Origin of the sequence: Nonomuraea sp. NPDC048916, from assembly GCF_040649575.1 — a bacterium.
In the GTDB taxonomy this organism is placed as follows: Bacteria; Actinomycetota; Actinomycetes; order Streptosporangiales; family Streptosporangiaceae; genus Nonomuraea.
This window is the reverse complement of record NZ_JBEZFS010000009.1, coordinates 169,771-218,616: the sequence shown is the minus strand read 5'-3', so window position 1 is coordinate 218,616 and position 48,846 is coordinate 169,771. Positions and strand designations below refer to the sequence as shown.

The 48,846-nt window shown below is 69.2% G+C and carries 51 protein-coding genes and 2 pseudogenes (1 of these 53 only partly in view); 31 read left to right on the top strand and 22 right to left on the bottom strand.

The window, feature by feature from the left end; all coding sequences use genetic code 11:
- Nucleotides 1–436 precede the first annotated feature (436 nt).
- Nucleotides 437–1,360: a hypothetical protein gene (locus tag AB0C16_RS11900; RefSeq protein ID WP_357681639.1), complete on the bottom strand. Its 924-nt coding sequence runs from the start codon at nucleotides 1,358–1,360 to the stop codon at nucleotides 437–439.
- A gap of 365 nt (nucleotides 1,361–1,725) precedes the next feature.
- Between AB0C16_RS11900 and AB0C16_RS11895 the strand changes: the two genes are divergently transcribed.
- Nucleotides 1,726–2,772, top strand: a complete 1,047-nt coding sequence (locus AB0C16_RS11895; protein WP_357681637.1) for a tyrosine-type recombinase/integrase — start codon at nucleotides 1,726–1,728, stop codon at nucleotides 2,770–2,772.
- Nucleotides 2,773–3,697: 925 nt separating this feature from the next.
- The gene (locus AB0C16_RS11890; protein WP_357681635.1) at nucleotides 3,698–4,945 is read left to right on the top strand and encodes a hypothetical protein; all 1,248 of its coding nucleotides are present in this window, start codon (nucleotides 3,698–3,700) and stop codon (nucleotides 4,943–4,945) included.
- A 310-nt stretch (nucleotides 4,946–5,255) separates the two neighbouring features.
- On the opposite strand, the gene AB0C16_RS11885 is transcribed toward AB0C16_RS11890, so the two are convergent.
- Entirely contained in the window at nucleotides 5,256–5,753 is a 498-nt protein-coding gene (locus AB0C16_RS11885; RefSeq protein WP_357681633.1) for a hypothetical protein, read from the bottom strand.
- A gap of 85 nt (nucleotides 5,754–5,838) precedes the next feature.
- On the opposite strand from AB0C16_RS11885, the gene AB0C16_RS11880 reads away from it, so the two are divergent.
- The 7 genes and pseudogenes from AB0C16_RS11880 (at nucleotide 5,839) to AB0C16_RS11850 (ending at nucleotide 12,467) form a co-directional block, all read left to right on the top strand.
- A complete protein-coding gene (locus tag AB0C16_RS11880; protein ID WP_357681631.1) occupies nucleotides 5,839–6,492 on the top strand; it encodes a TetR/AcrR family transcriptional regulator C-terminal domain-containing protein in 654 nt (217 codons plus the stop codon).
- 9 nt (nucleotides 6,493–6,501) lie between these two features.
- Nucleotides 6,502–8,046: pseudogene (locus tag AB0C16_RS11875) on the top strand (transposase).
- Between the two features lie 98 nt (nucleotides 8,047–8,144).
- The gene (locus tag AB0C16_RS11870) at nucleotides 8,145–8,984 is read left to right on the top strand and encodes a helix-turn-helix domain-containing protein (RefSeq protein WP_357681629.1); all 840 of its coding nucleotides are present in this window, start codon (nucleotides 8,145–8,147) and stop codon (nucleotides 8,982–8,984) included.
- A 66-nt stretch (nucleotides 8,985–9,050) separates the two neighbouring features.
- Nucleotides 9,051–9,632, top strand: coding sequence for a dihydrofolate reductase family protein (locus tag AB0C16_RS11865; RefSeq protein ID WP_357681627.1), 582 nt, complete (start codon nucleotides 9,051–9,053; stop codon nucleotides 9,630–9,632).
- Between the two features lie 292 nt (nucleotides 9,633–9,924).
- A complete protein-coding gene (locus AB0C16_RS11860; protein ID WP_357681625.1) occupies nucleotides 9,925–10,926 on the top strand; it encodes a hypothetical protein in 1,002 nt (333 codons plus the stop codon).
- A gap of 180 nt (nucleotides 10,927–11,106) precedes the next feature.
- Nucleotides 11,107–11,490, top strand: coding sequence for a hypothetical protein (locus AB0C16_RS11855; protein ID WP_357681623.1), 384 nt, complete (start codon nucleotides 11,107–11,109; stop codon nucleotides 11,488–11,490).
- A 131-nt stretch (nucleotides 11,491–11,621) separates the two neighbouring features.
- Complete coding sequence (locus tag AB0C16_RS11850; protein WP_357681621.1) at nucleotides 11,622–12,467, top strand: recombinase family protein; 846 nt, start codon at nucleotides 11,622–11,624, stop codon at nucleotides 12,465–12,467.
- On the opposite strand, the gene AB0C16_RS11845 is transcribed toward AB0C16_RS11850, so the two are convergent.
- From AB0C16_RS11845 to AB0C16_RS11835, 3 genes are read right to left on the bottom strand one after another with little or no spacing between them, the layout of a single operon-like run.
- Entirely contained in the window at nucleotides 12,452–12,658 is a 207-nt protein-coding gene (locus AB0C16_RS11845; protein WP_357681619.1) for a hypothetical protein, read from the bottom strand. The two genes, AB0C16_RS11850 and AB0C16_RS11845, sit on opposite strands and share 16 nt — an antisense overlap.
- Before the next feature lie 8 nt (nucleotides 12,659–12,666).
- On the bottom strand, nucleotides 12,667–12,882 hold the full coding sequence (locus AB0C16_RS11840) for a Tn3 family transposase (RefSeq protein ID WP_357681617.1): 216 nt from the start codon (nucleotides 12,880–12,882) through the stop codon (nucleotides 12,667–12,669).
- Nucleotides 12,879–13,298 carry a hypothetical protein gene (locus AB0C16_RS11835; protein WP_357681615.1) on the bottom strand — a complete coding sequence of 140 codons (420 nt, stop codon included), beginning with the start codon at nucleotides 13,296–13,298 and terminating at the stop codon, nucleotides 12,879–12,881. The genes AB0C16_RS11840 and AB0C16_RS11835 overlap by 4 nt, the downstream gene beginning before the upstream one ends.
- A 301-nt stretch (nucleotides 13,299–13,599) precedes the next feature.
- On the opposite strand from AB0C16_RS11835, the gene AB0C16_RS11830 reads away from it, so the two are divergent.
- The 9 genes and pseudogenes from AB0C16_RS11830 (at nucleotide 13,600) to AB0C16_RS11790 (ending at nucleotide 18,714) form a co-directional block, all read left to right on the top strand.
- A complete protein-coding gene (locus AB0C16_RS11830) occupies nucleotides 13,600–13,926 on the top strand; it encodes a PadR family transcriptional regulator (RefSeq protein ID WP_357681613.1) in 327 nt (108 codons plus the stop codon).
- Entirely contained in the window at nucleotides 13,923–14,279 is a 357-nt protein-coding gene (locus tag AB0C16_RS11825; protein ID WP_357681611.1) for a DUF1048 domain-containing protein, read from the top strand. The genes AB0C16_RS11830 and AB0C16_RS11825 overlap by 4 nt, the downstream gene beginning before the upstream one ends.
- Before the next feature lies 1 nt (nucleotide 14,280).
- Nucleotides 14,281–14,607 carry a DUF1048 domain-containing protein gene (locus AB0C16_RS11820; protein WP_347594848.1) on the top strand — a complete coding sequence of 109 codons (327 nt, stop codon included), beginning with the start codon at nucleotides 14,281–14,283 and terminating at the stop codon, nucleotides 14,605–14,607.
- Between the two features lie 497 nt (nucleotides 14,608–15,104).
- Complete coding sequence (locus tag AB0C16_RS11815; RefSeq protein ID WP_357681609.1) at nucleotides 15,105–15,296, top strand: hypothetical protein; 192 nt, start codon at nucleotides 15,105–15,107, stop codon at nucleotides 15,294–15,296.
- A 107-nt stretch (nucleotides 15,297–15,403) separates the two neighbouring features.
- Nucleotides 15,404–16,126, top strand: a complete 723-nt coding sequence (locus AB0C16_RS11810) for an ATP-binding cassette domain-containing protein (RefSeq protein ID WP_357681607.1) — start codon at nucleotides 15,404–15,406, stop codon at nucleotides 16,124–16,126.
- A 9-nt stretch (nucleotides 16,127–16,135) separates the two neighbouring features.
- Nucleotides 16,136–16,897: an ABC transporter permease gene (locus tag AB0C16_RS11805; protein WP_357681605.1), complete on the top strand. Its 762-nt coding sequence runs from the start codon at nucleotides 16,136–16,138 to the stop codon at nucleotides 16,895–16,897.
- A 74-nt stretch (nucleotides 16,898–16,971) separates the two neighbouring features.
- A pseudogene (locus tag AB0C16_RS11800) lies at nucleotides 16,972–17,085 on the top strand (DUF1707 domain-containing protein); the annotation flags it as partial.
- Between the two features lie 146 nt (nucleotides 17,086–17,231).
- Nucleotides 17,232–17,663: a MerR family transcriptional regulator gene (locus AB0C16_RS11795; protein WP_357681603.1), complete on the top strand. Its 432-nt coding sequence runs from the start codon at nucleotides 17,232–17,234 to the stop codon at nucleotides 17,661–17,663.
- A gap of 37 nt (nucleotides 17,664–17,700) precedes the next feature.
- Nucleotides 17,701–18,714 (top strand): BtrH N-terminal domain-containing protein, encoded by a 1,014-nt coding sequence (locus tag AB0C16_RS11790; protein WP_357681601.1) that lies wholly within the window; start codon nucleotides 17,701–17,703, stop codon nucleotides 18,712–18,714.
- 193 nt (nucleotides 18,715–18,907) lie between these two features.
- On the opposite strand, the gene AB0C16_RS11785 is transcribed toward AB0C16_RS11790, so the two are convergent.
- Nucleotides 18,908–19,795, bottom strand: a complete 888-nt coding sequence (locus AB0C16_RS11785; RefSeq protein WP_357681599.1) for a LysR family transcriptional regulator — start codon at nucleotides 19,793–19,795, stop codon at nucleotides 18,908–18,910.
- Nucleotides 19,796–19,915: 120 nt separating this feature from the next.
- Here AB0C16_RS11785 and AB0C16_RS11780 point away from each other — a divergent pair, with 120 nt between their 5' ends.
- From AB0C16_RS11780 to argG, 4 genes are all read left to right on the top strand, one after another.
- A complete protein-coding gene (locus AB0C16_RS11780) occupies nucleotides 19,916–20,686 on the top strand; it encodes an SDR family oxidoreductase (protein ID WP_357681597.1) in 771 nt (256 codons plus the stop codon).
- Nucleotides 20,687–21,027: 341 nt separating this feature from the next.
- On the top strand, nucleotides 21,028–22,257 hold the full coding sequence (locus AB0C16_RS11775) for a serine hydrolase domain-containing protein (protein ID WP_357681596.1): 1,230 nt from the start codon (nucleotides 21,028–21,030) through the stop codon (nucleotides 22,255–22,257).
- A gap of 253 nt (nucleotides 22,258–22,510) precedes the next feature.
- Entirely contained in the window at nucleotides 22,511–22,918 is a 408-nt protein-coding gene (locus tag AB0C16_RS11770; RefSeq protein WP_357681594.1) for a hypothetical protein, read from the top strand.
- 161 nt (nucleotides 22,919–23,079) lie between these two features.
- Nucleotides 23,080–24,528, top strand: coding sequence for an argininosuccinate synthase (gene argG, locus AB0C16_RS11765; protein WP_357681592.1), 1,449 nt, complete (start codon nucleotides 23,080–23,082; stop codon nucleotides 24,526–24,528).
- 136 nt (nucleotides 24,529–24,664) lie between these two features.
- Here argG and AB0C16_RS11760 read toward each other — a convergent pair whose 3' ends face one another.
- From AB0C16_RS11760 to AB0C16_RS11735, 6 genes are all read right to left on the bottom strand, one after another.
- A complete protein-coding gene (locus AB0C16_RS11760) occupies nucleotides 24,665–25,234 on the bottom strand; it encodes an HPP family protein (RefSeq protein WP_357681590.1) in 570 nt (189 codons plus the stop codon).
- Nucleotides 25,231–25,965 (bottom strand): respiratory nitrate reductase subunit gamma, encoded by a 735-nt coding sequence (gene narI / locus AB0C16_RS11755; RefSeq protein WP_357681588.1) that lies wholly within the window; start codon nucleotides 25,963–25,965, stop codon nucleotides 25,231–25,233. The genes AB0C16_RS11760 and narI overlap by 4 nt, the downstream gene beginning before the upstream one ends.
- The gene (narJ, locus tag AB0C16_RS11750) at nucleotides 25,965–26,723 is read right to left on the bottom strand and encodes a nitrate reductase molybdenum cofactor assembly chaperone (protein WP_357681587.1); all 759 of its coding nucleotides are present in this window, start codon (nucleotides 26,721–26,723) and stop codon (nucleotides 25,965–25,967) included. Before narJ ends, narI begins: the two co-directional genes overlap by 1 nt.
- Complete coding sequence (gene narH / locus AB0C16_RS11745; RefSeq protein WP_357681585.1) at nucleotides 26,720–28,486, bottom strand: nitrate reductase subunit beta; 1,767 nt, start codon at nucleotides 28,484–28,486, stop codon at nucleotides 26,720–26,722. Before narH ends, narJ begins: the two co-directional genes overlap by 4 nt.
- The gene (locus AB0C16_RS11740; RefSeq protein ID WP_357681583.1) at nucleotides 28,486–32,196 is read right to left on the bottom strand and encodes a nitrate reductase subunit alpha; all 3,711 of its coding nucleotides are present in this window, start codon (nucleotides 32,194–32,196) and stop codon (nucleotides 28,486–28,488) included. The genes narH and AB0C16_RS11740 overlap by 1 nt, the downstream gene beginning before the upstream one ends.
- Before the next feature lie 186 nt (nucleotides 32,197–32,382).
- On the bottom strand, nucleotides 32,383–33,219 hold the full coding sequence (locus tag AB0C16_RS11735) for a MarR family transcriptional regulator (RefSeq protein ID WP_357681581.1): 837 nt from the start codon (nucleotides 33,217–33,219) through the stop codon (nucleotides 32,383–32,385).
- 130 nt (nucleotides 33,220–33,349) lie between these two features.
- Here AB0C16_RS11735 and AB0C16_RS11730 point away from each other — a divergent pair, with 130 nt between their 5' ends.
- Together AB0C16_RS11730 and AB0C16_RS11725 are read left to right on the top strand one after the other, a co-directional pair.
- Nucleotides 33,350–33,976, top strand: a complete 627-nt coding sequence (locus AB0C16_RS11730) for a hemerythrin domain-containing protein (protein ID WP_357681579.1) — start codon at nucleotides 33,350–33,352, stop codon at nucleotides 33,974–33,976.
- A 205-nt stretch (nucleotides 33,977–34,181) separates the two neighbouring features.
- Complete coding sequence (locus AB0C16_RS11725; RefSeq protein ID WP_357681577.1) at nucleotides 34,182–35,237, top strand: aldo/keto reductase; 1,056 nt, start codon at nucleotides 34,182–34,184, stop codon at nucleotides 35,235–35,237.
- A gap of 67 nt (nucleotides 35,238–35,304) precedes the next feature.
- Here the strand turns inward: AB0C16_RS11725 and AB0C16_RS11720 are convergent, their stop codons facing one another.
- The 8 genes from AB0C16_RS11720 to AB0C16_RS11685 form a co-directional block, all read right to left on the bottom strand.
- Nucleotides 35,305–35,994 (bottom strand): response regulator transcription factor, encoded by a 690-nt coding sequence (locus tag AB0C16_RS11720; protein ID WP_357681644.1) that lies wholly within the window; start codon nucleotides 35,992–35,994, stop codon nucleotides 35,305–35,307.
- Between the two features lie 20 nt (nucleotides 35,995–36,014).
- Complete coding sequence (locus AB0C16_RS11715) at nucleotides 36,015–37,034, bottom strand: histidine kinase (protein WP_357681575.1); 1,020 nt, start codon at nucleotides 37,032–37,034, stop codon at nucleotides 36,015–36,017.
- 183 nt (nucleotides 37,035–37,217) lie between these two features.
- Nucleotides 37,218–37,736 (bottom strand): DinB family protein, encoded by a 519-nt coding sequence (locus AB0C16_RS11710; protein ID WP_357681573.1) that lies wholly within the window; start codon nucleotides 37,734–37,736, stop codon nucleotides 37,218–37,220.
- 77 nt (nucleotides 37,737–37,813) lie between these two features.
- A complete protein-coding gene (locus AB0C16_RS11705) occupies nucleotides 37,814–39,079 on the bottom strand; it encodes a DUF6596 domain-containing protein (RefSeq protein WP_357681572.1) in 1,266 nt (421 codons plus the stop codon).
- A gap of 5 nt (nucleotides 39,080–39,084) precedes the next feature.
- The gene (locus tag AB0C16_RS11700; RefSeq protein WP_357681643.1) at nucleotides 39,085–39,435 is read right to left on the bottom strand and encodes a YciI family protein; all 351 of its coding nucleotides are present in this window, start codon (nucleotides 39,433–39,435) and stop codon (nucleotides 39,085–39,087) included.
- Nucleotides 39,435–40,166, bottom strand: a complete 732-nt coding sequence (locus AB0C16_RS11695; RefSeq protein WP_357681570.1) for an SRPBCC domain-containing protein — start codon at nucleotides 40,164–40,166, stop codon at nucleotides 39,435–39,437. Before AB0C16_RS11695 ends, AB0C16_RS11700 begins: the two co-directional genes overlap by 1 nt.
- 89 nt (nucleotides 40,167–40,255) lie before the next feature.
- The gene (locus AB0C16_RS11690; RefSeq protein ID WP_357681568.1) at nucleotides 40,256–41,017 is read right to left on the bottom strand and encodes a class I SAM-dependent methyltransferase; all 762 of its coding nucleotides are present in this window, start codon (nucleotides 41,015–41,017) and stop codon (nucleotides 40,256–40,258) included.
- Between the two features lie 120 nt (nucleotides 41,018–41,137).
- Nucleotides 41,138–41,692 (bottom strand): MarR family winged helix-turn-helix transcriptional regulator, encoded by a 555-nt coding sequence (locus tag AB0C16_RS11685; RefSeq protein WP_357681566.1) that lies wholly within the window; start codon nucleotides 41,690–41,692, stop codon nucleotides 41,138–41,140.
- A gap of 144 nt (nucleotides 41,693–41,836) precedes the next feature.
- On the opposite strand from AB0C16_RS11685, the gene AB0C16_RS11680 reads away from it, so the two are divergent.
- Entirely contained in the window at nucleotides 41,837–43,360 is a 1,524-nt protein-coding gene (locus AB0C16_RS11680; RefSeq protein ID WP_357681564.1) for an LLM class flavin-dependent oxidoreductase, read from the top strand.
- Between the two features lie 4 nt (nucleotides 43,361–43,364).
- Here AB0C16_RS11680 and AB0C16_RS11675 read toward each other — a convergent pair whose 3' ends face one another.
- Nucleotides 43,365–44,228, bottom strand: a complete 864-nt coding sequence (locus tag AB0C16_RS11675; protein WP_357681562.1) for a nitroreductase/quinone reductase family protein — start codon at nucleotides 44,226–44,228, stop codon at nucleotides 43,365–43,367.
- Nucleotides 44,229–44,533: 305 nt separating this feature from the next.
- On the opposite strand from AB0C16_RS11675, the gene AB0C16_RS11670 reads away from it, so the two are divergent.
- The 6 genes from AB0C16_RS11670 (at nucleotide 44,534) to AB0C16_RS11645 (ending at nucleotide 48,702) form a co-directional block, all read left to right on the top strand.
- Nucleotides 44,534–44,893, top strand: a complete 360-nt coding sequence (locus tag AB0C16_RS11670) for a metalloregulator ArsR/SmtB family transcription factor (RefSeq protein WP_357681560.1) — start codon at nucleotides 44,534–44,536, stop codon at nucleotides 44,891–44,893.
- Entirely contained in the window at nucleotides 44,890–45,519 is a 630-nt protein-coding gene (locus tag AB0C16_RS11665) for an SRPBCC family protein (RefSeq protein ID WP_357681558.1), read from the top strand. Before AB0C16_RS11670 ends, AB0C16_RS11665 begins: the two co-directional genes overlap by 4 nt.
- Nucleotides 45,520–45,526: 7 nt before the next feature.
- On the top strand, nucleotides 45,527–45,925 hold the full coding sequence (locus AB0C16_RS11660; RefSeq protein ID WP_357681556.1) for a VOC family protein: 399 nt from the start codon (nucleotides 45,527–45,529) through the stop codon (nucleotides 45,923–45,925).
- Between the two features lie 437 nt (nucleotides 45,926–46,362).
- Nucleotides 46,363–46,980, top strand: coding sequence for a DedA family protein (locus tag AB0C16_RS11655; RefSeq protein WP_357681554.1), 618 nt, complete (start codon nucleotides 46,363–46,365; stop codon nucleotides 46,978–46,980).
- Nucleotides 46,964–48,067, top strand: a complete 1,104-nt coding sequence (locus AB0C16_RS11650; RefSeq protein WP_357681552.1) for a histidine kinase — start codon at nucleotides 46,964–46,966, stop codon at nucleotides 48,065–48,067. The genes AB0C16_RS11655 and AB0C16_RS11650 overlap by 17 nt, the downstream gene beginning before the upstream one ends.
- A complete protein-coding gene (locus AB0C16_RS11645; RefSeq protein ID WP_357681550.1) occupies nucleotides 48,058–48,702 on the top strand; it encodes a response regulator transcription factor in 645 nt (214 codons plus the stop codon). Before AB0C16_RS11650 ends, AB0C16_RS11645 begins: the two co-directional genes overlap by 10 nt.
- 60 nt (nucleotides 48,703–48,762) lie before the next feature.
- Here the strand turns inward: AB0C16_RS11645 and AB0C16_RS11640 are convergent, their stop codons facing one another.
- Nucleotides 48,763–48,846, bottom strand: the end of a protein-coding gene (locus AB0C16_RS11640) for an alpha/beta hydrolase (protein ID WP_357681548.1). It continues 705 nt past the right edge of the window; the window shows 84 of its 789 coding nt (coding positions 706–789); its start codon lies off the right edge, out of view — the gene reads right to left on this strand; the stop codon is at nucleotides 48,763–48,765.

Genomic DNA, 48,846 nt, shown 5'->3' with positions numbered 1-48,846 from the left:
AACGCGCCTCATCTCGTCGCCCTGGTCCGCGCCGGGGCCACGTTCGTCAAGGGCAAGCTCGTCGAGCGGCCTGAGGAATCACCGGCCGTCGAGGACCCATCGATAGCCGCCTGAAAAAGCTTGATCCACAGGTCTTGACGATTGCTCATCGCGCTTGGTGTCGGGGTGCTGGGCTTGGTCGGTTCGGCCCGGTGTCGCCTCCTCGTCAGACCAGCTGGAGCGGTTGCATGAACGCCGCCGCCGAGTGGATTCCCCAGCGCGGGGCAGTCGAGCCAGCCAATCGCGGCGATCTGTACACAGCGGAGCGGAAATCGCGCTCGCGGCAGCGGAGACATCGATCCCTCTCCTGCAGTCTGGGACCGCGTTTCAAGGCTTCCGGGCCGCAAGGGCGAACACCATCTTGAGGCGGAGGGCGGGTGGAACCCCTATCCACCGCTTATGACTCCGATGCTCCTGGGGTCGTGATGCCAGCAGGGACCTCGGGTTCGTTCTGATCCGGTGCGCGATGGGATTGCTGCTCGCGCAGGAGCGCCTGTGCAACGGCGGCGGCCGTGACGGCCTCTTCGCGTTGCTGCTGAGCGCTCTTGAGCGCGTCAACGAGGTGGGCAAGTTCGCCCCGCAGGCGTTCGGTCTCACCGAGAGAGGCGGCTCTGGCCTGGTCCGTGAGGGTACGGGCCTGCTCGGCCACGGCAGTCGCGGTGACGGCGTGTTCGCGCCGCTGCTGTTCGGCGGCCAGTGCTTGGCGTAGCCGGGTGGCCTCCTCGGCGTGCGCCGCGGCGGTGCCTCGGGCCTGGTCGCGTTCCTGCTCGGCTTTCCGGGTCCGGGCTTGCTGTTCCTGCAATTGGCGGCGGAGGCCGGCGAGCTCGTGCTGCTGGTCACTGACCTGCCGTTCCAGTTCGGTGATGCGGGCAGTCGCGGTGGCGTGCAGCTCGGTGAGTTCGGCAGTTCGCCGGCGGGCGGTGTCCCGGTCGTGCTCGGCCTGGCACTGCCGGTCGGCGGCGTCGGCGGTGAGCTGCTCGGCCTGGGTGCGGGCGGTCTGGTGCTCGCCGACCTGGCGCCAGGCGTCCTGTTCGCGTTCCTCGGCACGATCGCGGGCGGTCTCGGCCTGAGCACGGGCCTGCTCGGCGGCGGCGATCCGGGTGGCGGCAGTGTTGGCCGCGGTCGTAGCGCGCTGCTCGGCCGCCGCGGCGGCGGCACACGCCTCCTCGGCGGCCTGTTCGGCAGCCTCCACCTGGGCCAGCGCACCGGTATTCAGCTCGGCCAACTGGCTAAGCAGCGCCTCCTGGGCGGCCTGCCACTGCTCCCCGGCGGCCAGCAGCGGGGCGAGCAGATCCTGGGCACGCAGCAGCGCGTTGGCCACGGGGGCGGCGTGTGCGGTGGTGCGTGCCCGGTAGGCAGCAGCCCGGCAGGCGTCACTGCAGTACTTGGCGCGGCTGCTGCGCCCGGGCAGGGCTTTCGCGCAGCCGGGACCGGCACACCGTAGCTCCTCACTCGTCCCGCTATTTGCCTTGTCGTCGCTTTTAGCCGGTACGCCTGCCGTCACAGTTTCCTGATTGTTCGCCACAAGCAGCAGAGTAACGTTTGCAGCGTGCGAACGCAGTATTTCCGTTCGTACGCAAACGGTCGGAGAGAATGGCCTGACCCGTGATAACCTTCCTTATCGCGGGTTAGAAACCGGCACCGGACTGGGTGCTGGACGGGCGCCAAAACGGGCGGGAGACGGGCGTGCACGACGAGCGAGAGACGCTGCCGGCCCCGGCACTGGGGGAGCGGCCGCCGATTTACCCGCCTCCAGAAAATGCCGCCGCGCATACCGCCGCCGACTACACCCTCAGCGCCGGCACCCAGGCCCGGATCGCCGACGGCGTGCCGGCCAACACCCGCCGCGCCTACGCCCGCCAATGGGCCACCTTCACCGCCTGGTGCACCACCCACGGCCGGATCGCGCTGCCCGCCACCGCGCACACCCTGGCCGAATACACCTCGCAGCTGTGCGAGGCCGGACAGTCCCCGGCCAGCATCGAGCAGGCCATCGCCGCGGTGCGCACCATGCACCGGCTGGCCGGCCACACCGGTGAGCCCGCCACTGAGTCCGCCCGCCTGGCGCTGCGCGCCTACAAACGCCGGCGCGCCGAGGCCGGCGGCCGTGCTCAGCGCGAGGCCCCGCCCATCACCATCGACGCGCTGCGCGCCATGGTCAGCGCCTGCGACCTGGGCACGCCGGCCGGGCGGCGCGACCGGCTGCTGCTGGTGCTCGGCCTGGCCCTGATGGGCCGCCGCAGCGAACTCGTCGCGCTCACCCGCGACGACGTACGCGAGGTCGCCGACGGCCTCGAGGTGACCATCCGCACCTCCAAGACCGACAAGGACTCCACCGGTGAGACCATCGCCATCCCGCGCGGCAGCCACCCGCTCACCGATCCCGTCGCCGCCTGGCGCGACTGGCTGCATGTCCTCGACCAGGCCGGGCACGTCTCCGGGCGGCTGCTGCGCCGGATCAATCGGCACGGCACGATCGGCCCCTCGCTCGGCGCCGACGCCGTGAATACCATCGTCCGCGACCTCGCCGTCCGCGCTCGCGTGCCCAGCGCGGAGACCGTCACCGCGCACAGCCTGCGCGCCGGCGGCGCCACCGTGGCCTACGCCGCCGGCGTCCCGGTCGCCGTCATCGCCAAGCACGGCCGCTGGGCCCCCGCCTCACCGGTGGTTTTGCGGTACATCAGGGCCGTCGACCGCTGGCGCGACAACGCGATGCGCAATGTAGGTCTCTGACCAGCAAAAACGCAAAAGGCAGCGGCGAATCCCGAGAGCAACGCCTTCCGCCTCAGCCGCGTTCGTCGCCCGTAGATGGTGCGGGCGCAGGAGCAGGACAGGGTGGGGATGGGCGGTGCCCCGGGACGCATGAAACAGAGGCGAGCCCGGGGCTCAGGTCCCCACGCTAGCAGCCAAGATCCGGCGCGGGGGTGAAGGATGGCACCTCCGCGACGCAAGATAGCGGCAGTGACCACGCGGAACTATGACACTCACCGACGCATACCAATGACAGAGCAGCCCTCTTCAAGAGAAGGTCTTCGCCCCGCCCGTGAAGGGCAAGAAAACCTGCATGCCAAGCGGCAACACCCACGACACCCTCGTCATGATGGCAGGTATCAGGAATGGAAGAGAGCAGGTCAAGGCGTAAATGGCCGTCATTTGCGAGGTTCGGTCCTATACCTACGGCGCCCCCCACGGGCGCTCGTCAGGCTCTTGACCATCCAGACCTAGCAGGCCCAGATCGGCCACATGGATGCTGGGTTTCTTCGCCCGTAACCTTCACCAGCGAACCACGAGCGGATCCCCGATAACGTTCCGCAGATGTTCTGAGGCGTTGATGGGAACGCTGGCACTGTCATAGCTCCGCGCCTCGGAGTCGACGCCGTGAACTCTTAAAACCGCAGTTCGAGGACTATGCACAGGGCTCTCGCTGCCATAGGTTCGCGTCGTCCGTTGTCAAAGATCTGCGTTTCCAGTGTCAGTGAGCCTGCGCGTCACAGCGGCAATCTTCAGCTGTTCCGTTGTTCCCCGAGGCCAGGTGCCGTTCGATCGACTACTTGTGGGAATCCTGCCTTCTCGCAAGTTGGCTGGAAATCCATCCACGCAACAGATCTTAATTTCTGAATTTCAATTTCCAGAAAATCAAAAATGGTAGTGTGCTGCCGTGACTGAGAGTGTTGTGGTGACGCCGTGCAAGCACTGCGGGGCGCCGATCGAGCAGCGGCAGGGGAGAGGCCGGCCCAAGGCCTACTGTCCCGAAGGGGATTGCCAGGCGACGGCCAAGCGGGAGCGCGAGCTGCGACGGGCCACTCCGGGCCTGGAGGGGGCGTTGGCCAGGGCCGAGCAGCTGTACGACCGGATGGAGAGCGGGCTGGCTGCGGCCATCGAGCCGCTGGCCCGGGCGCTGGCCGAGGAGTTGAGCCCGGCCGGGGTGGAGGCCAGGCTGAGCGCCGTGCAGGCGGAGGCGCACACCCGGGTCGCCATCGCGCGCACCGAGCGGGAGCAGGCGTTCGAGCAGGTGCGCCTGGCCCGGGAGGCGGCCGAGCACGCGCGCCGCGAGGCCGGGGCGATGCGGCTGCGGGTCGAGGAGGCCGAAGGCGAACGGGACACCGCGTTGCGGGATGCCGAGCGGGCACGCGAGCAGGCGCTGGCCGCGCTGCGGGAGGCGGCCAGCACCGAGCGGCAGGCCCTGCAGAGCGCCGAGGAGGCCGGCCGTCGCGCTGATCAGGCCGAGCGGCGGGCCGACGAGGCGCTCCAGCGTGCCGAGCTGGCGGAGCTGGCCAGGGTGCGGGCGGTTCAGGAGCTCACCGAACGGGCGGAGGCGGCCGAGGCTCGCACGGATGAGGCGCAGGCGCGGGCCGTACGGGCGGCGAAGGACGCCGAGCTGGCGCGGACCGAGCGCGACCTGGCGCGCGAGGAGGTGGCGGCGGCCGGACGGGCGAGGCAGGAGGCCGAGCGGGAGCTGGCGGCGGCGCAGGCCAGGGCGGAGGCCGCCGGCCAGGAACGCGATCGAGCCGTCGCCCGCGCCGAAGGCGCCGAACGGAAGGCGGCGGAGGCTGACCGGGACCGGGCCGTCACGCTCAACGGCGTGGCGCAGGCGCGCGAGGCCGCCGCGACCGAGGTGGCGGCGGCCGGGCGGGCGAGGCGGCAGGCCGAGCGGGAGCTGGCCGCGATGGGCGAACGGGTGAAGGCCGCGGAGGACGCCGCCGCCGCGCTCTCATTGGCCGAGGAGAGCGCGGCGGCAGAACGGGAACGGACCGACGTCGTGGCGGGCGAGCGCGATCAGTTGCTGGGGGAGCTGCGGCTGGAGCGGGCGCGGCTGGAGGATCTCCGCGCACAGCTCGACGCCGCCCGGACGGAGGCCGCCGAGCTGCGCGAACGGGCCGTGGCGGCCGAGCTGAAGGCCCGCTGACCTGTTGCCGGCTTCCGGTACGCGAGACCGCCGTCCGACCGTCAGCTCGGGAAGGCCTCCCGTGGTCAGGGCCTGGACTCCAATAGCTACGGCGAGCCCGCCACTTGGTTGATCCTTCGGGGCTAGCGCTGGAATCGGGGGTCAGAGTGATTTGGAACGGAATCCGGCGTTAACGCAGTTCTCGCAGGTCGGGGTGTCGGTAAGACTCGTGCGGGCGTTCCCCCTTGAGCGTGGACACCTTGGAGACTGGATCTTGAGGTCCAGGGGAAGAGATGTCCCTGATGGTGATGAAAGACCTGTTTTGCTTCGATCAGGAAACAGCGAGCAAGAGGAGGATGGCCAGCGAGCCCGCGGTCGTGAGGAGAAAGCGCGCCAGGACTAGGGTGCGGAACCATCTGGGGAAGGCCGCCTCGGCTGCCCTCATCAGAGCCTTGGCATCGATGTCTGTGGTGCCGGACTTTCGGAGCGCGGCCTCCACGTACCGGACGACGAAGACCTGGGCGGTGGTGATGAAGCCGCCGACGATCAGCAGGATGGGCTGGAGGATCCAGGTGAGCAGTGGTTGGTCGTTGAGGTTCAGTACGGCGAGCGCGGCCAGGCCCAGGGCGATCGCCATTGACACCGCCACGCCGGCGGTGCCGGCGGTGAAGTCGAGGCCGTGCTCGACCAGCACGGCACGATCACGGCCTTGCCGCTGGATCTCGGTATCGGCGGCTTGCTGGGCCGCGCTGCCGTACCGGTGGCCAGCGAGTGGGACAAGCAGATACGTCAGAGCCAACAGCAATTGAAGGGTGACAACGATGGGCACGGGGGCTCCTCGATGAACGGGTGAACTTAGTTCAACAACGTAGCCTGGGATTGAACTAAGTTCAACGGCGGCTAGGCTGAGCCCCATGCTGACCAGGGAGCAGATCGTCCGGGCCGCCGTCGCGGTGCTCGACGCGGAGGGCGTGAACGGGCTGAACATGCGCCGGTTGGGCGCACACCTGGGATCGGCTGCATCGGCGATGTATCACCACGTGGAGAGCAAGAACAAGCTGGTAGTCCTCGCCGCCGACCACGTGTTCGGCGAGATCGCACTGCCCGATCCGGCCGGGGCCGGTTGGCGAGAAGCTGCCGCATCCCTGGCGCGTGGTGCGTATGCCATGGTCGTCCGGCACTTCTGGCTGATCCCGGCCATGAGTACCCACCTCATCTACGGCCCCAACAAGGCTCGCTTCGATGAGCAGTGCTTGATGGTCTACGAGAGTGCCGGGTTCACCGAAAGCGCGGCCGATCAGGCGGCTGCAACCGTGCTCATGTTCGTGATCGGCGCGGCGCAGGGTGAGGCGGCGCAGGCGGCCTGGCTGGCGCGCCTGCGCCGAAGCGGAGCTGATGCCGAACAGGAGCTGCGGGAGATCACCGCAGAGATAGTCGAGATCGCCCAGGACTTTCCTCGCCTGCGAGTCCGGCTCGGCTCCATCACCGCCTCCCCGCCCGAAGATCCCTTCGAGTTCGGGCTCCACACTCTGCTTACCGGCTTGGAGTCGCGCGCCGCTCGAGGTTGATCACGCGGCATGTGCCCGGGACTGGCTGCCTTCCGGTCCACCGGGCTAAAGCCGTTTAACCCCTTCGAGGACAGGCGGGCCGAGAACTACGCCAAACTCCGCAAACCGCTGGATCCGCAGGCGTTCATCGACCAGCTCCGGGGCGAGATGGACGCCGAACTGTCGGCGCTGAACGACGCCCTGGCCGGGAAGGGCCTGGCCTGGCTGAAGATCGCCGAACGGCGCAACGCCGGGGCGATCCATCTCACCCCGCTGGACGCCGCCCCGGAACCGCGCAACCTGCGCCGGCTGAAGGCGGCGATCCGGGACCGGTGGGGCGTCGTCCCGCTGATGGACATGCTGACCGAGACGGCCCTGCGGACGGGCTGCCTGAACGTCTTCACCCCGGCCGGGACGCAGAACCACCTGGACGCGGCGGTGCTGTTTGAACGGCTCCTGCTGCTGATCTACGCCTACGGGACGGGGACCGGGATCCGCGCGGTCGCCGCCGGCGACCATCCCCACACCGAGGACGACCTTCGGCACGCGCGCCGCCGCTATCTGACCGTCGAGGCCTGCCGCGAGGTCGCCCGGGTGATCGCCAACGCGACCTTCGCTGTCCGGCAGGCCGCCCTGTGGGGCGAGGGCACGACCGCGGTCGCCTCGGATTCCACTCACTTGTCGGCCTTCGATCAGAACATCTTCACCGAGTGGCACTCCCGCTACCGCAGGGCCAAGCGCGGCGTGCTGATCTACTGGACGGTCGAAACCGGCGGGTCCATGGCCGTCCACTCCCAGCTGATCTCCTGCTCCGCGTCCGAGGTGCACGCCATGGTCGAGGGCGCGATGCGGCACGGCACCGACATGGAGATCGAGCAGAACTTCGTCGACTCCCACGGCGCCTCGTTCGTCGGGTTCGGGATCACCCGGCTGCTGGACTTCGACCTGGTCGCCCGGTTCAAGCAGATCAACAAGATGAAGCTGTATGTGCCCGGCCGGGGCGAGGACTTCTCCTACCCGTTGCTCGGACCCGCGCTGACCAGGCCGATCCGGTGGGACATCATCACCCAGAACTACGACATCATGATGAAGTACGCCACCGCGATCCGGCTGCGGACCGCCTCCACCGAGGCCCTGCTGCGCCGGTTCACCAGCGAGACCCCCCGCCTACGCCGCGATGCTGGAGGTCGGCCGCGCCCAGCGCACCGTCTTCCTGGCCCGCTGGCTTCGCGACCGCGATCTTCATCGGGAGACCGAATCCGGGCTGAACGTGGTGGAGAACTACAACGGCGCAGGCGACTACATCAAGTTCGGCAAGCGCGGAGAGCTCGCCTCCAACCGGCGCGAAGAACAGGAACCGGGATGTTGTGCCTGCACATTCTCCAGTCGGCCCTCGGTCTGATCAACACGCTGATGATCCAGGACACCCTCGCCCTACCCGAGTGGGAGAACGTCCTGACCGACGCCGACCGGCGCGGGCTCACGCCGCTGTTCCACACCAACATGACCCCCTACGGTGAGATCCAGCTGCGCACCGACCGGCGCCTGGACCTCACCGACCTGCCGACTGCGTAACGCCGGACGCTCGCCCGTTCCGGCGGCAGCGCGGCTGGACCATCCCGGCGCTCGATGCCGGCGCTCGATGCCGGCGGGGCGTCGGCGATACTGTGGGCGTGGAGTACGTGTCCAGAGTGCCGCGACCGCCGCTGGACGGGCTGATCGACGACCTTTACTACCTGGAGGGTGCGCCGCCGTACGCCCGGCTGACGCTGCCGCCGATGCCGTCGGCGTTGCTCATCGTCAACCTCGGGGCGCCGTTCCGCATCCGCGCCGGCACCGACATCGAGACGGCCGAGTACGCCGACGGCTGCGTGGTCACCACGCCCACCCGCGCGCTGGAGTTCGGCTACCCACTCCGGACCCGGTCCGTCGGCGTGCACTTCAAGCCGTGGGGGCTGGCGCCGTTCCTGCCGATGCCCGCGGCCGAGCTGTGTGACCGGTCGGTGACGGTAGAGCAGGTTTGGGGCCGGCCCGCCATTGCTGAGCTGCGAGACCGGCTGGCCACGGCGGACGGACCGCACGAGATGCTGACGCTGCTCGAGGAGGAGCTGATACGACGGCTGTGCGAGACCGCCGGCCTGGGGCTGGTCCGCCATACGAGCAGCGTCATCGCGGCGACCAGCGGGGCGGTGGCGATCGGCGACCTGAGCGTGGCAGTCGGTGTCAGCAGCACTCATCTGGCACAGCGGTTCAAGGAGCTCATCGGCGTCACGCCGAAGCGGCTGGCCCGCACCTACCGCTTCGCCGCCACCGTGTTCGCGATCAACCCCGCCGGACCGATCGACTGGGGCGACCTCGCCGGTGGCGCAGGCTACTTCGACCAGGCCCACTTCGGCCACGAGTTCCGGGCGTTCACCGGGCTCACGCCGACCCGGTACGTCGAAGTCCGGCGGCGGTTCCTGCGCGAACATCCCGGCCACGCGCTGGACGGCTGGCCGCTGCCGGCCGATTGATTTCTTACAAGAGCGACAGCTCACGACACGCTAATTTGGGGGCACCCCAAAGCAGAGGAGAGCCCCGTGGGCAAGGTGGTCATGTACAGCTCGGTGTCGGTGGACGGCTTCGTCGCGGACGAGAATGACCAGCCCGGACCGCTGTTCGACTGGTTGTCCAACGGTGACGTCCCGTTGGACGAGAGCGGCGAGGTGAAGGTGTCGCAGACGTCCTACGACTACACCCGGGCGTACTGGGACCAGATCGGAGTCACGATCGTCGGCCGCCACGTCTTCGACCTGACGGACGGCTGGGACGGGAAGCCTCCGAGCGGGGTCGACCACGTGGTCGTCGTGTCGCACCGGCCGATGCCCGAGGGCTGGGACCCCGAGGCGCCGTTTCACTTCGTCGACGGCGTCGAGGCAGCCGTGGCCAAGGCGCAGGAGCTTGCGGGTGACCGCATGGTCGAGGTCGCCGCTGGCGACGTCGGTGGCCAGGTGCTTGCCGCGGGCCTGATCGACGAGGTGCGCATGGACGTCGTACCCGTCGTGTTCGGGTCCGGCAAGCGCTACTTCGGGTCGGTCCACGTGCAGCACCTGTTGGAGGATCCTGACGTGGTGATTCAGGGCAACCGGGTGCTTCACCTGCGCTATCGGGTGCGCCGTTGACCGATCTGAGCGGGTACGCGAAGAAGTCCACTGCGAACGGTGACACAAGATCGGGCCTCCGGTTGCGTTTGCGCATCGCTGTCCCTGGTCGGGCAGCCGACGCCGATCCGCCCCAGCACCTCACCTGCGGCAAGTTCAACTCAAGATCACTGGTTGCCGGTTCCGTCGTATCTTGGCCGACCCCCGAACGGACTTGGCCTGAGCGTGGCCTCGCGACTTTGGGCCCGATCAACGCGCCGACGCCGCCCTCCCATCAGAGCTTCTGATCAACTTCTGATATTGCGAGGGCGATGTGGGGCGGCAGCACCAAGCGGTACCCGAGGCGTTCACCACGATCCACGCCGCCTACGCCGCAGCGCTGAAGCGGCCCCCGCTGGACGGCGACACCCGCCGCGCCTACGACTCCCGGGTCCGGACCTTCCTCGCCTGGCTGGAGGCCAGCGGCCTCGGTGGAGACCCGCTCACCGACGCCCACGACCGCGACTTCGCCATTCGCGACTACAAGACCCACATGAAGACCGTGCTGCGCCGCGCGTCGAATACCGTCAACGCCCACCTCACCGCGTTGGACCACTTCTTCACCCAGCTCGGACTCGGCCCCGCCGTCGTCCGCCGCGACGACGCCCCCAAGCTCGCGCCCCGCGCCCTGGACGCCCGCCAGCAGAAGCGCTACCTGCGCGCCGTCGAACGCCGCCCCCTCGCCCGCGACCGCGCCATCGGCCGGCTGCTGTTCTACTCCGGCGTCCGGATCGCCGAGCTCGTCGCTCTGGACGACGACGACGTCCCGCTCTCGGCGCGCAAAGGCATGCCGCTAACCCCCAGCCGCCGCAGTGAAAGCGCCGTCGCACCCGGGTTGGACAGCTTCCCGCCGTCGACATTGAGCGAGCCGCGCACCTGGGTGGAGTCCAGGAATACCTCTCCGCTCGCCACAAAGCCCGGTGTGGCTTGCAGCCCGCTGCCGATCTCCATCAGCGGCGCGTTCAGCGCGCGTCCTCCCGGATTGACGAGATTCGCCAGGGCGAAGGAGAGCGAACCGGCCACGTGGGCGCCACGCAAAAAGGACTTCCCCCTCGGCCGTGAAGCCCTCATTGATGAGCAACCCGCCCTCGACGGTGAGCCTTTCCGCGTTCAGGGCGATGCCGTCGGGGTGGGACAGCCGGGCTCCGCTGAACACGCATCGGCGTCCCACCCGGGCATCCTGCACGCTCAGCTCGCCGTAAGAGTGGAAGCCGTGACCACACGACAACCCGCCGTCAATGACGATCCCCTCGGCGGTGAGACTGAAGCCGCCTGACCGCCCAACCCGCGCGCCATCGAGGGCCATCCTCCCGCCGATCCTGGCGCCCACGACGCGTAACTCACCGTCGATGACGGCGTTCGCACACAGAAGATCACGGTCGACGATCAGGCCGTCGGCCTGGACGGCCAGATCTGCGTGGATCACCGTGCCGCTGAGATTCACCGTCCCGGACACATGGGCTCCACCGAGCTGAATCGGACCATCCATCACACAGCTTTCCAGGCGCAGGCCCCCGCCGATCACGGCATCTGCAGCCTGCAGTCCGGGCAACCGGGAAGCCGCGAGGTCGACCAGGCCGGTGTGGGCTCCGGTGAAGATCGGCGCTTCCTCGAAAGCGCACTCAGTCAAGATCAGAGGATGTTGAACCTCGGCATACGACAGGTCCAACCGGCCGGTGATCAGGGCTCCGGACAGGTGCATGCCAGGCGTCTGCCCTGCAAGGCGTTCCCGGGCGCCGAGCAGCATTTTTGCGATGATCGCAGCCCGAACGGGCGTGCCGGGAAGATCTACAGGACGCGCTGCGGGAAACGCGTCCCAGAGGGCAAGTTCCGGCTCTAACAGATCCTCGATGATCACAGGGCGCTCCTGGAACGTCGCACGCGTCGGTAAGGAGATGCTCCAAGGTCACCACCGGCTTGGCAACCGTCAGGCCCTGCTCGTCCTTGGTATCACATGCGTGATTCGCAGAAATGACCAGTTCTGCGAGACGCAGCTCGTGCGTCTGGCGGTCGCGTTCGCGCAGGTGGCTGTTCGCAGAACTCCTCGCAGAACTCTCCGGTTGCGGGAGAGGGTTCTGCGAGACTGGGCGGATCGGGTACGCGCGCTGCTCGACCAAGAATCAGGAGCTGGAAGGTCAGTTGGCGGCGTTGCGTGCGGCCGGGTGCACGCGGATCTTCTACGAGAAGGCCTCGACGCGGGTGAAGGTGCGGGCCGAGCTGGATGCCGCGCTCACGCTGCGCCGGGACATCAAGTCGGCCGCGCCCGGTCAGACGGTCATCTTCACTGTGCACGAGAATCGGCCTGAGCGTGGACGGCCCGCCCGCAACGCCACCGAGCTGATGACGCTGGCCAGCGGGTTGCAGGCCACCGGGATCCAGCTGGAGTTGCTGACCGGGCCGCTGACCGGGATCTACGACCCGAACGGGCTGGGCGCGATGCTGTTCGCGGTGCTGGCGGTATCCGCGCAACTCGACCGTGACTACATCCGCGACAAGACCCTGGAGAGGCAGCAGATCGCGGCCGCACGCGGCAACCACGGCGGCCGCCCCAAGGTGATCGACGAGGACATGCTCACCTTCGCTCTGGCACTGCGTGCCAAGGGGGTCCCGATCCCCGAGATCGCCGCCAAGCTGACCATCACCACGGGAAAGAACGTTGGCAAACGCCCTTCGCTCGCCTCGTTGTATCGCGCCTGGCCGAAGCCGACGCCGCGGCCACCAAGCATGAGGCGCAAGATTCGGCAGGGCTGCTGCCGTTGGGCGAGGCTTGGGCGACAGAGGGCAACGCCCCGAAGTGCGGGTCAGGTGGGCTGCTGAACCTCCAGGTCGGGGCCCGCCTCATGGCCTGACCCAACGAGGTCTGGCCCGAGGTCGAGCTGTTTGCTCATGTCGAGCTCGAACTTGCCGTACAGGTTCAGATGGCTCCAGAACAGCGCGGACAGGCCGCGCCGGTCGGCGTCGGTGAGTTTCTTGCGCCACTTCGGCTCGGCCAAAACGATCTGCACCATCCGGGTGTTCAAGTAGACGATCGCGGCCTGGACCAAGCTGTCACCGCGGTGCCGTCGGCGACCCGCTTGATGCCCATGTTGGTGCCCAGCCCGAAGGTGCACAGCAGCAGCCGTCGGCGCAGCACCTCCGGCTCGGTGATGGTGCGTGAGGCGACTGAGGTGAACTCAGCGGTGAACTGGGTTGCGTGGTCGACGTTCTTGATCAGGTCCAGCAGGTCGATCACGTCCCAGCGGCGGGCGATCTCTCTCTTAAGCGCCTCCAGGTTCTCGGGCTCGACCTGCTTCTGCCCTGGGCCCGCCGGAACTCGGCGTTGCGCTCGCCTTCGACCTTCTTCTCCGCCCGCACGCTGATCTTGTGCACGAGGTGGACCAGCAGCTCCACCAGACCATCGGTGATCTCGGCCTGCCGCACACGACACAACGCCGCCAGCAGCGTGATGCGGATCGGGACCGGGGCGGCGTCGAAGTCGGAGGGGTACATCTTCATCGCTCGGGCCCGCCAGCCGGGCCCGACCTTCTCGGAGACCCCGTCAAACAAGGTGGCGGGAAGGCCGATCGCCTCAACCCGATCCAGCTTCACGATCTCGGCCAGCAGCGTGTCCAGTTGGAAGGTGCCCGGGTCCTCCTTCAGCTCGTGCAAGAACGCCCGCCGCCCGCCTACGCGAGGTAGCGAACTTGAGACGCAATACCTGCACAGACGAGCTCACTTGGTCGTCATGTCCGAACAGGGATCATGGATCGCGTTCGGCCCGCACAACAACGCCCCGCCGCCAGGCAACCTCCAGTCCCCCTCACCTGCCGCGCACCGAGCGCGGCGGCGATGATTCGAATCGCTTCCGTGGTCTGTGCTCACCGCTTGCTGGGCATGGCCCACTACTCTGTGGTACCGTATAGTGGTACTCGGCACCACAGAGTACCAAGAAGACGGAAGAGGACCCGCGATGGACGACCTGACGGAGATGCTGAAGGGCACGCTTGAGGGCTGCGTGCTTGAAATCCTCGGCAGCGAGGAGACCTACGGGTACGCCATCACGCGCCGGCTGAACGAGCTCGGCTTCGCCGACGTCGTCGAGGGGACGGTTTACACCATCCTGCTGCGACTGGAGAAGAACGGGCTCGTCCAGGTGACGAAACGACCGTCCGGGCTGGGCCCGCCGCGCAAGTTCTATGCGCTCAACGACGCGGGACGCGAAGAACTCGCGACGTTCTGGGCGAAATGGGAGTACATCACATCACGGATCGACAAGCTCAAGGAGGGCGGGAGATGAACTTCTGGGAGACCATGACAGGCAGCGATCTCACCAGGGAATGGAAGGCGTTCGAAGTTCGGGCCGAGGCATTGTCGGCCGACTACCGGGCGGCGTGGGAAGAGATCAAGGGTCATCTTTTTCCCTACTCGGACTTCACTGGCCGAAACCTGATGCCGATTCTCGACAGTGCTCTGGGGCTGCTCGAAGAGACAGCGGCCGATGGGCGGAGCATTCACGAGGTGCTGGGTGACGACATCGAGGGCTTCTGCGCGGCGCTGGCCGGCGGAGAAGGGGCTCGGAGCTTTCGCGGCCGGTGGCGCGAGCAGTTGAACAGGAACGTCGCAAGGAAATTGGGCCAGCTAGGAGGCTGACGTGGGCATCCAAGACATCATCGAGGGCAAGAAGCAGTGGCGGGCGCACATGGCGCGGGTCAAGGCGCTCCCGCCGGACTACCAGATCGTCTACAAGGAGATTCAGAGGTACTTCTTCAAGGTTGGACCGATCGACTTGCTTGACGGGTCCCTGCTCTCAGGGATCGTCGATTTCTTCGAGGAGGGCGTCGCGGCCGGCAAGGGAGTCCTGGAACTCATCGGCAACGACGTCGCCGCCTTCTGCGACGACCTGGTCAAGGACTCGCGCACCTACGCGGACATCTATCAGGAGTCCATCAGAGGGGAACCCGGCACGGCCGAGAAGTAACACCCGTCGACCCGGCCTCATCCCGCTTGATCAGCGCCAGCGCCCGCATCATCGGCGCATGCACGGTGTTGGCCGACCCGAACTCCAGCGCCTCGATGATCTGAATCAAGCCCGTGCGGTAACATCACGAGCTTCGATCTCGATGCCGCCGACGCCCCGATCATGGCGCGAACAGGACCCGGGATTCGAGGTCGAGACGTGTAGTGGGCTCGGCGGCCGGCGGCACCCGTCACTGACAGGCGAAGACCTCAGCGCTGTCCAAACTCATCGACAAACACTGTCGCAACTCACCTACGTAATCAGCCGAGCGAGCGAGCCGAAGCGGCGCTACCAGTAGCCCTGGAGACACTCACCGGGCCGATTGAGGACAGCGGCGCTATCGGCCCATGCAAGGCGCGCACGCAGCGGCTTCCCGCCACCTCTCGCACGGCGATCAATGCGCTGCAGCGGTACCCGCAGTCCTTCAGGCCGCCGGACAAGGCGGACACCTGCCAACGATGCCGGAAGATCTCGCCGACCTGGTCGAGCAGAGCGCGGCGGACGGAACTCCCATCCGCGAAGTCGCCGGGCCGGACTGGGTGGAGTTCGCCGAGGCATTCCTAGCGAACCATCCGCCGGGTCAGCGGATCAGCCGCGAGCGAGAACGGCTGACCAACACCATCGATCGCGCCACGGGCGACAAGCCGTGACCAAACAGAGAACGGATATCTGAATGACAGCCGATAAGGTCCGAGAGCCTGTGATCCACGTGCAGGGCCTGCAGAAGTCGTACAAGGAGCTGCAGGTACTGCGCGGCGTGGACTTCGACGTGGCGCGGGGCAGCATCTTCGCCCTGCTCGGCTCCAACGGGGCAGGCAAGACCACGGTCGTGAAAATCCTGTCCACGCTGCTCAAGGCTGACGCGGGCACGGCCAGTGTCAACGGCTTCGACGTCGCCACGCAACCGGCGAACGTGCGGGAGTCGATCAGCCTGACGGGGCAGTTCGCGGCCGTCGATGAGATCCTCAGCGGGCGGGAGAACCTGGTGCTGGTTGCCCGGCTGCGGCACCTCAAGGATCCGGGCAAAATCGCCGATGACCTGCTGAAGCGTTTCTCACTGACGGATGCGGGCGCGCGGAAGGTGTCGACGTATTCGGGTGGCATGCGCCGCCGCCTCGACATCGCGATGAGCCTCATCGGCAATCCGCCGGTCATCTTCCTCGACGAACCGACCACCGGGCTGGACCCCCAGGCGCGCATCGAGGTGTGGCAGGCCGTCAAGGAACTCGCCCACCACGGTACGACGGTGCTGCTCACGACGCAGTATCTGGACGAGGCCGAACAGCTCGCCGACCGGATCGCGATCCTGCACGAGGGCCGGATCATCGTCAACGGCACCCTGGCCGAGCTCAAGCAACTGCTGCCGCCGGCCAAGGTCGAATACGTCGAAAAGCAGCCGACTCTCGAGGACGTCTTCCTCGCCCTCGTCGGTGACAACGGCAAGAACGGCCATGACCGCAACGTCGGTACGAACGCGTAAGGAACCACGATGACCAAGCACTTCTTCGGCGACACCGCCGTCCTGCTGGGACGATCCCTGCGCCACATCGCGCGCAGCCCGGACACCATCATCACCACCGCGATCATGCCGATCGCCATGATGCTGATGTTCGTCTACGTGTTCGGCGGCGCGATCAACACGGGGTCGGATTCGTATGTGAACTATCTGCTGCCCGGCATCTTGCTCATCACCGTTGCCTCGGGCATCGCCTACACCGCAGTCCGGCTGTTCATGGACATGAAGGGCGGCATCTTCGAGCGCTTCCAGTCCATGCCGATCGCACGCTCGTCCGTGCTGTGGGCGCACGTGCTGACCTCGCTGGTCGCCAATTCGATCTCGCTCGTGGTCGTCGTGCTCGTCGCCCTGCTCATGGGCTTTCGCTCGGCGGCGGGAGTGCCGGCGTGGCTCGCGGTGGCCGGCATCTTGATCCTGTTCACCCTGGCGTTGACGTGGCTGGCCGTCATCCCCGGTCTGTCCGCGAAGTCCGTGGAGGGCGCGAGCGCGTTCTCCTACCCGCTCATCTTCCTGCCGTTCCTCAGCTCGGCCTTCGTACCCACCGACACCATGCCCGGCCCGGTGCGTGCCTTCGCCGAGCACCAGCCGGTGACCTCCATCGTCAACGCCGTCCGCGACCTGTTCACCCAGCAGCCGGTCGGCACCGACATCTGGATCGCCCTCGCCTGGTGTGTCGGCATCCTCATCGTCACGTTCGCCTTCGCCATGAACACCTACCGCCACAGGACCGCCTAGGTAGCCATCCCCTTAACCGGCCGGTCAGCAATTTCGGTGGCACGGTGCCACCACCTCACCACCGAGGAGGCCGAATGCCGGCAGATCCGCCCAGCTCACCTGTGCTGCGCGCGTCCGACGCGGACCGCGACCGGGTCATCGAACTGCTGCGCGCCGCCGTCGCCGACGGCCGGCTCGACCCGGTCGAGTTCGGCGAGCCCCAGCATTCATCGCTGGCATCGCGCCCCAGCGCGGTGCATCGCCAACCTGCGGCGGCGAAGAGAAGTGGGGCGGCCTTGGGGCCAATGGCTACAGCGTTGGACTCTCCCACCGTGGGAGAGTCCACCATGATGACGTGCAAGACGAACTTCTCACCATCGGGCGCTTCGCCCGCCTGTGCCGGCTCAGCGTCAAGCAGTTGCGGCGCTACGACGAGATGGGGCTATTGGCTCCGGTCCGCGTGGACGCCAGGTCCGGCTACCGCTATTACGCGCCTGAACAGGCACGTGATGCCCTGACCATCGCCCTGCTCCGCGAGATGGATCTTCCCCTGGCTGTGATCGCCCAGGCGCTGGCTGCCCAGCCTGAGTCCAGGGCACAGATCCTGCGCGCTGAGCGGGACCGGCTGGCCGAGCGGATCAGCAGGGACCAGGCACGACTGGAGATGCTGGAAACGCTCTCTTCGCCGCCATCCACGAGCGCGGGCTGCGCCCGCAAGCGCCCGTACGGGAGGCCTATCTCGTCGGGCCGGCAGAGGCACCACAAGAAGAACCGCAAGAAGAACTGATGACCCGGCTGATCATCGCCCTCCAGGAGACCATGGCATGACCACGGTAATAGACATTGATGCCCGCGGTACGCAGCACTGCGAGACGACAGCTCTGGGAGTGCTGCTGCGGCACCAGGGACTCGATCTGTCCGAGCCCATGCTCTTCGGCCTCGGCTCCGGTCTGTCCTTCATCTACTGGGACAGCAAGAACATGGGCTTCCCCTTCCTCGGGGGACGGGTCAAGCCTTTCGACCTCACCAGAAACCTGGCCACCAGACTCGGGCTTGAGCTCCTGGTCCAGGAGACCACCTCCCCCCGCCGGGCTTGGGAAAACGTGGTGGCCTCCATCGACGCCGGCCAGCCCGTCGGACTGCAACTCGACAGCTACTACCTGGACTACTTCGCCTCGAAGGTGCACTTCGGCGGTCATGTCGTCGCCATGTACGGCTACGACGACCACGACGCCTACCTGGTGGACACCGACCAGCAAGGAGGAACGGTATCCACCAGCCTGACCAGCCTCGCCCAGGCCAGAGCCGCACGCGGCCCGATGACCGCCAAGCACCGGTCCTTCACCCTCACCAATCCGAGGAACCTGCCCTCCCCACAGGGCCAGATCATCCCCGCCATCACCGCCTGCGCCGACGCCTTCCTCAACCCGCCCATCACCAACCTCGGCCACCGAGGCATCGAGAAGGCCGGCAAGCTGGTACGCACATGGCTCCAGCGCACCGACAACCCGCAGCGGGACCTACCGCAGGCTGCCCTCTTGATGGAGAAGGCCGGCAACGGCGGCGCCCTGTTCCGTAACCTCTACCGCGACTTCCTCGCCGAATGCATCCAACTGCTCGACAGCAGCCACCTGCGCACCGGCCACAGGTTGTACACCGAGGCAGCCACCCTATGGACGGAAGCCGCAGCACTGATCACAAAAGCCGGCGAATCAGGCAATGCGCAGTGCCTCGTACAGGCGGGCACCATCCTCTGCGATCTTTCACGCATAGAGCGTGAGGCTATGCAGGCGCTGAGCTGCCTGGGGAGTAAAGCCCCAGACGCGATCCAGCCCTGACAGGCTTCAAAAGCCTTCGTTTCCTGAAGATCACCCTGTGGGGCCGCCCGGACCTCATCAACATGGTCGCCATGGTGAACAGGCCCTGCCACGACCCGGGACAACTTTGGTTGACGCCAGCAGTCCGGCGACACCACCGGACGCGGAGCTCCTCACCGTGCGCGACCAACGCGACGTACCCAGGATGCGCGGCTCAGGCGATGAGGGTGCCGATGTCGGCGGCGACTCGGGCGAGGGCCCGGATGAGGTCGTTCTCAGTCTCGGTACGCCACACCAGGGCATACGGCAGGGCGTCGATGTCACTGACGGGCAGGTAGGCGATGTCGGGCCGGCTCCAATAGCGCCTCATGTGGGCGGGGAAGAGGTTGACGAGCTCCCCGGTGCTGGCCAGGGTGAGAACCTCCTCCGTGTTGCGTACCAACGGGCCGCGTTCGATCCGGCGCCCCGAGCGGGTGTGGGACGGGACGTAGCCGTCGGCCCAGTAGTCCGGCGACGCTGGGGAGTTCGCGTGCTGGAAGTCGGCGAGCATCTCCAGTGAGACGGATCCGCGCCGGGTGAGTTCGTGCTCGGCGGCCACGGCCAGCACCCGCGGCTCGGTGAACAGGACCGGGCCCACCGTCAGGTCGGGTTCTTCGACCGGCAGCCAGCAGACCAGGATGTCGAGGTCGCCACGGCGCAACCCGGCGAACGGGTCGACGAAGGAGGCGTGCTGGATCTGCAGCTTCCACTGCGGGTGGCGGGTGCGGAAGGTGTCCCAGTAGGGGCGCAGGTCTTGGACGTTGATAGGGAGCATGCCGACGCGCAGCACGGCGGTGAAGCCCTGGGCGGCGAGCTTGGCGCGGCGCATGCCGTCCTGGAGCCCGGTGTAGACGGGCCAGAGGTCGTCGCGGAGCTGCCGGCCGAGCGGGGTCAGCCGGACCGTGCGGTTGGCGCGCTCGAACAGCGGGGCGCCGATCTGGCGTTCCTGTTTCTTGATGGCCTGGGTGATGCGGGCGGGGGTGACGCGCAGCCGCTCGGCGGTCCGCCCGAAATGCAGCTCTTCGGCCAGGGTCAGGAAGATCTCGATGTCGCGAAGTTCCACGATCCTCCTTCGCGTTAACTCGGAGGTTAATGCGGCGTTGCGTAGGTTGTCGTTGTTTCGGATGGTTGTTCGCGTTGATCCTAGTCACCGGGAGAGTCAGACCACTTCTGGAGTGACGAGATGACGCCTTTGATGAGCAAGACGGCGCTGGTGACCGGGGCTTCGCGGGGGATCGGGCGGGCCATCGCGCGGCGGCTGGCGGCCGACGGGGCGCTGGTGGCCGTGCACTACGGCCACAACGAGACGGCCGCCCGGGAGACCGTGCACCTGATCGAGAAGGACGGCGGCCAGGCCTTCCCGGTACGGGCCGAGCTGGGCGTGCCCGGGGATGTGGACACCCTGTTCGCCGCCCTGGAGGCGGGCCTGCTCGCGTCGACCGGCCAGGTGCGGCTGGACATCCTGGTCAACAACGCCGCCATCACCGCCGACTCGATCGAGACGATCACCCCGGAGGCGTTCGACCGGCTGATCGCCGTCAACACCAAGGCGCCGCTGTTCATCACCCAGCGAGCCCTGCCCCTGCTGAACGACGGCGGCCGCATCATCAACCTGTCAACCGCGGCGACCAGGATCGCAATGCCCGAGCAGCCCTACGCGATGAGCAAAGCCGCCATCGAGGTGCTCAGCCGCTCCCTGGCCCAGCTCGTCGGCGGGCGCGGCATCACGGTCAACGCCGTGGCGCCCGGCCCGACGGTCACCGACATGAACCCGTGGATGCTCGACAACCCGCAGGTCCAGCAGATGGTGGGCAGCGGCAACGCCATCCCCCGGGCCGGCCAGCCCGCCGACATCGCCGACGTGGTCGCCTTCCTGGCCGGCGAGGCGGGCCGCTGGGTGACCGGGCAGATCATCGACGCCTCCGGCGGCTGCTTTCTCGGCCCCCGGATCTGACCTGACAGGCGCCGGGACCGCTCGCCTCCATCTCGCCCCGCAGCGGATCGCACGACCTGGACGCGTTCAACGCCATGGTGGGCGACACGCAGGTGGGTGGGCGTGGGCGAGGCCACCACCAGCACCGCCGAGTTCTACACCCTCAACCACCGACTGCTTCCCGCCGCGTGTCAACTGCGGCGTCAGGACGGCAACGGCCCGGTATCAGAGCGGTCGGCGATGGTGGATGCCGTGACCACGCCGAGCTCACCCCCGACCCGTGCGTCGCTCGTGGAAGCCATGAGCGCCAGGCCGGGACGGGGTCTCGCAGAGATCGAACACTGTATGTAAGGAGATTCATGATGGGAACTGGCAATAGCGGCTTCTCCGCAGCGGGGCTGCGCAGACTGCGTGAGGTGCTGGCGCGGCATGTCGAGTCCGGGAAGATTCCCGGGCTTGTCGCCCTGGTCGGCCGGGGCGGTGAGACGCACGTCGAAGCGATCGGGACGATGCGCCATGACGGTGGCGCGCCGATGCGCCGGGACACGATCTTCCGGATGGCCTCGACGTCCAAGCCGGTCGCGATCGCGGCGGCGATGGTCCTGCTCGACGAGTGCAGGCTGCGGCTGGATGACCTGGTAGAGCCGTGGCTGCCGGAACTCGCTGACCGGCGGGTGCTGAAGCGGATCGACGGCCCGCTGGACGATACCGTGCCGGCGCGGCGGCCGATCACCGTACGGGACCTGCTGACCTCCACGTTCGGGCTCGGCATGGATATGACGTCGCTGGGCACTCCGATCATGGGCGCGATCTTCGAGCAGGGGCTCACGCCCGATCTACCGGAGCCGATGCCCGAGCCGGATGAGTGGATGCGCCGCCTTGGCGCGCTTCCGCTGATGCACCAGCCCGGAGAGCGCTGGCAGTACCACATCAGCAACGATCTGCTCGGCGTGCTCGTCGCCAGGGTCACGGGCCAGTCGTTTGAGACGTTCCTGCGCGAACGCATCTTCGGCCCCCTGGGCATGAAGGACACCGGTTTCCACGTGCCCGCCGGCAAGATCGACCGGCTGCCGACCCTGTACGCCCCCGACCCGCAGACCGGAGAGTTCATCGTGTGGGACGAGGCCGCGGGTGGACGGTGGAGCCAGCCTCCGGCGTTCCAGGGCGGCGGCGGCGGGCTGGTCTCCACCGTCGACGACTACCACGCCTACTTCCGGATGCTGCTGAATCACGGGATGCACGGGGGCGAACGGATCTTGTCCCGGCCCGCCGTCGAGCTGATGACCACCACCCGCCTCACGCCCGAGCAACAAGCCGCCCGACACGCCATGGCCAGCAACAACGTCCATGTGTCATTCGGCCAAGGGCAGCACGGCGGCTGGGGCTTCGGGATGGCGGTGCGCACCTACCGTGGCGACTACGCCTCCATCGGCCAGTTCGGCTGGGACGGCGGAAGCGGCACCTCGACCTACGCCGACCCGGACAACCAGCTCACCGGAATCCTGCTCACCCAGGTCGGAATGTCCACCCCGGATTCGGCGCGGCTTATCCACGACTTCTGGACCACGCTCTACCAGGCGATCGACGACTGACACCGAGCCCGCGCCCGGTAGGCCGCCTCAACCCACGGCACCCAACGGTCAGCCCCTGGCGGCCGAACCGTTGACGTTTTCCGCGCGGGGTTGGACTTGGCCCTGTCTGCCTGAGGCCGGGCCGCCCAAGGGTGAGATCCCCTCGGGCGGCCCGACCTCAGCAATCTAGATACCCCCGGCACCAGCAGGACCGCGTTCCACCATCCGTCCGTTTCAACTGCGTTTCGTAACAGATGTAAAGGAGTACACGACCATGTCCGTCACCCTTTCCGACCAGGACAAGCTCACCCTGCGCACCGCCGCGTACGGCGCCGTCTCGCTGCTGGCCGCCGCTGATGCCGCCGGCAAGCCCCACCGGGCGACCACCGAGGGCTCCATCGCCCTGTCCTCCGCCACCGGGCTGGTCGGGCACGTGCTCGCCGAGTATCCAAAGGACATGAAGCTGGACAGCAAGTCCGTAGCCGCAATCGCCGACCAGGTGCTGCCGGCCCTGACGGCAGCCATGAGCCTGCTCAAGCAGCAGGATCCGGCAGAGGCCGGCAACTTCCGCAGCACCGTCCTCGTTGCCGTCGAAGCGGCCGCCCGGACCCACCAGGGCCAGCCCAGCCCCACCATCGCTGACATGGCCCGCAAGATCACCGCAGCCCTCGACGCCGCTTGACGGAAGGTCGGCCTGCGCAGCCAGCCCCGCGAGGCCGGATCCGGTGTGAGACGGGGAGGCCGGGGAGTGGCGCCGGCCAGGTCAGGGGATCGCGAGGTGTTCGTTCGTGGTTTCCGCAACCTGTTGAATGGACATGCAGTGGTGTGTATATACTTCTACTCGTGTCCAAAGTCCTCAACTCCCTGCCTGTCGGCGAACGCGTCGGCATCGCCTTCTCCGGCGGCCTCGACACCTCGGTAGCGGTCGCGTGGATGCGCGAGAAGGGTGCGGTTCCGTGCACCTACACCGCTGACATCGGCCAGTACGACGAGCCCGACATCGCCTCGGTGCCCAGCCGTGCCACGGCATACGGCGCCGAGGTCGCCCGGCTGGTCGACTGCCGGGCGGCCCTCGTGGAGGAAGGGCTCGCGGCCCTGGCCTGCGGGGCGTTCCACATCCGCTCCGGTGGCCGCGCCTACTTCAACACCACCCCGCTCGGGCGGGCCGTCACGGGCACCCTGCTGGTGCGCGCGATGCTCCAGGACGACGTGCAGATCTGGGGAGACGGCTCCACCTTCAAGGGCAACGACATCGAGCGGTTCTACCGTTACGGCCTGCTGGCCAACCCCTCCCTGCGGATCTACAAGCCGTGGCTGGACGCCGACTTCGTCAGCGAGCTCGGCGGGCGCAGGGAGATGTCGGAGTGGCTGCTCGCCCACGACCTGCCCTATCGCGACAGCACGGAGAAGGCCTACTCCACCGACGCGAACATCTGGGGCGCGACCCACGAGGCCAAGGCGCTCGAGCACCTCGACACGGGCATCGAGATCGTCGAACCGATCATGGGCGTGCGGTTCTGGGATCCCGCCGTCGAGATAGCCGCCGAGGACGTCACGATCGGGTTCGAGCAGGGACGACCGGTGACGATCAACGGCAAGGAGTTCGCCTCCGCCGTCGACCTGGTGCTGGAGGCCAACGCCATCGGCGGCCGGCACGGCATGGGCATGTCCGACCAGATCGAGAACCGGGTCATCGAGGCCAAGAGCCGGGGCGTCTACGAGGCGCCGGGCATGGCGTTGCTGCACGCGTCGTATGAGCGGCTGGTCAATGCGATCCACAACGAGGACACCCTGGCCAGCTATCACAGCGAGGGACGGCGGCTGGGCAGGCTGCTGTACGAAGGCCGCTGGCTCGACCCGCAGGCGCTGATGCTGCGCGAGTCGCTGCAGCGCTGGGTCGGGACCGCGGTCACCGGTGAGGTGACGCTGCGGCTGCGGCGTGGTGACGACTATTCCATCCTGGACACGTCCGGACCGGCGTTCAGCTACCACCCGGACAAGCTCTCGATGGAGCGGACCGAGGACTCCGCCTTCGGGCCGGTCGACCGCATCGGCCAGCTGACCATGCGCAATCTCGATATCGCCGACACTCGTGCCAAGCTGGAGCAGTACGCCGGGCTCGGCCTGGTCGGCAGTTCGCACCCGGCGTTGCTCGGTGTCGCGCAGGCGGCCCCGACCGGGCTGATCGGCGCGATGCGCGAGGGCGGGGCCGAGGCGATCGCCTCCCGCGGAGAGGTTCCCGGCGGCGACGAGCTGCTCGATCACGCCGCGATGGAGTTCGGCACCGACTGACCGGCACCGGCGGAGTGGTCCTCAGGGCGACTCCGCCGGTGATCCGTGGTGTGTCGATGTTCGACACCGCGTCGTGTCCCGGCTCGGCCCAGACACGTGGCAAACGATCACGCGGCGGCCGGAAGTCCGGGAGGTCTCAGTCGGCGCCGGCCGTCGCGTGTTTCCTCCACACCGGATAGGGGAGGCCGGCCATCCGGTTGATGATGAATCCCTGGATGACGATGACGAACACGGCGACCATCATGATGAGCAGATGGGTGGGCGTGCGCAGCAGGCCCAGCGAGACGATCAAGGTGGTGGCGCCGGCCGGGGGATGAGCCGCCTGGAAGATCGGCATCAGCCCACAGGTCAGGCCGAGTGCGATGGCGCAGGCGAGGATCCGCTGGCCGTCGATCTTCTCGAGGTCGGGAGGCACCGAGAGCAGACCGGTTACCGCCAGCGAGAACCACCCGGCGAGCACCCCGATCAGGTGTCCGACCAGGGCGTTGTGCGGGGAGGCCGAGGCCGCCAGCGGCGTGTAGAAGAGCAGGAAGGCCGTGGGGCCCAGCGACGGGAAGACGAACGGGGCATCGGTGTTGTAGGCGATCACTGCCATGAGGCATATCGAGATGAAGCTATTGAGGCCGGTGTAAAGGGAACGCACCAGCCAGGTGGGGTAGCGCTGCTCGAGTGACTCCAGGTGGAAGGCGCCTTTCCGGCGGTTCATACGTCACTTCGCTTCCAGCCTGGCCGGAGCGCCGCGGTGCTGATGTTCTGCGGGTCACGGGCGCGGTAGACGATGTAGGGCCGGAACAGGTACTGCACGGGCGCGGCGAACGCGTGCACCAGCCGGGTGAACGGCAGGATCGCGAAGAGCAGCAGCCCGGAGATCGCGTGGATGCGGTATTCGATCGGGGTGCGTGCCATGAGTGACACCTCTGGCTGGAAGATGAAGAGGCTGCGTACCCAGGGCGAGACATCGACGCGGTAGTTGTAGTTCAGGCGCGCGGCGTTGATCAGCGTGGTGGCCAGTCCGAGAGTCAGGGCGGCGACCAGGAAGATGTACATGATCTTGTCGTTGACGGTGGTCGACAGGAAGACCGGCCCGGTGGTGCGCCGCCGCCAGATGAGCAACACGATGCCGCTGTAGGTGAGCACCCCGGCGGCAATGCCCAGCCAGAGTGCCATGGCGTGGTAGATGCTCTCGTCGACACCGACGACGGCCGTCCAGCTCAGCGGGATGAACAGGCCGAGGATGTGGCCCACCAGCACGATGAGGAGTCCGAAGTGGAACATCGGGCTGCCGATCCGCAGCAGCCGTGACTCGTACAGCTCGGACGAGCGCGTCGTCCAGCCGAACTTGTCGTAGCGGTAGCGCCAGATGAGCCCGGTGATGAGCAGCGCCACGGCGATGTAGGGAAATGCCCCCCACAGGAAGATGTCAGTGGGCGAGGGCATCAGGAACCTTCACGATCGTAGAGGGCGGGGCCTGCCGGCTCCGGCCCGATGCGGACGAGATCACTTGAGACCCCGGAGGTGATGGCGATGGGACTCGACGAGGGGAGGCCGGATGGAGGGAGGCCGATGGTGCCCAGGCCGACCAGCTCCGGGCCGCTGCCGACAGGGCGGCGGGCCAGGCGGGCCGCCTCCTCCCGAGTGCGGGGAGAGGGGCCGGGGAGCGTGCCGCACACCGCTCGCAGCAGGAGCGCGTACGGCGTGGCGGCCCCGATCAGGGCGAACTTCAGCAGTTCCAGCCCGGCCCGGTGTTCCTGGAGCAGCTTCGTGCCGTCGTCCCGCTCCAGCGTCGCGTACTCGAGGACGACGGGCAGGTAGTCGGGCAGTTCGTCACTGCCGGGAGGCGTCAGGCCGTGGTCCCGGTAACGTGCCTTGATCGCGGCCAGCGAGAATCCCCGGCGGCGGGTGTCGCCGTCGGTCCACCACGTCAGGTGCAGCGAGCGGCGGTTGCGGGTGTCGAAGATCGACACGTAGTGCTCCTCGGCCCGCAGGAGCTCCTGGCCGGCCAGATGCTCGGCGAACTCGGCGACGGCGGCCACCTGCGGGCGCGTGCCAGTCTCGGCGAGCGCGGCCCGGATCAGCGGCAACCGGTCGAGCAGCGTCTGGTCGGGGTAGCGCAGGCACAGCCCGGCCGCCCGGCGCACCACGGCCACGCCGTCGGCGGACAGCTCCGCTCGCCGCGACGTCCAGGGCGGCTTCATGACGACTCCCCGCGCTTGCGCCGTTCGCTGATCTCGCCCGGTTCGTTGCCCAGCCCCTCGCCCTTGTCCACCTCACCGCGTCGCGAGCCGTTGTCACCGCCATCGGACTTGTACGGGAAGAGCCCTTCGGGAAGGCCGCGGCCGTCCCAGTTGAGCAGGTTGACCCGGCCCCGGTGGCCGGCGGTCTCGGAGGCGGACTCCGAGGTCTGGCGTTCGCGCAGGCCGTGGAAGGTCTCCACGGACAGGGGCGCCGGGCGGCCGGACGCCTCGCCGAACGGCCCCGATTTCTCGGTGCCTCCCATCCCCGGGCCGCCCTCGTACTCCAGGCTGCAGGTCAACGCGGTCTCCTCCAGAGTCCTTACGTCTCCGGCGGCGGCGGTCGGGATGACATAGCGCTCGTCGTACTTCGCCAGGGCGAGCAGCCGGAACATCCTGTCCAGCTGGTCGACGCTGAAGCCGACCGACGCCGCGATCGCCGGATCGACCTCCTCACCGAGGTTGATCCGGCGCCGGTGGGAGCGCATCGCGGCCAGCCGCCGCAGCGACAGCTCCACAGGGGCCGGGTCACCCGCCGTGAACAGTTCGGCCAGGTAGGAGACGGGGATGCGGAGCGTGTCGATGGCGCCGAACAGGTTCTGGTAGTCCTCCCCGTCGTGTCCCGAGGCGGTGATCGCCTCCACGACGGGGGAGAGCGGAGGGACGTACCAGACCATCGGCAGCGTGCGGTATTCGGGATGCAGCGGCAGCGCCACCCCATAGGTGGCGATCAGGTCGTAGACGGGAGACCGGCGGGCCGCCTGGATCCAGTCGTGCGGGATGCCCGCCCGCTCGGCCGCGAGGCTGACCTGCGGGTCGTGCGGGTTGAGGAAGAGCCCGAGCTGTGCCGGGTAGAGGTCCTGCTCGCGTGGCGTGGCGGCGGCCTCCAGCGCCCGGTCGGCGTCGTAGAGCAGCACGCCGATGTAGCGCAGGCGGCCCACGCAGGTCTCGGAGCAGACGGTGGGCTGGCCGACCTCGATGCGCGGAAAGCAGAACGTGCACTTCTCGGCCTTGCCGGTGCGGTGGTTGAAGTACATCTTCTTGTACGGGCAGCCGGTCACGCACATCCGCCAGCCGCGGCAGCGGTCCTGGTCGACCAGCACGATCCCGTCCTCCACGCGCTTGTACAGCGCGCCGGACGGGCAGGACGCCACGCACGACGGGTTGATGCAGTGCTCGCAGATCCGCGGCAGGTAGAACATGAAGGTCTGCTCGAGCTCCATGCGGACCTTCTCCTGGATCCGCTGGAGGATGACGTCGTCGTCCTTGTGCTGCGGCATGCCGCCCAGGTCGTCGTCCCAGTTGGCCGACCAGGTGATGTTGTCCATCTTCTTCCCGCTGATCAGCGAGCGGGGCGGCGCCACCGGGAAGTCGTCGCCGGCGGGAGCGTCGAACAGGTCGTTGTAGTCGTAGGTCCACGGCTCGTAGTAGTCGCGGATGTTGGGCAGCAGCGGGTTGGCGAAGATGCTCGCCATCCGGCGCAGCCGCCCGCCCGCCTTGGGGACCAGCCGGCCACGCGAGGTCAGTTTCCAGCCGCCGTGCCACCGTTCCTGGTCTTCGTATTGGCGCGGATAGCCCTGCCCGGGGCGTGTCTCGACGTTGTTGAACCACACGTACTCGACCCCGGGCCGGCTCGTCCATGTCTGCTTGCAGGTGACCGAGCAGGTGTGGCACCCGATGCACTTGTCGAGGTTCATCACCATGCAGATCTGGGCCATGACTCGCATCAGTACTCGACCTTCTGCGCGCGCCGCCGGATCACCGTGATCTCGTCACGTTGGGTGCCGACCGGACCGAGGTAGTTGGGGAAGTAGGAGAGCTGGGCGTAACCACCGATGAAATGGGTGGGTTTGAGAAGCACTCGGGTGAGCGAGTTGTGGACACCGCCACGGCGGCCGGTGGTCTCGCTCTTGGGGACCGCGATGACGCGGTCCTGGGCGTGGTGCATGTAGACGGTCCCGGCCGGCATCCGATGGGAGACGATGACCCGGGCGACCACCACGCCGTTGCGGTTGACCGCCTCGATCCAGTCGTTGTCGGCGACGCCGATGGCCTCGGCGTCCTGCGGGCTGATCCAGATGACCTGGCCGCCCCGTGACAGCGACAGCATGATCAGGTTGTCCTGGTACTCCGAGTGGATGGACCACTTGTTGTGCGGCGTGAGGTAGCGGACGGTCACCTCCCGCGCTCCGTCCGAGCCGAGGACGGGCTCTCCGAACAGCCGGTGCATGTTCAGCGGCGGCCGGTAGGTCGGCAGGTTCTCGCCGAGTTCGGTGATCCAGTCGTGGTCGAGGAAGAAGTGCTGGCGCCCGGTGAGGGTGTGCCAGGGTTTGCGCTGCTCGGTGTTGATGGTGAAGGCGCTGTACTGGCGATCGCTGGTCTCGATGCCGGCCCACTCGGGGCTGGTGATGGTGCGCTGCGGATGTGCCTGGGTGTCGGCGTACCTGATGCGGCGGTCGGCGTCGCCGCGGGCGAGCTCGGCCAGGCCGGCGCCGGTGCCCACCTGCCGGGCCAGGGTCTGGAATCCCTGGTCGGCGAGGTTCCCGTTGGTCGAGCCGGACAGGGCCAGGATCGCCTCGCACGCCTTCTTCCCGGTGTCGATCAGCGGCTGGCCGTCGGCGGGGCCGCCGCGTGCGACGCCGTTCATCGCGGCCAGCTCGCTGACCTCGGCGTCCACCCGGTAGGTGACTCCCTTGCAGGGCAGGCCCTTGGACTTGGCGAGCGGGCCGAGGGCACGCATCTGAGCGGCGATCGCCGTGTAGTCCCGTTCGACGATGGTCAGGCTGGGCATCGTCCGGCCCGGAACCGGTGTCGACCCGTCGGCCCGCCAGTCCTGGGCGGCGCCGGCCGGGTTGCCCAGCTCGCCGGGGGTGTCGTGGTTGAAGGGCGTGGCCACCAGGTCGTGCCGGGTGGCCAGATGCCGGGTGGCCAGCTCGGAGAAGACGTCGGCTATGTCGTTGAAGACCTCGAAGTCGGTGCGGGCCTGCCAGGGCGGCTCGATGGCCGGGTTGAACGAATGCACGAACGGGTGCATGTCGGTGGCGTTCAGGTCGTGCTTCTCGTACCACGTCGCGGCGGGCAGGACGATGTCCGACAGCAGGGTCGTGGAGGTCATCCGGAAGTCCAGGGAGAGCAGCAGGTCGAGCTTGCCCTCGGGGGCCGGTTCGCGCCACCGCACGTCGCGCGGCCGGACGTCTTCGGCTGCCTCGGTGGCCCGCAGGTTGTTGTGCGTGCCCAGCAGGTGACGCTGGAAGTACTCGGCGCCCTTGCCGGAGGAGCCCAGCAGGTTGGCTCGCCAGGTGATGAGGATGCGGGGCCAGTTGTCTGGATGGTCCGGGTCCTCGACGGCGAAGCTCAGCCGGTTGGCCGCCAGTTCGGCGGCGATGTGCTCGCCCGGGTCGCGGCCGGAGGCGCGGGCCTCGTCGGCCAGGTCCAGCGGGTTGCGGTTGAAGGTGGGGTAGGAGGGCATCCAGCCGAGCCGGGCCGACTGCGCCATGATGTCCACGGCGGCCATCCCGGCGAAGTGCCCCCGCCCGAGCGGCGAGGCCAGGGCGTCGGCGTGGAAGTGGTCGTAACGCCACTGGTCGGTGTTGAGGAAGAAGAAGCCGGCGCCGATCATCTGCCGGCTCGGCCGCTTCCAGTCGGAGGCGGTGGCCAGCGTGGTCCATCCGTTGAGCGGGCGGCACTTCTCCTGGCCGACGTAGTGCGCCCAGCCGCCGCCGTTGCGTCCCACGCAGCCGGTGATCAGCAGCAGGGTGATGAAGTTGCGGTACGTGGTCTCCGAATGGAACCAGTGGTTGGTGCCCGCGCCCATGAGGATCATGCAACGGCCGTTGGTGGCCTCGGCGGTCAGGGCGAACTCACGGGCGGTCCGGATGGCGGCGGCGGCCGGCACCGAGGTGATCGTCTCCTGCCAGGCCGGAGTGCCGGGGGCCGACGCGTCGTCGTAGCCGGACGGCCAGTTGCCGGGCAGTCCGTCCCTGCCGACGCCGTAACGGGCCAGCATCAGGTCGAAGACGGTGGTGACCAGCGGCCCGCCGGGGGTCAGCCGTCTCGCCGGGACACCGCGCCGCAGCACCGCCCCCGAGCCGTCGGCGGTGTCGAACCGGGGCAGCAGCAGCTCCGCGCCGACCGTGTCGGGGGTGCCGTGCAGGGTGAGCTGGGGCACCACGTCGCCGAGGTCCAGGTTCCAGTGTCCCGCCTCCTGCGACCAGCGGTCGGCGACGGTTCCGCGAGGGACGACCACGTCGCCGGTGGCCGAGTCGAGCATCACGGTGCGCCATTCGGCGTTCTCGGCCGCGGCGTGCGCGCCGCCGAGGTCGCCGGCACGCAGGAACCGTCCCGGAACGTACGCGCCGTCCTTCTCCTCCAGTCGCACGAGGAACGGCATGTCGGTGAAGCGGCGCACGTAGTCGGTGAAGTACGGCACCTGCCTGTCGACGAAGTACTCCCGCAGCATCACGTGCCCCATCGCGTGGGCCAGGGCGCCGTCGGTGCCGGGATGGGGATGCAGCCAGTCGTCGGCGAACTTGCTGTTGTCGGCGTAGTCGGGGGAGACCACGACCACCTTCTGGCCGTTGTAGCGGGCCTCGGTCATCCAGTGCGCGTCGGGTGTGCGGGTCACGGGGACGTTGGAGCCCCACATCATCAGGTAGGCCGCGTCCCACCAGTCGCCGGACACCGGCACGTCGGTCTGGTCGCCGAACACCTGGGGGGAGGCGACCGGCAGGTCGGCGTACCAGTCGTAGAACGACAGCGCCTGGCCGCCGATCAGCGCCAGGAACCGGGTGCCGATCGCGTGGGACAGCATCGACTGGCCGGGGATGGGGGTGAACCCCGCGATCCGGTCGGGGCCGTGCTCCTTGATGGTGTGCACATGGGCGGCGGCGATCATCTCCAGCGCCTCGTCCCAGGTGGTGCGCACCAGCCCGCCCTTGCCGCGCGCCTGCTGGTAGCGGCGTCGCCGCTCCGGGTCGCCCACGACGTCGGCCCACGCGAGGACCGGGTCGCCGAGCCGCTTCCTGGCCTCGCGGTACATCTCCACCAGCACGCCGCGCGCGTACGGGTAGCGCACCCGGGTGGGGTGGTAGGTGTACCAGGAGAACGCCGCTCCGCGCGGGCAGCCCCGGGGCTCGTACTCGGGACGGTCGGGGCCCGCCGTCGGATAGTCGATCTCCTGGGTCTCCCAGGTGATGATGCCGTCCTTGACGTACACCTTCCACGAGCACGAGCCCGTGCAGTTCACTCCGTGTGTGGACCGCACGATCTTGTCGTGCGCCCAGCGGTCGCGGTAGAAGACCTCTCCCGTGCGCCCGCCACGGTAGGAGACATCCCTCAGGTCTCCGGAGTAGATGCCCCGGCTGAAGAAATGCCCGATCTGCAGGAGGGCCGTCGCCGCCCCCTCCTTTGGTTCCTCAGCCGTTCGATCGTTGACCATGTCGTCTATCTACCAACGGCGGCGGCGGACAAGCGGCCACGATGCTATACGTAGAGTAATCTCTCCATATCGGAGAGTTAGCACATCTCGCCGCCGGCCATGCCGAAATCGGTCACGCTCCTCCATTTCCTCCCGTCAGCGGAGCGACGGGCCGAAGGGGGCCGACGCGACGGGCGGAGGCGCTTCTCACCCCTCGGGCAGGAGCCTGGCGAGCAGGGCGCGCAGCTCGCGTTCGCCGTCGGCACCGAGGACGTCGAGCACCTCGGCCTGCAGGCGGCCCAGCGCGTCGTGGACCACGACGAGGCGCTGCCGGCCGAGGTCGGTGAGCTCCAGGGCGTAGCGGCGGCGGTCGTGTGGGTCGCGGCCGCGGGCGACGAGCCCGAGCTGAACCAGCTCGTCGACCACCTGGGCGGCGGCGGGCTCGGTGATGTCGAGGCGCTGGGCGAACTGCTGCTGGGGGCACGGGCCCAGCTCGTCGATCGCCGTCAGCGAACCGAAGTGCCGGGTGCGCAGCCCCACGCCGGACAGCAGCGCGTCGCCCATGCGGCGCAGGCGATAGTGGGCCTGGGCGACCAGGAAGGCGGTGGTCTGGAGCGGCTCGGGCTCGGGGAGCAGGAGACTCAGCAACTCGTTGAGGCGCCGCCGCTCGGCCGGTGTGAGGGAGGCGGTGATGCGGGCGTCACGCTCGGCGACCGCCTGGCGCATGGCGTCTCTGGCCCGGCGGCCCTCGTCGGTGATCGACAGCACGTAGGAGCGCCGGTTGGCCGGGTTGCGGGTGCGGGTCACGTAGCCGGCGTCCTGCAACCGGTCGACCAGCCGCACCATGATCGTCCGGTTGATGCCGAGCCGCTCGGCCAGCTCGTGCTGGGAGTCGGCGTCCTGGTCGGCGAGGGTGTCGAGGACGACGTAGTCGCGAGCCTGCGGGTCGTCTCGCACGGCCGCGGCGGTGAACCGGGAGTAGACCCGGCGCAGCAGCCTGCCGACGGGCTCGTGCGTCGCCGTCGTGGCCGGCCTGTCCTCCACTGATCCACCTCCGCCCGGCAGCTTACCCAGGTCCACGATGGTTAAGCAGTTAAATAGTTTGCATGTTGACAGTTATTAGGTGGATGGTTAGCGTGATTGACGTCGCCTTCACCCTCTAGGGAGACAAGCCATGACCTTCACACTCGACATGACGATGATGTTCGCGATGCACGACGCCCTCCGGCGCGAGCTGGAGCGCATCGCCCGGGTCGCCGCCCGGACCGGCGACGACCCCCGGCGGGTGCTGCGGACCGCCGCCGGCTGGGAGCTGTTCAAGACCTTCCTGCAGGTCCACCACACGTCCGAGGACATCGCGCTGTGGCCCGTCATGCGGCGCGAGCTGGCCGACCGCCCCGCCGACCTCGCCCTGCTGGACGCCATGGAGGCCGAGCACGCCGCCATCGACCCCCTGCTGGCCGGCGTCGACGCCGCGCTGGCCGACCGCGACCACGGCGCCGACCGGCTCGGCGGACTGGTCGACGCCCTGGCCACCGGCCTGGGTGACCACCTGCGCCACGAGGAGGCCGAGGGCCTCGCGCTGATCGACGCCACCCTGACCGGCCCGCAGTGGCAGCGCTTCGGCGAGGTGCACCGCGACCGGATCGGCGGCAACCTGACCCGCTACCTGCCATGGCTGCTCGACGACGCCGACCCCCGCGCGGCCGCGCTCATCCTCGACCGGATGCCGCCCCCGCTGGTGGCCGCCTACCACGACGAGTGGCGCCCCGCCTACGCCGGCCTCCGCCTCTACTCCTGAAAGAGCCACCCGTGTCCGTGCACCACGAAGTCCGCGCAACCCCGGGCGCACCCGCAGGCGGGCGGCCCGCCACCACCGGCATGGCCTGGTGACCATCTGAATCGCCGCGGCGATCAGCCGGTGGGCGGAACGGCACCGGGCGCCGGCGGGCGAGGACCGTACTCGGCTTGACCTGGAGTCGGCTCCAGCACCTAGGGTGCCGTGCATGACCATGCGCTACCGCGTCCTCGGCCGCACCGGCATCGAGGTGAGCGTCCACTGTCTGGGCACCATGATGTTCGGCGCCGTCGGCAACCCCGACCACGACGACTGCGCCCGCATCATCCATGCGGCCCTCGACCAGGGCGTCAACTTCGTCGACACCGCCGACATGTACTCCGCCGGCGAGTCGGAGGAGATCGTCGGCAAGGCCCTCAAGGGGCGCCGTGACGACGTGGTGCTCGCCACCAAGGTGCACTTCCCGATGGGGGAGGGCCGCAACCGGGGCGGCAACTCGCGGCGCTGGATCCTCAGGGAGGTCGAGGAGAGCCTGCGGCGGTTGCGGACCGACTGGATCGACCTCTACCAGATCCACCGCCCCGACGAGTCGACCGACATCGAGGAGACACTGTCGGTGCTGGGCGATCTCGTCACCCAGGGGAAGATCCGCGCCTTCGGCTGCTCGACCTTCCCGGCCGAGGACATCGTGGAGGCGCACCACGTCGCCGAGCGGCGCGGCCTGCGGCGCTTCAGGACCGAGCAGCCGCCCTACTCACTGCTCGCGCGGGGAATCGAGTCCTCCGTGCTGCCAGTCTGCGAGCGCCTCGGGATGGGGGTGCTGACCTGGGGACCGCTCGCCTCGGGGTTCCTGTCCGGCCGATTCCGCCGGGGCCGGCCCGCCGACCTGACGACCGGCCGTGCCGCGCTCACCCCGGGGCGCTTCGATCCCTCGATCCCGGCGAACGTGGCCAAGCTGGAGGCCGTCGAGGAGCTCGTCGAGCTGGCGACGGAGATCGGGTGCACGCTGCCTGAGCTGGCGGTGGCCTTCGCCGCCGCGCATCCGGCGGTCACCTCGGTGATCATCGGGCCGCGGACCATGGAGCAGTTGGAGGACCTCCTGAAGGGCGCGTCGCTCACCCTGGACGACGCGTCCCTCGACCGGATCGACGAGATCGTGCCGCCCGGGTCCAACCTTTACAATCCGGACGGCGCCTGGCGCCCGCCGGCCCTGACCGACCCCGCGCGCCGGCGCCGCCCCCTCACGGACCGCCCTGCGGGGTAGCCGGCCGGACGACGCGCCGGAGCGGCTGCTCGGCTGCTCGGCTGCTCGGCTGAAGGGCTGAACGGCGTCAGGGTTCGACCAGGCCGGCCCGGATGGCGTGCCGGGTCAGTTCGAGGCGGTCGCGCAGGCCGAGCTTGCCGAGCACGTTGGCCCGGTGCCGGTCGACGGTCTTGACGCTGATCACCAGGAGGTCGGCGATCTCTTTGGAGGAGTGCCCTTCGGCGATGAGCTTGACGATCTCCTCCTCGCGCGGGGTCAGCAGGCTGTCCGGGACACTCTCGCCCTGCTGATGGCGTTGCAGGTAGTCGCGGATGAGGGCGGTGATCGCCCCCGGGTAGAGGAACGGCTCGCCGCGCATCGCGGCCCGGCACGCCTCCAGCAGGTCACGGTCGGCGACCGACTTCAGCACGTAGCCGGAGGCGCCCGCCTTCAGCGACTCGAAGAAGTACTGCTCGTTGTCGTACATCGACAGCATGAGCAGCCGGATGCCGGGCGCCCGCCGGGAGATCTCGCGGGCCGCCTGGATGCCGGTCAGGCGCGGCATGGCGATGTCGAGGATGGCCAGATCGACCTCGATGCCGGAGCGGGTGGCGATCTCGATGGCCTCGGCCCCGTCTCCCGCCTCGGCCACCACCGTCAGGTCGGGCTCGGCGTCGAGGATCAGCCGCAGCCCGTGACGGACCAGCGCGTGATCATCGGCGAGCAGGATCCGGGTCTGCTGCCGCTCCGTGCTCACTCTCTTCTCGCCCACGCTCATCTCGCCCACGCTCGTCTCGCTCACTCTCGCTCCTTCGTGACCGGTACGGCCAGGCGAACCTGGAGCCCGCCACCCGGCGCTTCCTCTACGGTCAGGTGGGCACCGATGAGCATGGCCCGCTCGCGCATGCCGCGGACGCCGGCGCCCTCGCGGATCGGCCCGCCGTCGCCGTCGTCGGTGATGCGCAGCACCACGTCGCCGTCCTCGGCGCTGAGCGACAGCTCCACCTGAGAGGCGTGGGCGTGGCGGGCGATGTTGGTCAGGCCCTCCTGCGCGATGCGGTAGATCACCAGCTCGACCTCGCCGCTCACCTCGGGCAGCCGCGGGTCGAACACGCGAGCCACCGGCACGCCGCTCATCTGGGAGAAGTCACTGGCCAGGGCGCTCATGGCGCTGAGCAGTCCGAGGTCCTCCAGCACGCCGGGCCGCAGCCTCCGGGCGACCTGGCGCACCTCGTCGAGGCTGGTGCGGACCGTCTCCTGCACGGTGTGCAACTCCTCGCGCAGGTCGTCAGGGGCTCGGTCGACGGCGCGCTTGAGGCCGAGCAGGACGACGGTGAGGCTCTGGCCGATCTCGTCGTGCAGTTCGCGGGCGATGCGCTGGCGTTCGGCCTCCTGCGCGGCCAGGGTGTGGGCGGTGCTGGCGCTGCGTTCGGCCTCCAGCCGGTCCAGCATGGAGTTGAACGTGGCGATGAGGGTGGTCAGGTCGCCGTTGCCGTTGTGTGCTATCCGGTCGCTGTGGCGCAGCAGGTCGACCCGCTCCATCAGGGTGGTGAGCGCGCCGAGCGGGGCGAGGCTGTTGCGCAGCACGAACGCGTTGGCCATGAGCATCAGGGCCAGTCCGATGACCAGGATCGGCACCTCGGTGAGCAGCACCGGGGAGGAGACCGTCGCCGGCGACAGCGCCAGCACGGTCAGCCCCACGGTGAACAGCAGGCCGTTCATCACCACGATCCGCCAGAACAAGGCCGAGGCAGGCGTGCGCGCGAGCCGGCTCGCGCGGGCCCCAAGCCTCGTGCGCCTGTTCGCTGGTGCGGTCATGTCTCCAGCCTCACCGCTGGTGGTGGCTTTTGTCCATGCGGGGCACCCCGCATTGCGCGCCGCTGCGACGCGGTGGCTCAGGCGCCGTCTACATGGCGTTCACCAGCGCATATGGGTGGCAGACCCGATGGCGGGCCGAGAACGCCCGGCACGAGACCGATCGAACTCACCGGGCGCGGTGATTCAGGCTCCCGTCACACCGTCGACGCACTGCCGCACCAGGTCGGCGTGCCCGTTGTGCCGGGCGTATTCGGCGATCATGTGGTTGAACACCAGCCGCAGCGAGTACGTGTCGCCGTCGGGCCGGACGAACGTGGCGTCGAGCGACGCGCCGTCCACGGCCTGACGGGCCAGTTCCTGCTCCTCGAGCAACCGCGCGTAGTCGGCCTCGGCCCGAGCCGGGTCGAGGTCCTCGAAGTCGGCGTCGGGCCGCTCCGGGGTCGAGTACAGCCTGGCGATCGGCTCCCCGCGGAAGAACTGCCGGAACCAGATCCGCTCCACCTTCGACATGTGCCGGATCAGCCCCAGCAGCGACAGGTTGGACCGCGCGATGGGGGCCAGGGCGAGTTGCTCGCCGGTGAGCCCGGCGCACTTGTACAGCAGCGTCGAACGATGCCAGTCGAGCAGGCCGCGCAACATCTCGGGCTCGGGCGCGACCAGCGACGCACCGGCCCGGGTCACCTCGGGAGCCGTCCACATCATCCGGACATGATGCCACGAAACGGATGTCCGTACGCAGCTCGCGATCTCCACCGCCCGTTCAGCCGAGCACCGGCCGCTCAGCCCGGCTCGGCGCCTCGGCCGGGAACGGCAGACCTGATGCGGCCGGTCAGGAACTCCTGTTCGGCGGCGTTGTCACTGAGGGCCAGGGCCTCCCGGTAGGCCCGGACGGCCTCCGCGTCGCGGCCGAGCCGGTGCAGCAGGTCGGCCTTGGTCGCGGGCAGGTAGCGGTATCCGGCCAGGCGGCCCTCGCTCTCCAGCGCCTCGACCTCGGCCAGCGCGGCCGAGGGCCCGTCGACCATGGCCAGGGCCACCGCCCGGTTGAGCGCGACGACGGGCGACGGCCAGATCCGCAGCAACTCCCCGTACAGAGTGAGGATCTGCGGCCAGTCGGTCTCGGCGTAGGTGGGCGCCTGCGCGTGCAGGGCGGCGATCGCCGCCTGCAGCGTGAAGCGCCCGGGCGGACCGGCGGTGAGCGCGGCCACCACGAGCCGGTCGGCCTCGGCGATCAGCTCGCGATCCCACGCGGAGCGGTCCTGCTCCTCCAGGCGGAGCAGCCGCCCGTGCGCGTCGGTGCGGGTGGCCCGGCGCGCGTGGTGGGACAGCAGCAGCGCCAGCAGCCCGGCGGTCTCGCGGTCGGCCGGCAGCAGCAGGCGCAGCATCTGGGCCAGGTCGAGCGCGCGGCCGGTGAGCTCGTCCCGGACGAGCCGCTCGCCCGAGTACGCGGTGTGGCCGGTGGCGTAGAGCAGGTGGACGACGGTCAGCACCGAGTCGACGCGCCGGGGGAGCTCGCCGGGAGCGGGCACGGCGTAGGGGATGCGGGCGACCGCGATCTTCTTCTTGGCCCGGGTCAGCCGGGCGGCCATCGTCGATTCGCCGACCAGGAAGGCCCGCGCGATGTCCGGCGTCGCCACCCCGCACACCAGCCGCAGCGTGAGCGCGACCCGCGCCTCCTCGGCCAGCGCCGGATGGCAGCAGGTGAAGATCAGCCGCAGCCGGTCGTCGGGGATCGCGTCCCGCCCGGACGGCCCGGCCTGCCCGGACGGCTCGGCGTCCTCGGGCTGCACCAGCAGCGGCAGCTTGGCGTGCAGCGTCCGGTCGCGGCGCGTCAAGTTGAGGGCGTTGCGCCGCGCGACCGTCGTCAGCCACGCGCCGGGCCGCTCGGGCACCCCGTCGCGGGTCCAGGTGGTCAGCGCCCTGACGTAGGCGTCCTGCACCGCCTCCTCGGCGGTGTCGAGGTCGCGCGTGACGCGCACCGTCGCGGCGAGCACGTAGGCCCACTCGCGACGGTGCGCGTCGGCGACCGCCTGCTCCACCGGGCTCACGCGGCTCAGTCGCCCGCCACGGTCTCGAAGCCGATCAGCGGCCTGACCTCGACGCCGCCGCTGACGATGGGCGTCATCCGGGCCAGCGCCAGCGCGTGGTCGAGGTCGCGCGCCTCCAGCACGAAGACGCCGGCCAGCGCCTCCTTGGTCTCGATGAACGGGCCGTCCGTGATCAGGTCGCCCCGGATCGCGGTGGCCGTGGCGGACGGCTCCAGCGCCAGCCCCGCGACGACGCGCCCGCCCTGCTCGGCGATCCGACCGTGCAGCCGCTCGTGGGCCTCCATGATCTCCGGCGGCAGGTCGGCCACGCCGCCGGGCGTCTCGCGCTCGAAGATGAGCACCGCGTACTGGGGCATCACGCCGCCTCCTTCGCGAACACGCCGTCCAGCCAGGCGCTCCAGGCCCGGGTGAGTCCGGCCTCGTCGGCGCCCGCGGCGAACAGGTGGTGCGCCACACCGACCGGCCACCCCCACACATCGCGGCCGTAGAAGCGGTAGAGGGCGTCGTCGCCGCGCACGCCGAGGAAGGCGGAGGTGAGGTAGTCGACCACGCCGTCGATCGGCTCCAGCCCGGCCGGCGCCAGCCGCACCCTGTCGCCGATGGCGACGTCCTCCGGCACGCCCAGCGCCCGGCGCAGCTCCGCGAAGCCGCCCTTGGCGGACGACTCCGGCGCCTCGGCGCTCACGTAGGCCGCGTCACGCCCGGAGAAGTGGCGCAGATACTCGCCGAGCGAATGGTAGTAGAACGCGGTGTGCCGCCGGCAAGCGTCGACCTCCTGCTCGTGGTTCTCGGCCGTCGTGCCGCGGTGCCGGTAGCGCAGGAAGGCGCCGCCCGGGCTCGGCTCCAGCACGTAGTCGAGCTCGTTGGACCCGTCGGCCGAACGCGTGGTGAAGTGGCCCGGCGGATCCCAGACGGTGACCGTGCCACCGCTCGTGAGGCCGCGTTCGGCGCCGCCGGCCCACGGCTCGTAGTCGATCTTCCAGTACCAGCCGGTGGTGTGGACGGTGAACGCGTCCCACACCTCTCGGGGCGTGGCGGGCAGCTCACCCTCCCACCGCACTTCGAACTGCTCGGATATCTCGGACATGTCGTACGCCTCCATGCTTGGTCGTAGCGAACCCCTTCTCATCTACGACACACGGGCACGGCCGGAATCGACAACGGCGCGAAATCAGATCACATTCTCTTGGTGACGCGGATCTTCGACTGCTTGTGGGGCAGCCGCTCCCAGTCGTCCATGAAGACGGCGTCCAGGCCGTGCCGGTCGGCCATGGCCACGAGCGTCTCGGTCCGGTAGTAGAAGTCCTCGCGCAGCACCTGGTGTTCCTTGCCCTCGGTGCGGTCGAAGGTGAAGTCGAACCATCCGCCCGCGCGCAGGACGCGCCCGACGTGGGCGAAGCACTCCTCGATGACCTCCGGCGGCGAGTGCGAGAAGACGCTGTGGGCGTGCACGACGTCGAAGTGGTCGTCGGGCAGGAACGCGAAGCGCAGGTCGCGCACCGGGGTCAGGTGGGGCAGCTTGTCGCGCAGGCCGTGCTCGACGAGTGTGTCCTGGGCGGCGATGAGGATGTCGGGCGAGATGTCGATGCCGTAGTAGTTGCCGTGATCGAGGTAGTCGATGAACAACCGGCCGGCGCGCAGGTTGCCGCAGCCGATCTCGAGCATCCGGAACTCCGGCTTGAGACCGTGTTCGCGCAGGTAGTCGAACTGCATCCGCCCGAGCGCCAGCCAGCGCCTGTGGGTGTGGGAGCCCACCGCGCCCTCGGGACTGCGGGCGGCGTCGGATTTCATCACGGCCCGGTAGTAGGCGACGTGGTCGCGGGTGCGCAGCCGCAGCCAGGTGTCACGGGTCAGCCGCCGCAGATGCGGCACGATCTTGCCGGGGTGGCGCAGCGCGTAGCCGGCCTGGTGGACGAGGCTGGAACGGGTACGAGACATGGACGAGACCACCAGACTTGGGAACACGGGGACTTTCTCGACCGTAGACACCGTCCCGCGGGCGCTCAATCGCTTTCCGCGAGCGTCCGGTAAAAAAATCTTGACGCGGACCCGGTGTGGTCAATGTCGGGCTGAGTGCCGGGGGCGTGACGGGGTGCGGTCCAGCTCGGCCACGAGCTCACAGGCGCTCTCGACGGGGTCGAGGGTGTGGGCCCGGACGGCCAGCTTCCGCAGGAGCTCGCGGAACAGGGGTCGCTCGGCCGCCTCCAGCGGGGCGAGGACGTGCTCCTCGGCGTGTTCGAGCCGGGAGCGCAGGCTCGCCCAGGTGGCCCTGCCCTCGGCGGTGGCCAGCACCCGCTTGTTGCGGCGGTCGGCCGGATCGGGGCGGCGCTCGACCAGGCCGGCCCGCTCGAGGTCGTCGACGAGGTAGGTCATGACCGTCTTGTCGATGCCGAGCCGCTGCGCCAGCGCGCCCTGCCCGCCGGACAGCTCCTGGGCGGCTGCGGCCAGCACCTGGTAGCCGCGGGCGCCACCGGGCAACTCGCTGACCAGCGCGTCGGCGGTGCGGATGTAGGCGCGGAAGACGACTCCGAGGGCCCAGCCGAGGTCGCAGTCGAGCGCGTCGGGCACGGCGTCGGGCACGGCGTCCGGCTTCGTGTGTGAGGTCTCGGACATGCCCTCACCCTACCCCGACAAGCAGCCAAACAGACCATCGGTTTGACCATTCGTCTGTTTCACATAGCATTCACGGTGCGGTCCCCTCCGGGCCGCGGTTGCCCTCACCTGGTGGCCACCCCCACACGAAGGGACAAGACAGACATGGCGGACTACGGCCACGACCTGATGTTCGGCACGTTCCTCACCCCGGCGGCCGACCAGGCCGAGCGGGTGGTCGCACTGGCCCAGCTGACCGAGCGGACCGGCCTGGACCTGGTGACGGCGCAGGACCACCCCTACCAGGCCCGCTTCCTCGACACCTGGACGACGCTGTCGGTGATCGCGGCCCGCACCTCGACGGTGCGGATCTCGCCCAACGTGGCCAACCTGCCGTTGCGCCCGCCCGCGATGCTCGCCCGCAGCGTCGCCAGCCTCGACATCCTCAGCGGCGGCCGGGTCGAGCTCGGGCTGGGAGCCGGCGCCTTCTGGGACGCCATCGCCGCGTTCGGCGGCTCGCGCCTGACCGTCGCGCAGGGCGTCAGCGCGCTGGAGGAGGGCATCAGGGTGATCCGCGCGATATGGGACACCACGAGCAGCCCGGTCCGCGTCGACGGCGAATTCCACCGGGTCGTGGGCGCGCACCCCGGCCCGGCGCCCGCCCACGACGTCCGCATCTGGCTGGGCGCCTACAAGAGGCGCATGCTCACCCTGACCGGCCGCCTGGCCGACGGCTGGCTGCCCAGCAGCGCCTACGCCGCCCCCGACGCGCTGCCCGCCCTGCACCGGATCATCGACGAGGCCGCCGTCGCCGCCGGACGCCGGCCCGCCGACATCCGCCGTCTGTACAACATCCAGGGGGTCTTCGCCGAGCGCGGCGCCGGGTTCCTGCGCGGGCCCGCGGGCATGTGGGCCGAACAGCTCGCCGAGCTCGCCCTCGGGCAGGGGATCAGCGCCTTCATCCTGGCGAGCGACGACCCCGACATGATCCGCCGCTACGCCGCCGAGGTCGTCCCCGCCGTGCGCGAACTCGTCGGGAGCGAGCGGGCGGAGGCGCCGCGGCCGGTGCGGGCGACCCTCAGGACCGAAGCCCTGCGGGTCACGCCGACCCCGGACGACGGCACCCGGCTCAGCGACGTCCGGGTGTGGGACGAGAGCACCCGCCCGTCCGGCCCCGCGCCCGACCCGGACCGCCGCTACACCGCGCACGAGCAGGCGACCGGGCGCCACCTCGTCGACGTGCACGACCACCTGCGCCAGGAGCTGCGGGAGGTCCGCCAGCTGGTCGAGAAGGTGACCGCCGGGACGATGGACCCCGGCGCCGCCCGCTCACAGATCAACACGATGACCATGCGCCAGAACAACTGGACCATGGGCGCCTACTGCGAGTCCTACTGCCGGATGGTGACGATGCACCACACGCTCGAGGACCAGGGCCTCTTCCCGTACCTGCGCCGCGCCGACCCGCGGCTTGCCCCGGTCGTCGACCGCCTGGAGGCCGAGCACCACGCCATCCACGACGTCCTCGAAGGCGTCGACCGGGCCCTCGTCGCGTTCATCGCCGACCCCGGCGGGGGCGAAGCGGCTCTGGGGGCCGCCGTCGACCTGCTGACCGACACGCTGTTGTCGCACCTGTCGTACGAGGAGAGGGAGCTGGTCGAGCCGCTCGCCCGGCTCGGCTTCCAGTGAGGGATCAGGGCAGCTGCGACGGGCTCGGCCAGGGGGCGGTGGCCAGCGAGTTCAGCAGGGGGACGAGCCGTTCCTCCTCGTGGGCGAAGTGGGCCTCCAGCTCGGCGGCCAGCCGTTCGATCTCGGCCCGCACGTCTTCGGGGCGCCCGCCGCCGTCGACCACCGCCTGGAGCTCGCCGCGCAGCCGGTCGACCACGACGTGCTCGCTCCGGAGCCGGTCCAGGACCTCCTCCAGTTCGGGGAAGCGTTCGCGCAGGTGCGGGAAGACGACATACTCCTCGCCGCCGTGGTGGCGGGCGAGGGCCTCGCAGAACGACAGGCAGTGCTCCCTGAGCCGCCGCGCCGGGTCGGGCGGGGCTCCGGCGGAGGCGCGCAGCGCGGCGAGCTCCTGGCGGAACCCGTCGTGCAGCTCGCGCAGCTCGTCTCCGATCGCGCGGGCGCGGGTCGCGCCGGATCCGGGGTCGGCGCGATGGAGGGCGACCACCGGGATGGTCCGCGTGGTCATCCGCTGGTAGTCGCCGTATCCGGGTGCGATCTCCAGCACGCGGGCGAAGGCCCGGTCGCGTTCGGCGCCGTTCAGCGGCACCGCGACCGCTTCGTACGTCTCGGCGCCGGTCTCGACGGTGACGTGGGGGTCGGCCAGCAGGTTGTGATACCAGGCCGGGTGGCGGGGGGCGCCTCCGGCCGAGGCGACGACCAGGATCCGGTCGCCGTCGGGCAGGCGGCCCAGCGGGCTGGTGTGGCGCTCGCCGGTCCGGGCGCCGGTGGTGGTGAGCAGGAGCAGGTCGGAGCCCTCGAACGGGCCGCCGACCTTGCCGTTGTTGGCGCGGAACTCATCGATGACAGGCTGGTTGAAAGACGCGGGCATGTGTTCCTTCACTGGGGAATGGGAAGCAGCGCTGAGCGGGCCGTACAGGCCGGGGATTCTCGTTGGCGCGCGCGGAACAGGGCCTGCGGGGGCCGGAATGGGTCCGCGCGCGCGGCGTGGCGTCAGGCGCGGATGATGTGTGGAGTCACGAAGCGATCCCGTGGTCCGGTGCCTCCATGCCGCCGCCGTCCTCCTGGTCGGCGACACGCGACGGGATCAGTAGATCGCGAAGGCGCGGACGGCGTCAAACGCGCCCCCACATACCAGGTTTGACTTATATAAGTGGTGCCTGAAATACTCGGCGCGTGCACGCATTCGACGTCCTCGGCGACCCGATCCGGCGCCGGATCCTGGAGCTGCTCGCCGACGGCGAGCTCAGCTCCGGCGAGGTCACCACTGTCATCCGGGGCGAGTTCGGGATCTCCCAGCCGGCCGTGTCGCAGCACCTGCGGGTGTTGCGCGACAACGGGTTCGCCAGTGTGCGCGCCCAGGGCACGCGGCGGCTGTACGCCGTGGAGCCGGCCCCACTCCAGGAGGTCGACCTCTGGCTGGAGCGATTCCGCGGATTCTGGGAGCAGCGCCTGGACGCGCTGGCCACCGAGCTGGCTCGGGGCAAGCGCGAACGCCGGAGCGGGGACGTCCCGTCCAGAAACGAGAATCCATGATCGACATCATCAACGAGATCGCCCGGGCCCGCCGCGAGGTGAGCGACGGAGCGGAGGTCAAGACCATCGTGGTGCGCCGCCGCTACGACGCCGCGCTCGAGGAGGTGTGGGACGCCTGCACGGACGCCGAGCGGATCGGCCGCTGGTTCCTGCCCATCTCCGGCGATCTCCGGCTCGGCGGTCACTTCCAGCTCGAAGGCAACGCCGGTGGCGAGATCCTGCACTGCGAGCCGCCCCACGCGCTGAAAGTGACCTGGGTCATGGGTGACGCCCCCGGGCTCTCGGAGGTCGAGGTGCGGCTGACGGCCGAGGACGGCGACGCCACGCTCTTCGAGCTGCGCCACACCGCGCAGGTGCCGCCGGAGATGTGGTCGCACTACGGCCCCGGCGCCGTCGGCATCGGCTGGGACCTCACGGTGCTCGGCCTGGGCCTGCACCTGGCCGGAGGCACCATCTCCGACCCGGACGCCTGGCAGCACAGCGACGAGGCCCGCCGGTTCATGGCGGCGAGCGGCCAGGCGTGGGGCGAGGCCTTCCAGGCGGCCGGCGTCCCGCCCGAGCAGGTGGCCACCGTGGTCGAGAACACGATCGCGTTCTATATCCCCCAACCTTCTGAAGAGGAGTAATCCCGATATGTCGCAGAAGATCACTACCTTCCTCATGTTCCAGGGCAGCGACGCCGAAGAGGCGATGACGTTCTACATGTCGCTGTTCGACGACTCGGAGATCCTGTCCATCACCCGCTACGGCGCCGACGGGCCGGGGACCGAGGGCACGGTGCAGCACGCCCTGTTCACCCTCGCCGGCCAGCCCCACATGGCCATCGACAGCAGCGTGAAGCACGAGTTCGGCTTCACCCCGTCGATCTCGCTCTACGTGAACTGCGAATCCGCAGAGGAGATCGAGCGCCTCTACGAGGCGCTCCTTGACAAGGGCGAGCCGCTGATGCCGCTCGACTCCTACGGCTTCAGCACCAAGTTCGGCTGGGTCAACGACCGCTTCGGCGTCTCCTGGCAGCTCAACCTGGCCTGATCTCCGTTCGTCCCGGAGGCTCGCCGTACGTGGGGATCCACTTGGTACGGCCGGCACGGGAGGGCCCGCCCGCCGACGGGGGCCGGGCTCTCTCCAGGGGCACGCTCCTCCGGCTCCCCGGCGGCCCGCCGTGACGCGCGCACGGGCGCGGGCCGCCAGGCCACCAGCAGCTCCCGCAGCCCCTGCGCCAGAGCGGCCGACGCCACCAGCGGCACGACGGCCGAGACCGCGGCCGCCAGACGCCGGGGCAGGCTCAGCCCGGCCATTACCCGCCGCGGGACGTCCAGGAACTTTCCGATCATGGCCGGGAACGCTAGGCGGGGCGGTTCGCCCGGCGGAATGAGGCGCCCGCCCACGGGTACCTGTGGTTTTCCACACCTCGAAACGGCCATGCGCCTCATTCCGGGACTATCCTGATCTTTCATAGCTTCTGGGGCATGACGGATTGGCTGATCGAACTGATGGAAAGCCTCGGGGCACCGGGGGCGGGACTGGCGATCGCGCTGGAGAACCTCTTCCCCCCGCTCCCGAGCGAGGTGATCCTGCCGCTGGCGGGCTTCACCTCCTCCAGGGGCGAGATGGACCTGCTGGGCGTGCTGGCCTGGACCACGGCGGGCTCGGTGGTCGGTGCGCTGGCGCTGTACTGGGTGGGCGCGCTGCTCGGCCGCGAGCGTACGCTGGCCCTGGCAGCGCGGATACCGCTGCTGAAGGTCTCCGACATCGCCAAGACCGAGGCGTGGTTTCTCAAGCACGGACGCAAGACGGTGTTCTTCGGGCGTATGATCCCGATCTTCCGCAGCCTCATCTCGATCCCGGCCGGGGTGGAACGCATGCCGCTGGGCGTCTTCACGGCGCTGACCACGGCCGGCAGCCTCATCTGGAACACGATCTTCGTCCTCTCCGGTTACCTCCTTGGAGAGAACTGGTCGATTGTGGAGACCTACGTCGGAGTAGGGACGAACGTGGTGATCGCCGTCGTGACACTGGCCATCCTCGTCTTCCTGGGGGTCAGGCTGAGCGAGCGGCGAAAGGGTCGGCATGCGCTCCCTGACTAAGGGCCCGCTCCTGCTTGGGGCGGTGCTCGGAGGAGCCGTCACCGCCCTGCTCGGCCTCGTCTTCCTGCTGCCCGCGCTGCCGTTCGCCCGACGTACCGCCGTCCGGGAGGCGGCCCGGCGGCTGGCCGTACTCGAGGTCCGCCGCCTGCGGCTCGACCCCGCCGCCCTGGGGCTCGGTGCGGCTCGGCCTGACGGGCAGGAGTTGCGTTACCTGGCGGCCAGGCTGCCGGTCGGCGTGCTCGGAGGCATGATCGGCGCCCTGCTCCTCTACGGCCTCGGGTGGGCCGGCTTGCTGGCCTGGACCTGGGGAAGGGGGCTGCCGGTCGACGGCATGCCGCCGACCGCCCCGCTGCTCGGCTACGCCGCGCTGGCCGGGTCCGTTCTGCTGTTCCTCAATCTGTCGGGTCTGGTGGGCGTGCATGTGCTGGAACGGCGGCTGGCGCTGCGCATGCTCGCCCCCGACCCCACCGAGGCGCTGCGCCGCCGCATCACCGAGCTGGCCGAGAGCCGCGCGGGTGTGCTGGCGGCGGTCGACTCCGAGCGGCGGCGGATCGAGCGGGATCTGCACGACGGGTTGCAGCAGCGGCTGGTAGCGCTGTCCATGCTGGCCGGGCGGGCACGCCGGGGACGGCCCGAACTGCTCGCGCAGGTGCACGAGCAGGCGCAGCAGGCGCTGGTCGAGCTGCGCGAGGTGGCCTGGCGGGTCTACCCGTCGGGGCTGGACTCACTCGGGCTCGCCGACGCCCTGGCCGGCGTCGCCGAGCGTGCCGGAGTCCCGGTCAAGGTCGTGTGCGAGCTGTCCGCGCGCCCGCCGAGGGCGGTGGAGACGGTGTCGTACTTCGTGGTCAGCGAGGCGGTGACCAACGCGGCCAAGCATGCCCGCGCCGGCGCGGTCACGGTCGAGGTTCGCGAACACGGCAGAATGGTCGTGGTGCGCGTGGAGGACGATGGTGTGGGCGGGGCGGACACGGCGGGCGGGGGGTTGTCGGGGCTGGCACGGCGGGTGGCGGCGCTGGACGGCCGCTTCACGGTGACCAGCCCGGTCGGCGGGCCCACCACGATCGAGGCGGAGCTGCTGTGCGGGTGATCCTGGCCGAGGACTCCACTCTGCTGCGAGAGGGTCTGGTGCGGCTGCTGGCCGAGGAGGGACACGAGGTGCTCGCCGCCGTCGGCGACGGCGAGGCGCTGGTCGAGGCGGTCGCGGCGCAGGAGCCCGATGTGGTGGTGGTCGACGTACGGATGCCGCCCACACACACCGACGAGGGCCTGCGCGCCGCACTGGAGATCAGGCGGCGCCGGCCGGACGTCAAGGTACTGGTGCTGTCGCAGTACGTGGAGAAGAAGTACGCCACCGAACTGATGAGCGCCAACGTCGAAGGCGTCGGCTATCTGCTCAAGGACCGGGTGGCCCAGGTCGGCGACTTCCTGGACGCGCTGGAGCGGGTAGGCGCCGGGGGCGCGGCGTTCGACCCGGAGGTGGTGCGGCAGCTCCTGGCCCGCACCAGCCACGCTGATCCCCTGACCCGGTTGACCAGCCGGGAGCGCGAGGTGCTGGAGCTGATGGCACAGGGCCTGACCAACGCCTCGATCGCCCAGGCCCTGCACGTGTCACAGAGCGCGGTGGAAAAGCACGTCAACGCGCTGTTCGACAAGCTGTCGCTGTCCCACACCGCCGGTTACAGCCGCCGAGTCCTGGCCGTCCTGCGCTACCTCGGCTCCTGACGCTGAGCCGCCGCTCGTGGGCGCCCCGGAGAACTCTCCGCCTGACCTTCCGCGGTGCGGTCAGGTGAGCCAGTCGATGAGGGCGTCGGCCAGGACGTCGGCCGCCACGTCGTGGGTCTGACCGTCCAGAACGCGGTATTCGCC

Excerpts from the sequence above, each read along its gene's own strand:
- AB0C16_RS11880 (WP_357681631.1), top strand. The coding sequence starts at position 5,839 with ATGCTGACCAGGGAGCAGATCGTCCGGGCCGCCGTCGCGGTGCTCGAC.
- AB0C16_RS11855 (WP_357681623.1), top strand. The coding sequence starts at position 11,107 with ATGGGCTCCACCGAGCTGAATCGGACCATCCATCACACAGCTTTCCAG.
- AB0C16_RS11850 (WP_357681621.1), top strand. The coding sequence starts at position 11,622 with ATGACCAGTTCTGCGAGACGCAGCTCGTGCGTCTGGCGGTCGCGTTCG.
- AB0C16_RS11845 (WP_357681619.1), bottom strand. The coding sequence starts at position 12,658 with ATGGTGCAGATCGTTTTGGCCGAGCCGAAGTGGCGCAAGAAACTCACC.
- AB0C16_RS11830 (WP_357681613.1), top strand. The coding sequence starts at position 13,600 with ATGGACGACCTGACGGAGATGCTGAAGGGCACGCTTGAGGGCTGCGTG.
- AB0C16_RS11825 (WP_357681611.1), top strand. The coding sequence starts at position 13,923 with ATGAACTTCTGGGAGACCATGACAGGCAGCGATCTCACCAGGGAATGG.
- AB0C16_RS11815 (WP_357681609.1), top strand. The coding sequence starts at position 15,105 with ATGCCGGAAGATCTCGCCGACCTGGTCGAGCAGAGCGCGGCGGACGGA.
- AB0C16_RS11805 (WP_357681605.1), top strand. The coding sequence starts at position 16,136 with ATGACCAAGCACTTCTTCGGCGACACCGCCGTCCTGCTGGGACGATCC.
- AB0C16_RS11790 (WP_357681601.1), top strand. The coding sequence starts at position 17,701 with ATGACCACGGTAATAGACATTGATGCCCGCGGTACGCAGCACTGCGAG.
- AB0C16_RS11780 (WP_357681597.1), top strand. The coding sequence starts at position 19,916 with ATGACGCCTTTGATGAGCAAGACGGCGCTGGTGACCGGGGCTTCGCGG.
- AB0C16_RS11775 (WP_357681596.1), top strand. The coding sequence starts at position 21,028 with ATGGGAACTGGCAATAGCGGCTTCTCCGCAGCGGGGCTGCGCAGACTG.
- AB0C16_RS11770 (WP_357681594.1), top strand. The coding sequence starts at position 22,511 with ATGTCCGTCACCCTTTCCGACCAGGACAAGCTCACCCTGCGCACCGCC.
- AB0C16_RS11760 (WP_357681590.1), bottom strand. The coding sequence starts at position 25,234 with ATGAACCGCCGGAAAGGCGCCTTCCACCTGGAGTCACTCGAGCAGCGC.
- narI (WP_357681588.1), bottom strand. The coding sequence starts at position 25,965 with ATGCCCTCGCCCACTGACATCTTCCTGTGGGGGGCATTTCCCTACATC.
- narJ (WP_357681587.1), bottom strand. The coding sequence starts at position 26,723 with ATGAAGCCGCCCTGGACGTCGCGGCGAGCGGAGCTGTCCGCCGACGGC.
- narH (WP_357681585.1), bottom strand. The coding sequence starts at position 28,486 with ATGCGAGTCATGGCCCAGATCTGCATGGTGATGAACCTCGACAAGTGC.
- AB0C16_RS11740 (WP_357681583.1), bottom strand. The coding sequence starts at position 32,196 with ATGGTCAACGATCGAACGGCTGAGGAACCAAAGGAGGGGGCGGCGACG.
- AB0C16_RS11730 (WP_357681579.1), top strand. The coding sequence starts at position 33,350 with ATGACCTTCACACTCGACATGACGATGATGTTCGCGATGCACGACGCC.
- AB0C16_RS11725 (WP_357681577.1), top strand. The coding sequence starts at position 34,182 with ATGACCATGCGCTACCGCGTCCTCGGCCGCACCGGCATCGAGGTGAGC.
- AB0C16_RS11720 (WP_357681644.1), bottom strand. The coding sequence starts at position 35,994 with ATGAGCGTGGGCGAGAAGAGAGTGAGCACGGAGCGGCAGCAGACCCGG.
- AB0C16_RS11715 (WP_357681575.1), bottom strand. The coding sequence starts at position 37,034 with ATGACCGCACCAGCGAACAGGCGCACGAGGCTTGGGGCCCGCGCGAGC.
- AB0C16_RS11710 (WP_357681573.1), bottom strand. The coding sequence starts at position 37,736 with ATGATGTGGACGGCTCCCGAGGTGACCCGGGCCGGTGCGTCGCTGGTC.
- AB0C16_RS11700 (WP_357681643.1), bottom strand. The coding sequence starts at position 39,435 with ATGCCCCAGTACGCGGTGCTCATCTTCGAGCGCGAGACGCCCGGCGGC.
- AB0C16_RS11695 (WP_357681570.1), bottom strand. The coding sequence starts at position 40,166 with ATGTCCGAGATATCCGAGCAGTTCGAAGTGCGGTGGGAGGGTGAGCTG.
- AB0C16_RS11690 (WP_357681568.1), bottom strand. The coding sequence starts at position 41,017 with ATGTCTCGTACCCGTTCCAGCCTCGTCCACCAGGCCGGCTACGCGCTG.
- AB0C16_RS11685 (WP_357681566.1), bottom strand. The coding sequence starts at position 41,692 with ATGTCCGAGACCTCACACACGAAGCCGGACGCCGTGCCCGACGCCGTG.
- AB0C16_RS11680 (WP_357681564.1), top strand. The coding sequence starts at position 41,837 with ATGGCGGACTACGGCCACGACCTGATGTTCGGCACGTTCCTCACCCCG.
- AB0C16_RS11675 (WP_357681562.1), bottom strand. The coding sequence starts at position 44,228 with ATGCCCGCGTCTTTCAACCAGCCTGTCATCGATGAGTTCCGCGCCAAC.
- AB0C16_RS11665 (WP_357681558.1), top strand. The coding sequence starts at position 44,890 with ATGATCGACATCATCAACGAGATCGCCCGGGCCCGCCGCGAGGTGAGC.
- AB0C16_RS11660 (WP_357681556.1), top strand. The coding sequence starts at position 45,527 with ATGTCGCAGAAGATCACTACCTTCCTCATGTTCCAGGGCAGCGACGCC.
- AB0C16_RS11655 (WP_357681554.1), top strand. The coding sequence starts at position 46,363 with ATGACGGATTGGCTGATCGAACTGATGGAAAGCCTCGGGGCACCGGGG.
- AB0C16_RS11650 (WP_357681552.1), top strand. The coding sequence starts at position 46,964 with ATGCGCTCCCTGACTAAGGGCCCGCTCCTGCTTGGGGCGGTGCTCGGA.